We start from the raw sequence: 57671 nt of genomic DNA, 5'->3' as shown, positions 1-57671 counted from the left end.
ACAAGCTGATGAGCTGGCTCACGTCCGGCGGGAGGGCCCTGTACAGCACCATAGGCATCATGGTGAGCATCCTGATCACCCCCATCTTTGCCTTCTACTTCCTGCTGGAGGCAGACAAGATCAGGGAAAAGTGGCCCAGCATCCTGCCCCTGAAGGCCTCCAAATTCAGAAAGGACGTGGTGGACACCATGGAGGAAATCAACGGATACCTGATTTCCTTCTTCCGCGGCCAGATGCTGGTGAGCATCATTGAAGGCATCCTGATCGCCATCTGCCTGAAGCTGCTCGGGCTGCCGTACGCCGTCACCATCGGCGCGGCGGTCTGCGTGCTGGGCATCGTGCCGTACCTGGGCATCATCACCGCCTTCATCCCCGCGGTGCTGCTGGCCTGGTTTACGTGGGGGGATTTCCAGCACGTGCTGATCGTCTCCGGCATTTTCCTGGCCGTCAACCAGTTTGACGGATGGGTCATCCAGCCGAAAATCGTGGGGGATTCCGTGGAGCTGCACCCGCTTACGGTCATGTTTTCCGTGCTGATCTGGACGCTCATTCTGGGCGGCCTGATCGGCGCCCTGCTGGCCGTCCCCCTCACGGCCGCCATCAAGGTGCTCTACAAGCGGTACATCTGGCAGAACGCCAGCATGCGCCCCATGACGGAGCCGCTACCTCCCCCGGACGAACCTCATGAACAGCCCCCGCCAGGTTCGGACGAACCGGCCGCCGTCTAAACTACGGCGCCCATTCACCACTTTCTCAAGCAAATACCATACACACACCTGATAACAATGAATAAAACCGCATTACACCTGATGCTGGCCCTGGCGGCGGCAGCGGCCTGCCCGGCCGCCACTACGCCCAAGGTCAAGCCGCCCAAAGCCATCGTCATGATTTACGCTGACGACCTCGGCTACGGGGACGTAGGCTGTTATGGAGCCAAGGGGATTCCCACCCCTTCCATTGACAAGCTCGCCAAGCAGGGCGTCCGCTTTACGGACGCGTATTCCACCACCTCCGTCTGCACCCCCTCCCGCTATGCCCTGTTCACCGGGGAATATCCGTGGCGCAAGGAAGGCACAGGCATTTTGCCGGGGGACGCCGCCCTGATTATCGACACCAAGAAGCCCACCCTGCCCAAGATGCTCCAATCCCACGGCTACAAGACCTACATGGTGGGCAAGTGGCACCTGGGCCTGGGGGAAAAGGGAAAGAAGATTGACTGGAACAAGCACATCGCGCCCAGCCCGAACGAAATCGGCTTTGATGAAAGCTTCATCTTTGCCGCTACGGGAGACCGCGTTCCCTGCGTGATTCTGGAAAACGGCAATGTCCGCAATCTGGACCCGAACGACCCCATTGAAGTGTCCTACCAGCACAACTTCCCCGGACTGCCCAACGGCAAGGACAACAAGGACCTGCTCAAGCTCATGTGGAGCCACGGCCACAACCAGGCCGTCATCAACGGCATCGGTCGCATCGGCTTCATGAAGGGCGGCAAGAGCGCCCTGTGGAAGGATGAGGAAAACGCGGATGTCATCACGGAAAAGGCCATTGAATACATCCAGAAGAGCGCCAAGGCCAAGGAACCGTTCTTCCTGATGTTCGCCACGCATGACATCCATGTGCCGCGCTGCCCGGAAAAACGCTTTGTGGGCAAGAGCCAGCACGGCGTGCGCGGCGACGTGACCGTGGAGCTGGACGAATGCGTGCGCCGCATCACGGAAGCCCTGCAAAAAGCCGGCCTGGAAAAAGACACCCTGGTGATCTTCTCCAGCGACAACGGCCCCGTGCTTGACGACGGCTACAAGGATTTTGCCGTCCGGGACAACGCCACCCACTCCCCGGCAGGCCCCTTCCGAGCCGGCAAGTACAGCATTCTGGAAGGCGGCTCCCGCATTCCGTTCATCGTCAAATGGCCCGGAGTGGTCAAACCCGGAGCCACCAGCAAGGCCCTGTTCAACCAGATGGACCTGGGAGCCTCCCTGGAACAGCTGCTGGAACCCGGCAAGGCCAACTCCTTCCGCGACTCTGAAAACGTGATGGCCGCCCTCCTGGGCAAATCCGCCAAGGGACGTGACTACCACGTCATCAACAGCACCGGCAAGGCTCTGGCCATCCGCCACGGCAAGTGGAAGTTCATTCCCGCCGGCGTAGCTATCCGCGACGGGATCAACGGCGCCTCCGCCAAGATGAGCAAGTCACCGGAAGGCGGCAGCCTGTTTGATCTGGAAAAGGACCCCAAGGAACTCAACAACGTGGCCGCCCAGCATCCGGACGTCTGCGAACAAATGAAGGCCAAGCTCCAGGAAATCCGCCAAAGGCCGGAAACCAAGGCGGACCTGGTGGACCTGCTTCCCCTGGACGACTAACAACAGCCAGTCAACCTGAATCATGAGAGAATCCGCCACATGCTCCCAGTGCGGGCACGGGTACACCTACCCGGCTGAACTGGATGCAAAAGCCGGCATGCGCTGCACGTCGTGCGGCGTTCTGATTCACGTTAAAACGGGGCTTCCCTTCGGGGAAGCCCCCTCTTCCCCCTCCGGGCAGAATGAGGAAAACGGCATGAAGAAAACGCCGTCCCTCCCTCCCGTTAAAAGAAAGCAGCCTGCTTCTTCCGGGCGGGACGCCGATGCCCGCGGTCCCATGGAAGAAATCCTCAGGCATCCCATAACCACGGAAACCGGCGGCACCGTTCCCGCCGTATCCTGGCTGGCGTGGGGACTGGCCCTGGTTGCAATAATCCTGGCCTTCATCTTCCCCTCCTACGGGAACGACTCCACGGACCCGCTGTACATGCTCCAGTGGCTGCCGTCCATGATCTTCGGCTGCACGGCGGCCATCCTTTTCATTCAGGGGCTTGCGGCCATGCGCCGCTAGCGGAAGCCGGACTTCCGGAGGCTATTGGAGCAACTCCGGAAAGGAACCGGGGGCATCCAGAAAACCCTTCCCGCACAGCCGTGATTTTTAAGCTTGCCTGTCAAATTAGCAGGGTCTAATTTATGCTCCGTAACTTATGGAACGGGAGGCAGAGGCGCAGGAAAACAGGTGGAGAGCCAGGCTGGACGCCGTCCTGATGCACAGGATATGGGGGTCCCTTATCTTCCTGTGCATTGTTTACGTCATCTTTTTCCTGAGCTTTGCCATCGGGGATCCCCTGGTCAAACTGATCCAGACGGGCACGCAGATGTTCAGCGTCTGGGCCAGCCACATGCTGGAACCGTGGCCCCGCCTGCAATCCCTGCTGGGTGAAGGCGTGGTGGGCGGCGTAGGGGGCGTCCTGGCCTTCCTGCCGAACGTGGTGCTGCTCTTCGGGGCCATCACCGTGCTGGAAAACAGCGGGTACATGATGCGCGTCTCCCGCCTCATGAGCCGCATCATGAAAATCATGGGGCTGAACGGCAGCAGCTTTGCCCCCCTCCTGCTCGGCTTCGGCTGCTCGGTTCCCGCCATCCTGTCCACCCGGAGGATTGGCGCGCGCAATGACCGGCTGGTCACCATCGCCGTACTGCCCATGATGAGTTGCGCAGGGCGCCTGCCCATCTACATGATGTTCGTCTCCGCCCTGTTTCCCTCCCGCTTGCAGGCTACCGTGCTGTTCGGCATTTACGCCAGCGGCGTCATGCTGGCCCTCTGCTGCGCCCGGCTCCTGAAAAACACGTTCTTCAAGACCGTGCAGAGGGACTCCCTCCACCACATGAAACGCCTGCGCCTCCCCTCCCTGCGCAAGGTGGGCCTTCTGATGTGGTCCCGGGCCTTCATGTACGTCCGGAAGGCGGGAACCTTCATCCTGGGCGCCTCCATCATCCTGTGGTTCCTGAATACCTACCCCAAGCCGGAGGAAGGCGCCGCGCCGACTGCCGCCGCGGCCATGGAGCATTCCTACGCCGGGCAGATAGGCCACTGGATGGAACCTGTCACGCAAGTGGCCGGCTTTGACTGGAAAATCAATTCCGCGCTGCTGGGCGCTTTTGCCGCCAAGGAAATCTTCGTCACCCAGATGGGCATCCTCTTTGCCGTGCAGGACGGGGACTCCGGCCCCGCGGCCCAGCAGACGCTGAATGCCCGTCTCAAGGCCAGCTATACCCCTCTGCAAGGCATCAGCATCATGATATTCTGCCTTATCGCCCTGCCCTGCATCGGCACCGTCACCGTCGCCAAACGGGAGGCTGGCACCTGGTGGTTCGCGCTGGCTCAATTTGCGGGGCTGACGCTGCTGGGCTTTCTGACGGCTACGCTGGTGTACCAGGCGGGATCGCTGCTGTAGAAGAGACCGGAAAATACCGCATACCCCGGCAAGTCATCCCGCCGCCAACCGGAAGCGGAGGCTTGATTCCCTCCTCTTCCAGATTCGCCCGCCCTGCGGGCTTCAAGCTCCGCTTCCCGCCAACCAAGCCCGGATCATGCCCGGTTTCTTTTCAGCTGCCGCAAGGGCCTGGCGATTCTTCATGGCTTCTTCCACAAAAAAACCGGAGGGATGCCTCCCTCCGGTTTCCGGATACGGTTGGTAAAACCAATTAAATGGTCTTGATGACGGAAGACTCGTCATCCTCCCTGTCGTCAGAGGCGGCCTTCTTGGTGGGAACAGGCGTCTTTTTAACCTTTTCCAGGGCTTTTTCTACTGCCGTAATCACCTTGTCTTCACCAGTCTTCTCACTGGCAAGTTCATTGTAAACCTTTTCCTTGGCTTCATAATCAGCCTTGGCGGCGGCATCGTTCGGGTTGGCCTTGAACTTGTCTTCCGCCTTGAACAGGGCTTCTTCCGCGGCCTGGAACTTGGGTTCCACCTCATTCCTGTGGTCTTCCGCCGTCTGCTTGATGCGGCCCAGCAGGCGGATCACATAAGGACGGTTGCTCAGCCGCTTGAAGGCGGAAACCAGGAACTGGCGGCGTTCGCTCGTCTTGGCATCCGCAATGAGGGGTTCAAACAGCTTGAGGGTGGCGTTGTCATCCCGGTCACGGTCCACGGAAAGCACGCGGAGAATGGAATCATGGGCCTGGGTGCGCACGCGTTCATGCAGGGATTCATCCTTCCAGGCCTTGAACAGGTACGGAACGGCGTCATCCGTATTCCAGTCCCCCCAGGCGGTGACGATGGCCAGGGCCTTCTTGGGGTCTTCCTTGTAGCTCTTTTCCATCATGTCCAGCACCTTGGGATCACCCGTGCGGGCCAGCAGCTTGTAGAGGATCTTGACGTTTTCCTCCGGCATGTCCTTCTGGTACTGCAGCAGCTTGGAAGACAGGGCCGTACGCTTGGCGGGGGGAGCTTCGTCAATCAGGTAGCGGGCCGTGCGGAAGGCGGAGGAAACCAGGTCCTGGGAAGCATCCTTCTGCTGGAGAATCTTCATGATGTCGTCCAGGTCGTCCAGCTTCATCGCAAAGCGCATGTACTTGAGCACCACGGCCTGCTTGTCCTGAATCTTCTTGTTCTTGCTCTCGCTGATGGAGGCGTACAGGTCTTTCAGCATGTCACGCATGGCGGGGCTGGAGGATTTGGCCAGCAGCGTCACCATCATGGAGTATTTTTCCTTGCTGTACTTGCCGACGTTTTTCTTCATGTCTTCCACCACCTGGCGGGCGATGTTGTCATCCATCTGGGCCATGATGGAAACCAGGTGGGCGGCTCCGGGCCAGTTTTCCCGGTTCCCCTTGACTCCCCTAACATTGGAGAGCAGCAGGGCGGCGTCCTCCGCATTCGGCACGACTTTCACGTCCGGAACACGGCCAAGATTTTTGGAATCAAAAAGGCGGCTGCGGCCCAATTTGCCGCCTTCCACCACGAGCTCGTTCAAGCGCGCGTTTTCCCCTTCCACCTGGTCTTTCTTGCTATTGGTATGCCATGCGTAAATCCCCACGCCGCCGGCGGCAAGCACCAGAATGCATACCCCGTAAATCACACCCCTCAGCAGGGATTTGGATTTATCTACGGAGGCAACCATTTCCCGGGCGGTTTCCGCCCCGGCAGGCGGCTGGATTCCGCCGGTTCCCGGCACGGGAATGCTGCCGGTGGGGGAAGCCGCCGCGGCAGGCACAGGCTGGGAAGAGGCGGCAGACGCCGCAGAAGGAACAGGTGCTGGGCCCAGGGGGGATTTCAGCACCTTCAGCCGGGGCACGGAACTTCCATCCTGGGCAGCGGCTGGCGCTTCCTCCTCCTTGGCAGGAGCCGGAGCGGTCTTCAAAACTTTCAATTTGGGAACGGTGGATGCAGCGGGGGCCGGGGCTGGTTCCGCAACAGCGGATTCCGGCTCCTGGGCAGCTGCAGGCGCCACACCGGCAGCCTGCGCCAGAGCAGCGGCCTGGGCGTCCGCCAGGGCTTTCTGGGCTTCCGCTATTTTAGCGAGGGCATCCTGAATCTGGGCGTCCACCGCGGGGTCCGCCATGGGCTTGGAAGCGGCTTCCTTCTGTTCCTGTTCCGCAGCAAGCCGGGCTCTCTCCTCCTCCGCGGCCATGCGCGCCGCTTCCTTTTCCGCGGCAATGCGGGCGGCTTCCTGTTCGGCGGCAGCCTTTTCCGCGGCAATCCTGTCCGCTTCCGCCTGCTCCGCGGCACGGCGCGCGGCTTCTTCTTGCTCCTGGGCCAGCTTGGCCTGCAATTCAGGAGTGAGGAAACGCGGCTTGGCAACTTCCACGCCTTCCGCGGCAGGAGAAGCAAACTTCACCTTGGACGCTGCGGGAGGGGCTGCCGTTACGAGACGCCGGCGTAATTTGGGAGCCTCTGGAGAAGACGGGGATTCTGGCTGATCTGTCATGATGATAAAATGGCTGGAAGATTGGGGTGATTTTACATGATATCCGCGGCCCTGCAATCTCAAAATCCCGGCTGACGAACGGACGCGGAGCGCGCCGGAATCCCTGATTTAAAAAGGTATTCCGGAAAAATGCTTCATGCGGAGCGGAAAATGAAAAGACGTTTAAACATCCTTCAAAAGCCCTTGCACAAATTGTTAAACAACGCAATTTTTTAATGATAAAAAACGTGAATAAAGGATAGGAACCATAATGAATCTCAAGAACATGTGACCGTTATTTAAACGTTCTTTTAAATCATGTCAAAATACATGCTCTTTTTTCTTGCTACCCTCCGGAGCTTTTATTAAACAAAGAACCACTCGTCAATATCATGAATTCCAACGACAGCACCAAAAACAAGAGGCGCTATACGCCTGAAGAAAAACAATCCGTTCTTGATTTCATTGCTGAACGAAAAACCCAGAACAAAAGGGGCGCCCAGAAAGAAGCCGCTGAACGCTATGGCATTAGCACAGTGACTATTTCCAGCTGGATGAAGGCCACTAAAGCCAAGCGCGGCCGCAAGCCCGGCACCAAAAACACAGCGGCCCCCAAGGCGCAGCCCCTTGCAGCGGCCCAGCCCGCAGACCTGCGCCGTCTGGCCGCCGTGCTGGAAGAAATTGCCGACCTTGAAGCCCAGACAGCCAAGCTTGACACCCTCCGCGCTGAAGCCGAGGAACTCAAAAACAGGCTGACCGCCAGACAGGCCTGATTATAGTTCTCCATTCCTTCTCCCGATAACCGGCTTTCCTTAACGGAGGGCCGGTTATTTTCTTTCCGGAGATCGCACTTGCCCCTCCGGAACAATTCCTTTAATATTTGCGGCCGTGACTCAACCCGCCCACATTGCTCCCGCGAGCCAGTCCGTGGAAGGCATGTATGCCGACTACTTTCTGGATTACGCCTCGTACGTCATCCTGGAACGGGCCGTCCCCAAGATCAATGACGGGTTTAAACCCGTGCAGCGCCGCATCCTGCACGCCATGGACAGGCTGGATGACGGACGCTATAATAAAGTGGCGAACATCGTGGGCGACACGATGAAATTCCACCCGCACGGCGACCGCTCCATTGCAGATGCGCTGGTGGGCCTGGGACAAAAAGGGCTGCTGATTGATACGCAGGGAAACTGGGGCAACATCCTGACGGGAGACCCCGCGGCGGCCTCCCGGTACATTGAAGCGCGCTTCACCCCCTTTGCCCACGATGTGGTATTCAGCCCCAAGGTCACGGAATGGCAGCTTTCCTATGACGGCAGGAACAAGGAACCGGTCAGCCTGCCCGTCAAATTTCCCCTCCTTCTCGCCCAGGGGGCGGAAGGCATTGCCGTGGGCCTGTCCAGTAAAATTCTCCCCCATAATTTCAATGAGCTGATTGACGCCTCCATCGCCCATTTGCGCGGACAGCCTTTCCAGCTTCTGCCGGACTTTCCCACCGGAGGCGTGATGGACGCCACCAACTACCGGGACGGGGAACGCGGCACGGGCCGCGTGCGTATCCGGGCGCGCATCATTACGGAATCAAAAAAACTCCTCCGCATCACGGAAATACCGTTCGGGGTCACTACGGAACTCCTGATTGATTCCATCGTCTCCGCCGCGGAGAAGGGAAAAATCAAAATTGCCCGCATTGAGGACAATACGGCCCAGCACGCGGACATCCTGGTGCACCTCCCCGCCGGAGCGGACCCGGAGCAGACCAGGAAAGCGCTGTTCGCCTTCTCTGCCTGCGAGGTCAGCATCTCCCCGAACGCCTGCGTCATTGTGGAAGAAAAGCCCCGGTTCATGTGCGTCAGCGACATCCTGCGCTACAACACGGACTCCACCAGGGAAATCCTGCGCCGGGAGCAGGAAATACGCCTCAAGGAACTCAACGAGGCATGGCACCAGGCAAGCCTGGAAAAGATCTTCATTGAAAACCGCATCTACCTCTCCATTGAAGATTCAGAGACATGGGAGGAAGTGCTGGACACCATTGACCGGGAATTGCAGCCCTTTGCCGCCGCACTGCGCGGCCCCATCACCAGGGACGACCTGGTGCGCCTGACGGAAATCAAAATCAAGCGCATCTCCAAATTTGACGCTTTCAAGGCGGACCAGCACATCCGGCAGCTTGAGGCGGACATTGAACAGACGCAGAAGAACCTCAGCCAGCTCACCAGGTTCACCATCCGCTGGTTTGAGTCCCTGCGCAAAAAATATGGCGCGGCCTATCCCCGGAAAACGGAAATCTCCTCTTTCGGCTCCGTGGACCGGGCCCAGGTGGCCGTGGCCAATGAAACGCTGTATATTGATGAAGAGGGCTTCGCCGGCTATGGCGTCAAGAAGGGGAACCCCGTCTGCAAGTGCTCCACGCTGGACGACGTGCTGGTCATCGACAGTACGGGGGTGCTCAAAATCGTGCGCATCCAGGACAAATTCTTTGCCGGTAAAAATCCCCTTTATATTTCCGTGATCAAGAAAGATGACGATCCCGTCTTCAATCTGATTTACCGGGACGGCAGGGACGGCCCGGTGTACGCCAAACGCTTCCATATAGGCGGCTTTACCCGGGACAAGGAATATCCCCTGACGCTCGGAACCAAGGGAACGCGCATCTTCCACTTCTCCGTGCATGAGACGGAGGAAAACAGCGCCCAGATCAGCGTGAACGTGTACCTGAAGGCCGTGCTGAAACTCCGCAACCTGGTCAGGCCATTCCACTTCTCAGAGCTGAGGATTAAAAACCGGGGCGCCCAAGGCAACATCATCACCAAGCACCCAGTGGAACGCGTCTCCCGCATCATGCCTCCGGCCAAATCCGGGGATGAAGAAGCGGAGGAAGAAGCCTCCGCCCCTGAAGCGGAACAGGCGCAAAGCACGCCCGCTCCGGATGCGGCAACGCCGCAGGCTTCCCCGGCCCCGGGCCAAGAAGGCCCCCCCTCCGGACCTGCGCTGGAACAGGGCTCCCTGTTTGAATCCTGAAGCATTTAAAATGAGGAGCGTCCTCCCTGCCACCCCATTTTCGGCTTGCCACAGCGGGCCATCTCCGGTAGATATGTGCCACCTTATTCACCACGCCGCTTTAGCTCAGTGGTAGAGCACCCGCCTTGTAAGCGGACGGTCGTCAGTTCAAATCTGACAAGCGGCTCCATTATAAACCCCTCAAGTTCACCGCTTGAGGGGTTTTCTTTTTATGGGCGGCATCATCCACGTCTGCACGTTCCATTAAACAAGGGTTCAGCGGGCATATAGCATTGCCATGAAATGGACGCGTACCTTTCCGCAGGAGCATGCATTGTTGACTTGCGCGGAACGGAAGGGGGAGGGAGATATCTTTTTCCTTCCTCCCCGGATTCCCGGCGGAACACCTCCCCTATCCGGGAAAGCAACCGATAAAAAAGCCCCCCGGCCCGAGGGCCGAGAGGCGAAGTATCCTAACGTAAAGTCCATTAACAGTTACATCATTTCCGGCAGGACGCAAGACTTAATCCTCCTCCCCGGGACAAATAATTTTTCCTGCACAGGAAAAATCACTCAATGCCATGGGCTCTCACACTCTTGAAATTCGTAAGAATTCCCCCGCATCCTCTTCATGGAAAAACGGCCAGACGGGATACTCGGGAACGGACCCGGTGCGTTATTCCAGGTAACCAGCCGGAATGTTTCCCGGATTTCAAACCTGTCCCAGAGCCGGAAAGCGGAATCAATCCGCGCCTTTCAGGGGTTCCTGCAAATTTCCGGCGTGGTGATTTTTGCCGCCCATGATTCCAATCTCCTGCCAGGGAATCCGGCTTGTTCATGCCCTGGCTCCGGGGACAACAATGGACACGTTAAAAAGCCGTTTCCCCTCTTGAACATGCACTGATTGCAGTTCCCGGAAATACTATCCATCGTTGAATCAATGAATACTACAGAAAAAAACATGGCTGCGGCCATTCTCCGCTTTGAAGATGACCGCGTTACAGGCCCGAATTCCCTCAGGGTCACCCGTCTTCCTGCCGCCGACAAGGGCGGCAAGTGGGAGATTTGCGGCATTTGCGACGGCATTGAACCCGCCGTATTCAACCGCCTCAAAGCCCTGCTTGATGCCGGAAAACGGGAAGAGGCCTGGGAAGGATGCCTGCAATACGTTCTGGATAATACCTCCGCCGTACGCTCCTGGATCGGCTCTGACGCCCATCCGGCCACGGAATTCATCCTGCGCGACCATTACTTCAATTCCGGAAGCAGGAACACCGGAAAAATCCTGCAGCGGGCCCTTAATGACCACGGGGCCTCCCTCACGGAAGACGGCATTCCCGGAAAACAGACTCGGGAAACATTGCAAACCGTTCTTGCCCGGTCCGGAGAGGCCAAATTCCTCGCCAGCCTCAATGAGCGGCGCAAGGCGTTTTACCGCTCCTGCAAGCAGTTCCCCATCTTCGGGAAGGGCTGGCTGAGCCGCAGTGAAGACGCCTACCGGTTCGCCTGTTCCCTGGTTTAGAAAAACTGCCGTGAAAAAGCGTCCATGCGGTCTCCCCGCATGGGCGCTTCCGTTTTATCCACATGGGGGAAAGGCGTCTTCCCCTCCGCAGACGCCGCCAGCAGGCGGCAAAACCGGGCTGAAGAAAGCTTCGCCAGCCGGCCGTCCCCCCGCTTGCCGTGCTGGGTCAGAATCCACCGCAGGGAAAGAATCTCCTGTTCATAAGAAAGCAGGTTCCGCACGTCCCCTGCCAGAAAATGAAGGTGCCAGGCGTCGCACCGTTCCGGCTTGAACCGGCAGCGGACATCAACAATCCGGCAAAAGGGGGCGGCGGAGTCCACCCGGCGCGCCATCAGGACCAGCTGCGGGGTAAGAACGCATACGTCCTGGTGGCATCCGTCTTCCTCCATCTCCTCCGCCTTCCTCCCCGCGGCCAGGTAGTACGCGGCGGCGGCTGATAAAGCGTTCATTCCATCCTCCTTTCCCCATGGACTGGACAGGCCGGAATCACTTGCTCTTCCTGATTCTCTGGATAACAGGCTGCATGTCCGCTTCCGGCTGAGCCTGGGAGTAGGAAAGACGGCCCGGCTCCAGCACCAGGCAGGAGCCATCCTTGCAGATTTCCGTCCGCTGCGCCGTCACGTCAACGGTATGCCCGCAGCCGCCCAGCAGAGCGGCCGCCGCATAAACCGCTCCTGCCAGGGCCACCCACAGGAGGCGTTCCCACCATTTCAAGCCTGTCCTGGCTTTGCTCTTCTCATAGGCAGCCTTCATGCCCTGTTTTCCCGCCTCCAGGGCGGCCTTCTTCTGTTCTTCCGTCAGGTTGAGGTTCATCGGACGGCAGGGGTGAAGGTTTCAGGGAGAAAGACTTCCCCATCATTAAACTGGTTATTACTGTTCATCTTGTTCATTTGTTGGTTCATCGCCCGGAAAGGGCCTGCACGCGGACCGTTTCAGGGCAAGCCCATCTTTGAACCGTCCGTAGGGGGCGCGGCAACACGCCTGACGCGTCCATGGAAAGAGAAAACGAAGCCGCCCGTACCCGGACCACCGGGAAGGAAGCTCCCGCAGCGCTTCTTGAGAACCATCTTCCGGACACGGAACACCGTCATACGCGCCGCACCGCCAACCGGGCGCGAGGGCGGGAATTTCCGCCCCAGATAACAAATACCCTGTTGAAAACGGAACAGGTTCATGCTAGTTTCTTCTCTGCTATGGCAAAACCGGCTCTGGGGAAAGGCTTTGACGCCCTTATCAATCAAAATCTGTCTCGTGAATCCTTGGCGGCTCCCCAGGCGGGAGACGTTGTGCATCAATTATCCCACGCTTCCATCATCCCCAGCTCCCTTCAGCCCCGCGCCATTTTTACCCCGGAACAACTGGCGGAACTGGTGGATTCCATCAAGGAACATGGCATCATCCAGCCGCTGATTGTCCGGAAAACGGAGAGCGGCAAGTATGAATTGATCGCCGGGGAGAGGCGCTGGCGCGCTTCCGGCATCCTGGGCCTTTCCACGGTGCCCGCCATTATCCGGGAAGCTTCCGACAAGGATGTGCTGGAACTGGCGCTGATTGAAAACCTCCAGCGTGAAAACCTGAGCCCGCTGGAAGAGGCTTCCGGCTACATGCGCCTGAAAACGGAATTCCGCATGAAGCAGGGAGACATTGCCAAGCGGGTGGGCAAATCCCGCGCCTCCGTAGCCAACAGCATGCGCCTGCTTGACCTGCCCCAGGCGGTTCAGGACATGCTGGGGAACGCCTTCATCAGCGTGGGACACGCCAAAGTCCTGCTTTCCCTCCGGAATGAGGACCAGCAGATCCAGCTCGGGCGCGACATCGTCAACAAGGGGTACACCGTCCGCCAGACGGAAAAGGCCATCCAGAAGATTCTCAATCCTCCGGAACCCGCCCCGGCCAGAAAGCCCTCCTCCCCGCAGTACAAGAAGATTTCCAGCGTGCTTGCCAAACAGTTCGGCACGCCCGTAAACATCTCCGGACAAGGGTCCAAGGGCTCCATTGAGATTACCTTTTCCAGCAAGGCTGACTTCATCCGCATCCTTGAACTTCTGGGACAGGATGAATGGTCTGATTCCAAGTAAAAACCTCCCACCCCCGTCTTTTTCCCATGACGCCCCGCATTGGACTCATTCTGCTCACGGCCCTGCTGATGCAGTGCGGAAAGCCCGTGGAAACGCTCCCTGACAGTGCGGAAACCATTCCCGCCCAGTTGCAGGAAACGGACCACTTCAACGGCGGGAACGCCATGTTCCACGCCGCCCGGATAACGGAGATGGGAGACAGGAGCGCCGGCACCCCCGGCTACCGTAACCAACTGGAGTACCTGAAAGGGGAACTGGCCAAACACGGCTGGACGTGCCGGGAACAATCCTTTGAGGAGGAAACGCCCAAGGGCCGCGTCCGGTTCACCAACCTGCGGGCGCGCTTTGGCCCGGAACCGGATTTCCGGGCTCCCGTGCAGGGCCTGCTGACCTGCCATATTGATACCAAGCCGGACATCCCCGGATTCACGGGAGCCAATGACGGCGCTTCCGGCGCCGCAGCCATTCTGGAGACGGCCCGCATCCTGTCCGGAGAGCCCGTCCGCGCCAGGGAAATGGAGCTGGTGTTTTTTGACGGGGAAGAAAGTTTTGCCGAGCACATGGACAATGACGACGGCCTGTACGGCTCCAAGCACTATGCCGCCGCCCTGCAACCGCCGCTGCCACGGTGGCAGCTCAACCTGGACATGGTGGGGCGCCAGGGGAAAAAGATACGCATTCCGGCCATGACGCCCCAGTCCATGTACCAGGTTTATTCCCGCGCCATCCGTGAACTGGGCTATTCACCGCAGGAATGGGGAATATCCGGCTACGCCATTCTGGACGACCACGTCCCCTTCATGGAGCGCGGCATGGACACCCTGAACCTCATTGACGATTTTGAGGACGGCAACTGGTGGCATACGTCCAAGGATAACATGGGCATCCTGGGAGAAAAATCTTTCAGAAACACAGGAGAAATGACCCTGCACATCCTCCGCCAGCTGCTGCCCGGTCCGCCTTCCACCTGACCAGCAGGCCTGAATACCCAACTACCCCTACCTTCCCATGTCCTTCACCTCTCCCTGGCTGCTCTGGGCTCTCTTCGCAGCCTCCATCCCCATCATCATCCATCTGGTCAACCGGTGGCGGCACCGGTCCGTCCATTGGGCGGCCATGGAATTCCTGCTCCGCGCGGCCAGGGAAACCCGGGGAACAAAAAAACTGCTGCATTACCTGATCCTGGCTCTGCGCGTCCTGGCCGTGGCGGCGCTGGTAACGGCCTTTGCACGGCCCCTGCTCAGCAGCTTCTTCGGCTGGGGAAGCTCCGGCCTGAATGAAGTCCTCCTGGTTCTGGACCGCTCCGCCTCCATGGACGCCCGGCCGGACAAGACCAATTCCCTTCGGGACGCCATCCCTCCCCTGGTGGAATCCACCTTTGCGCAGCTGGGCAGCTGCCGCCTCTCCCTGCTTGACTCCACCACCGGAACCGTTACCCAGATTCCGGCTCCGGAAGCCCTGGCGGACCTGACCGTGAGCAAGACCACGGACGGCGGCGCGGATATCCCGGCCCTGCTTCAAAAGGCCATCCCCTATCTGGAGGAATCCGGTTCCGGAAAAACGGAAATCTGGATCGCCTCAGACATGCAGGCCTCATCCTGGAAGCCGGACTCCCCCCTCTGGTCCAGCGTGCGCCAGCGTCTGGACGCCCTGGCTATTCCTCCGTCCATCCGCATCATGGCCCTCCGGGACAGGCCGGAAAGCAACCGGGGCATCCGGGTGCGGCAGGCCCAGGTGAACAATGGCAGGCTGGTGCTGGACCTAGAAGTCCTGCGCCAGGGGTTCAACCCCAACCAGCCGGAGAACGTGCCGGTGCACCTTTCCGTGGATAATGCCGCCGCCTCCGCCACGCTCCAGCTGGCCGGGGAAACCACCACCATCAAAAAGGAAATTCCGCTGCCGCAGAGCAAGGAATCCGGTTTCGGCTTCGTCTCCCTGCCTCATGATGATTTCACCAGGGATGACCTTTCCTTCTTCACCTTCGCTCCCAGGCCCCTCGCCAACATCCTCATCTGCGGCCCCCCCGGGGAAGTGGGCAAAACCCTCTCCCTGATGTCCGCCCCTCCCGGCCTGCCCAACAGGAAAGCCTCCATGCCCGGCAGCACGCGGGCGGCGCAGACCAAGCTGGCCTCCCAATCCATGGTCGTCTGGTACGGACCGCCGCCGCGCGCGGAAATGGAAGAAAAACTCCGGACCTTTATTGAGGAAGGGGGGCTTGTCCTCTTCCTTCCGGATGACACGGCCCACGGCACGCGCCACCCGTTCCTGGGCGTTTCCTGGGGCGCGATGGAAACGGCCCCTCCGGACGAGTATTACCGCCTGGAAACGTGGGACCGTGAGCGCGGCTTCCTCCGGGACGGCTCCGGCCAGGCGGCCATCCCCGCCAACCGGCTCCGCGCCGTGCGGCGCAAGCCCCTGCTGGGCAAATACCGCACCCTGGCTTCCTGGCATGACGGCGCCTGCGCCGTCGCCCAGGTCCGGTACGGAACGGGCTCAGCCCTGTTCCTGGGAACCCTCCCCAGATACTCCTGGTCCAACCTGGCGGACGGCCACCTGCTGCTCCCCCTGCTCCAGCGCATGGCGGACCGGGGGGCGGAACGCTTTTCCACCGCCATCTCCCTCCGGGTGAATGATCCGGCTCTGCCGCAATCCGCTACGGATACACCCGTGCGCATGGACAACGCCCAGGGCACCCATCCCTCAGGCTCCCCGGCGGATACGGCGGGCGTGTACCGCCTGGGGGCGCAGACCTACGCCGTCAACCGCCCCTGGTCTGAAGACAATCCGGACCAGATCACGGATGAAAAGCTCCGCCTTCTTTTGCCGGGGGCTTCCATCAGCTCCATGCAGAGCACGGCGGAAACGCCCTCCCTGGTGCAGGAGGCCTGGAAGCTCTTCCTCATCATCTCCCTTGCCTGCCTGCTTCTGGAAGCCTTCCTGTGCCTGCCCAGGCACACGGCCAAACGTCCCAACCCCGCTACCCGCCCATGAGCCTGAGCCTTCAACCTACCGCGTTAAGCATCATCCTGGCCGTCCTGGTCATGGGCTTCGGCGTATGGATGAGCCGCATCGCCTGCAAGCGCAACCGCCGTCCACTCACCTTCAAGCTGGAACTGCTGCGCCTGCTGATTCTGGCGGCCATCTGCTTCCTGCTCTTCCAGCCGGAATGGGTCATCACCTCCGCCCCGCAGGAAAAACCCAAGGTCTCCATCCTGGAGGACCGCTCCGGCTCCATGGAAACGCAGGACGTGGAGCTCACCCCCCTGCACGTCGTCACCCGCACGGCCTACGTGCAGGAACTCATCAAGGGGAACAGCACGGAATCACTGAAAAACACGCACGTGGTGGAGAACGCGTCCTTCAGCGCTCCCCCCGCCCCGGATTCCCCCGGCTACGCCATGGCCTGCACGGACCTGGCCCAGCCGCTGGAAGACGCCATGCACTCCTCCGACAACCTCCGGGCCGTCATCATGTTCACGGACGGCGGACATAACGCCCCCGCTTCCGTGCTCACGCAGGCCCAGCGCATGCGCACGCGCGGCATCCCCCTCTTCATCATTCCCGCAGGCAGTCCGTACCCCCTGCCGGACCTGGCCCTTCAGGACGTGAAAGCCCCCACTTACGGCATCATCGGGGAGACGGTGCAGATACCCTTCACCATTAAAAGCACGCTGGGCAAGGAAACCCGGACCACGCTCACCCTGGCCTCCAGGGATACGGGAAAAACCGTCACGCGCACAGTTACCATCCCGGCCCAGGGGGAAGTGTCCAGCGCCGTCCTGTGGAAAATAGAAAAGGAAGGGGCGGAAACGCTGGAGCTCAAACTCCCCGTGCAGCCCCAGGAACGGATGCAGAATAACAACGCCTCCTCCTTCAGCATCGCCGGCAGGCGGGAATCCATCAAGGTGCTGGTGGTGGATACGCTGCCGCGCTGGGAATACCGCTTTATCCGGAACGCCCTGTACCGTGACCCGGGCGTGGACGTGCACACCCTGCTCATTCATCCGGGAATAGAGGAAGTGGGGGAAGGCCCCGGCTACCTGCTCAAATTCCCGGACAGGATGGAAGACCTGGCCCAGTATGACGTCATCTTCATTGGAGACGTGGGGCTGGGCCCCAAGGGGCTGACCAGTGAACAGGCAGCCCTGCTCAAGGGCATGGTTAAGAACCAGGCCAGCGGCATCGTCTTCCTCCCCGGCTACCAGGGCAAGCAGATGGAGCTCCTGAAATCCGAGCTGGGGGACCTGATGCCCGTCACCTTCCTTACCGCCAAGCCGGAAGGCACCACCCAGCCCGCCCCCTCCCCCCTCATCCTGACGCCGGAGGGCCGCGGCTCCCTGCTCACCATGCTGGCGGACACGGAAAGTGAAAACGAGGAGGTGTGGCGCAACCTGCCGGGCTTCAACTGGTACGCCCCCGTGGAACGGCCCAAGGCAGGCACCACCGTACTGGCCGTGCACGCGGCGGACAAGAATGCCTACGGACGCATCCCCCTCATTGTCACCCAGTCCTACGGCAACGGGAAAGTCCTCTTCATGGGCACGGACTCCGCCTGGCGCTGGCGGCGCGGCGTGGAGGATAAGTACCATTACCGCTTCTGGAGCCAGGTAGCCCGCTGGATGAGCTACCAGCGCAACATGGCCGCCGGGGAAAGAATCCGCCTGATTCCCAATCCGGAACGCCCCCGCCTGGGGGATACGCTGACGGTGACCGCCATGGTCTCCGACAAGCTGGGCGCCCCCCTTCAGGACGGGGAGGTCTTCCTGGACATCACCGCACCGGAAGGCACCGTCAGCCGCGTGCAGATGGATAACATGGACCATACCTGGGGTTCCTTCACCGCTTCCGTTAAAATCAACCGTCCCGGCACGTGGAAGCTGACGGCCTCCTCCTCCGCGGAGCCGGACAAATCCGTCACGCTTCCGGTCATCACCATGAATGAAACGCTGGAAAAAACCGGCCAGCCCGTCAATACCGCCCTGATGGAAGAAATGACCTCCATCACGCGCGGACGCGTGGTGAAGGCGGAGGAAATACAGCAGCTCATTAAAGAAATCAAGGACCTTCCGGTGCCGCCGCCCATGGAAACGCGCATCCTGCTCTGGTGCAGCCCCTACACGCTCGGCATCCTCCTCTTCCTCCTTGCCCTCTTCTGGGTAGGCAGAAAGCTCAACGGCACCATCTGACCCCGGCGCTCCCCCTTTCCGCAGGGAAAGAGCGTCCTCTTCCGTTACTTCTCCTCCGCCGCTGCCTTGTCCGCAGCGGGAGGGGACGGCGGCGCAAACTTCAGCTTCACGCCCAGCTTTTTCCAGGCTGCCGCCATTTCCTGCTGCACTTCTTCCGGGCTCTTTCCGTCCAGCAGGATGCCGCGCGCCTTCCTGGCGTCCTCCGCGTCCCAGGCCTTCAGGTAGCTCCGGAGGCGGACCGCCTTTCCCTCTCCTTCCAGGTGGCACCAGTACACCGTCCATAACAGGCCGGCCCAGTACCCTGCCGCGTCCCCCTTCAAGGCGCTGTCATGGCCTGAGGCGGAATGGGAGGAATCCCGCGCCAGCATATCCGCCAGCGCAGGCAGCGGCTCCTTTCCGGTGCGCAAGGCGCGGGGAAGCTTGGAGGCCAGCCTTTCGGGAAGCTTCCGGAACACCGCGGCCTCCTTCACCATGGGAAGGAAAGCCACGTACGCGGAAAAGCCGTCCACCAGCCAGTGCTCCAGATCCATGGATTGCGCCACCCAGTGCGCAACGGCAAAGCGCGGGTCCACTGCATCCAGCTTCAACGGTTTCCCTGTCTTGCTCCGCAGCAGCAGAACCGTGAAACTGGTGGGGGAAAACTTGAGCCTGCCATGCATCAGGCCCGGCGCCCGGTTGAACTCCTCCTCCTGAAAGCACACCCGCACCAGATACTTGCGGGAGGGGCGGCGCGCCACCGTCAGGTTCATGGGAACCGCCGCCAGGACGGATAAAACGGTCTCAAACCGCCGCGCCAGAGCCATGCGTTCCGTTTCCGACAATTTTCCGGGAGACTCAATAATGAAATGGTCCGTTTCATATACGCTCAGCTCGTCCGTCTCCTGCACGGCCTTCACCAGCAGCAAGGAGGGAGCCGCAGCAACAGCAGGCCATGGAATATCCCAATTCGGTTCCAGAGGAACGTAACGAGCGCCGGGAGGACCCGGCGCAGGGGGATTCTCCGCCCCCGCATCCGTATCCGGAAGCGTGCCGCCGGACTTCACCCATTCCAGAATATACGCCTGGTCTGCACCGGAAAAAACGTTCTTGGGAACGGCCACCACGCGCCCGTCCTGAAGCTTCAGGTCCACCTCCGCATCCCGTACGGCCACCAGCACGGCTACCACGGTTGCGCCCCGGTCATTGGTCCAGATGCGCGCATGAACGCTTCCGGCCAGGCTCAGTCCGGCCAACGCGGACAGTATCTTTACGGGCACGGTCATAGGGCTCCCTTTGTCCGCACAAGCTACCACATTGTCTCCCGGACGCAATCCTTTTTCCTTCCACGCATTCCGCTCCGGAAGCCGTTCCATCAAAAGAAGATGGATAAAATCCGCGTCATGGCTTTCTCCCGGAGGGGTTGACACGTCCCAGTAAAACCCATAATCTTATGAAAGAGAGGAAAAGCAGACATGCACATCAGACCACTAAGAAAAAACATTCCGCTGACCATCGTCACCCTGGTGGCCCTGGGCATCATGCTCTTCCTGTTCTTCATGCACCCCTCCTCTCCGGAGGAATCCCTGGAATTTTATACGCCGGACGGCAACGGCGTGGGCTCCTTCCGGGTGGAAATCACGGACGTGCAGTCCAATCCCGCCTATACGGAAGTGAAAATCGTTCCGGAAGACATGGAACCCTTCCAGCGGTTTATGTCCAAATTCCGCAACAAGCCCGTAACGGCCAAAATCCCCTCTTACGGAAACCACGTTGTTGTGCCGGGCAGGGACATGCAGTGTGACGGCGTCCTGAGGCTGACGGAAAACTGATGCCCGGGATTCATATGATTCCATGCGGAGCGGGATCAAGGGAAATCCCTGCAAGGACCGGAAAAACGCTTGGAATGAAGCGGCTTCCGTACACCATCATATCCGGCGCAACGCGCAGGAAAAATCAATTTACAAAAGGTCCCCATCCTTCCTGCCTACATCCTTCCCCCATTTCCGGGCCAGAAAGGAGCACACCATCAACTGGAGCTGATGGAAGACCATGATGGGAATGACCAGCAGGCCGATGGGGGCTCCGGCAAAGATCACGTTCATCATCGGGATGCCGGTTGCCAGGCTCTTCTTGGAGCCGCAGAAAATGATCGCGATGCGGTCCTCACGGGAAAAACGGAGCCTGCGGGAAAGGAACGCCGTCAGCCACAGGGCCGCAGCCAGAAGAATGCCGCAGAACACCAGCACCTCCACCAGGGACAGCCAGGGGAGGTTTTTCCACACGCCGTTGATCATGGCGTGGCTGAACGCCGTGTAAATCACCAGCCAGATGGTACTGTGGTCCGTCCAGGAAGTGATGTTCCTGTGCGTGACCACCCATTTGCCTATCCAGCGCTGGGCGAGCTGTCCCGCAACAAAGGGCACCAGAATAATATAGCAGATGTTCAGAAAGGTGGAGAAATCCACGCCCCCTTCTCCGCCGCGGGACCACACCAGCCCCACCAGCAGGGGCGTGAGGAACACCCCCAGCAGGCTGGAGACGGAAGCGGAGCAAATGGCCGCCGCCACATTCCCCCCGGCCATGGAGGTAAAGGCAATGCTGGACTGCACCGTGGAGGGCAGCATGCACACGTACAGCATGCCCATGCACAGATCAGGCCCCAGCACGCTGTTCCAAACGGGGATGCTTAAAATCCCCAGCAGGGGGAAAATCACGAAGGTGCTGACGGCCACCAGCCCCTGGAGCCGCCAGTGCATCAGCCCCTCCCACACGGAACGGCGGGAAAGCTTGGCCCCGTACAGGAAAAAGAGCAGGATGATGGCCGCATCGCTCAGGCGGCTGAACACCGTATCCCACACGCCGGAACAGGGAATCAGAATCCCCGCGCTCACGCTGACGATGAGGCCAACGGTAAAACGGTCCAATTTGGAAAGGAATCCCGGCATGGAGGCATGAAGAAAGGTGAACGCCGTTTCCGGCTCCCTACTTGAAGCGCACGGCGTGCTTCTTGCTCAGGCGCAGAACGCTGCCGGGAGCCAGTTCCGGCACGGCGGCAGGGTCCGTCACCTTCACGTCATTCAACTGGATGGCGCCGGGCGTGAAATGTTCCTTGCGCAGAACTCCGTTGGACTTCTTCACCTGGAAAACGTTCTCAAACAGGAAGGCCGCCAGGGCCAGCGCGTTCATGCCGGCAGGCAGGGAGGCGATCTCCACTTCCGGCAGGTCTGCGGCGGCCAGGTCCCTCTTAGAAAAACGGGTCTCCCAGTCTGCGCGGGCGGTGTCCGCGGAGGCGGAATCATGATAACGGGCCGTAATCTTCCAGGCCAGCAGCTTCTTGGCTTCCATGGGATGCAGGCCCATATCCCGCTTTTCGCCCAGCAGGACCAGGTAATAGCGGTCCATCAGCTCATCGCTGGCGCTCATCATCTTGCCGAACATCATTTCCGGCGCTTCATCCACGCCCACGTAATTCCCGTAGGATTTGGACATCTTGCGCACGCCGTCCAGGCCTTCCAGCAGGGGCATGGTCATGGCGATCTGGGGCAGCATGCCTTCCTCCTTCTGGAGGTCGCGCCCCACCAGGATATTGAACAACTGGTCCGTACCGCCCAGTTCAACGTCCGCACGGATTTCCACGGAATCCCAGCCCTGCATGATCGGATACTGCATCTCATGTAGGCGCACTTCCTTGCCGCCCTCCACGCGGGCCTTGAAATCCTCGCGGGCCAGCATCTGCTGCATGGTGACGCGGGAATTGAGCTTCAGCACTTCCTCATACGTCATCTTGCGGAACCAGTCCCCGTTGTAGACGATCTCCGTCTTGTCACGGTCCAGAATCTTGAACGCCTGCTTGGTGTACGTCTCCGCATTTGAGAGCACCTGTTCGCGGGAAAGGGGGGGGCGGGTGACGGAACGGCCGGAAGGGTCCCCGATGGTGGCGGTGAAATCCCCGATGAGCAAAATGGCCTGGTGGCCCAATTCCTGGAACTGGCGCAGTTTTTCAATAGCCACCGTGTGGCCCAGGTGAATGTCCGGCGCGGTGGGGTCCACGCCCAGCTTCACGCGCAGGGGACGCCCCAGCTTGAGACGCTCCTTCAATTCTTCACGGCTGATCACGACGGCGGTACCGCCCATCAATATATCCAGTTGCTCATCTATAGTCATCGATCTGGCGCATAGAGTGCCGGGGGCGACGCGCCTTTTCAAGCTTATATCCTGTGCGCGAAGCGCCAGGCCCGCCCAAGAGCCCCGCAGAACCCGCCCCTGTTCCTGAAACCGGGCGGCGCGCCGCCGGGCATGGACTAGGAAGGCGCGGGAAACTGCATTTCAGCACAGCCCTTCTTCACGGCCCTTTCCGGACAACGCCATCCGTAAGAAATCCTCCTCCCGGCGGAGGACCGGTTCACCTACATGAGCTGGTACAGCCGGGGATAGGAAGCCTCATTGGCGGTAACGTAATGCGGGCGCTGGTGGGGCCTGGGCCGGTTCTGGTTGCCATGCCAGCCATTATTATGATTATGGTTGTAATGGTGCGACGGACCGGGGCGGTAATAGTCGTTATCGTGGTGGTGGCACCCTGCGGCCAGAACGGCTACAGTTGCTGCGGCAAGAATGGGTATTATTTTCATATTCATCTTTCTGAATGGTGAGACCACTCCGCAGGAGGAATATGAATGAAAAAAGTCTGTCACGTCTGTCACCCGAGCATGCGCTCCCTGTTGACGAAGAACACGGCCCCCAGCACACACAGGAAGGCCCACAGGTAATCCCACTTCCATTTCTCCCCAATGTAGAACAGGGCAAACGGAATAAACACGCACAGGGTGATGACCTCCTGCATGATCTTGAGCTGGGCCACGTTCAGGCCGCCCGCATTGCCCAGGCGGTTGGCGGGAATCAGGAAGCAGTACTCGAAAAACGCCACGCCCCAGCTCATCAGGATAATCAGCATCAGCGGCTTGTCATCCGCCGGGGAACCCTTCTTCAAATGCCCGTACCACGCCCACGTCATAAAGACATTGGAGATGACCAGCATGGAGATCGTTAACGCAACTTTCATTCTTTTTAATTCAACAACGTCAATCCCTGGAAGACTTGGGGTCCAGGGCGTCCCGCAGGCCGTCCCCCAGGAAATTCAGCGCCAGCAGCGTGGCGGAAAACAGCAGCGCCGGGAACAGGAGCAGTTCCGGACTCACCTCCATGCGGTCCGCCCCTTCCTTGATCAGCGTGCCCCAGGAGGAATTGGGCGCCTTCACCCCAAGCCCCAGGAAGGACAGGACGGCCTCCAGCAGCATGATGCCGGGAACGGCCAGCGTCGTGTACACGATGACGGACCCGAACAAATTCGGCGCAATATGGCGGAACAGAATCTTCATGTGGCCGATGCCCAGGGAGCGGGCCGCCTCCACAAACTCCTGCCCCTTCAGCTCCAGCGTCTGCGTGCGCACGATGCGCGCCAGCGTCAGCCAGCCCAGCGCGCCGATGGCGATGAACAGGGGAATCAGCCCGGTCATGGGGCTCACCATCTCCACGGACCAGCCCGTGACGCCGGAAACCCACTGCGTCAGCCGCTGGGCGGGTTCCTCCACGGACAGGGAGAAAATAATGACCAGAACAATAAAAGGCAGGGCAAAGAGCACATCCACCAGGCGCATCATCAGGGAGTCCAGCCGCCCCCCGGCATAGCCGGAAACCAGCCCGTACGTCACGCCTATCACCAGGGAAACGCCCGTGGCCACCACGCCCACCAGCAGGGAAATGCGGCCTCCGTACAGCACGCGGGCCAGCAGGTCACGCCCCAGCTGGTCCGTACCGAACCAGTGCTCCCAGGAAGGGCTTTCCGCTATGCGCGCCAGGTCCTGCACATTCGGATGCGGCAGCCACGGCAGGAGAGGCCCCAGGAAACAGGCCGCCACAATCAGCGCCAGCGCCAGCAGGGAGAACATGGACGCGCGGTTCCGTGAAAGCCGCAGAAAGGCGTCCTTCCACAGGGAGGAGCCCTGCTCCTCCGTATTGTTCCACTTCCCGCTCTTCATGACTCCGTTCTCAATCTGGGGTTGACGGCCATCTGCACCAGGTCCACGGCCAGATTGGCCGCGACAATCAGAATGCCGTAAAACAGGACAAGCCCCTGGATCAGGAAATAATCCCGGTCCGTGGTGGCGTTCACGAAGTGCTGGCCCATGCCCGGAACCTGGAAACAGGTTTCCACCACAAAAGAGCCGGTAATCATGGCGGCAAAAGCCGGCCCCAGGTAGGAAAGGGCCGGAATCAGGCCGCCGCGCAGGGCGTGCTTCCAAACCATGCGGAAGGGTCCGGCCCCCTTGGCGCGGGCCGTGCGTATAAAATCCTGCCCCAGCACCTCAAGCATGCCGCCGCGCGTCAGGCGCGCCAGATAAGCGGCGTTCACCAGCCCCAGCGTCAGCGCGGGCAGAACCACGCAGCCCGGTGAATCCCACCCCGCCACGCTCAGGCCGGGCACGTTCATCCCCAGGCCCACGCCCAGCAGCGGAGCCACCACGAAGGCGGGAATGCAGATGCCCGCCATGGAAACCAGCATCACCCACCAGTCCATCCACCGGTTCTTGTACAGGGCGGCCACGATCCCGGCGGGAATGCCCACCAGAATGGAAATCACCATGCCGATCACCCCCAGCTGGAGGGAAACCGGGAAAGACTGCCCGATCATGTCCGCCACGCTGATTCCCTCCTTCACCAGGGACGGCCCCACATCGCCGTGAACCAGCATATTCCACCAGTAGCGCCCGTACTGCACCAGGGAACTCTGGTCCAGCCCGTAACTGGCCTGAAGCTGCTGAAGGACGTGGTCCGGCAGCTTCTTCTCCCCCATGAAGGGGTGCCCCGGCAGCAGGCGTATCAGGAAAAACGTCACTGTCTCCAGCACCAGCAGCACCAGAAGCCCCTGCCCCAGGCGTTTCAGAATCATCCTGGTCACGGCGCGGCCTCCTTCCCATGCGCCGGGGGAGCCCCCAGGCTCATGTCTTCAAACAAATGGTTGTCCAGCAGCAGGGGGTGCCACCCCTGCACCTCCGGCCTCTTCAGGTAGGACCGTTTGGCCCAGTACAGGGGAATCACCGGGGATTCCGACAGCATCAGCGCTTCCGCGCGGGCCAGCAGGGCCATGCGCTTCTCCTGGTCCCCCGTGGCGCGGCTCTCCGCCAGCAGCCGTTCGTACTCCGGACGGGACCACCCCGTATTATTGTTTCCGGAGGCAGCGCTCCACAAATCCAGAAAGCTGGACGGGTCCAGGTAATCCCCGGACCAGGAGGAGGAACTGAAATCATACTGCATGGAGTTCTGCGCGAACTTGTAGGCCGTCCACTCGCAGGAACGGATGTCCACGTGAATGCCCAGATGCCTCTTCCACATGCCCTGGATGGCCTCCGCCATGGTCTTCTGCACCTCGCGGGACGTGGTCATCAGCTCCAGCCGGGGAAACCCCTTCCCGCCGGGAAAACCCGCCTGCGCCAGCAGGGCGCGCGCCTTCTCCGGATTAAACTCCACCCCGTGCGGCGTCTTGTAGCCCGCGCCGTCCGGCGTAAAGCCGAAGCACGGCTGGCCGCCCCCGCACACCACGTCGCGCACCAGGGCCTCCCGGTCCACGGCCAGGGAAAGAGCCCGGCGCACGCGGGCGTCATTCAGCGGAACGCGGCCGGTATTCAGCCGGTAGAAAATAGTCACGTAATAATCATCCTGGCAAAAGTCACCCTTCCCCCGCTCCCGCGCGTACGCCGTCATCTCCGGAGGCACGTTATTGGTCACATGGAGCTTGCCGTTGAAAAACATGCGTGTTTCCGTGAAGCCGTTCACGGTGGGAAGAAAACGCACTCCGTTCAGGCGCACGGCTCCGGCATTCCGGTAGCGGGGATTGCGCCTTACCTCCACATAATCATTGAAACGGTGCTCCGCCATCAGAAAAGGGCCGTTCCCCACCGCAGAGCCGGGCCGCGTCCACCCGCCCGTCCGGTCCATCATCCCGCCGTGGGCCTCCACCGCATGCCGGGGGACCGGGAACCAGGTGCAGTGAAGCAGCAGCAGGGGGAGCTGGGGCATGGGGGAGCGCATCGCCAGCTCCAGGGTATGATCATCCAGGGCGCGGACTCCCACACCGGCGGCATCCCATAAATCCGGGCGCCCGGACCGGGCATCCTCCAGCATGAGGGCCGCCATCCTCCGCACAGCCTCTTCCGGCATGCCCTCCGGCCATGCCATGCGGGACGGGTTGCGCTGCAGCTCCTCCCACTCCGGGGCTCCCAAGGCATCCAGCCCGCGCCAGTCCACCCGGTCCAGCAGCGCGTCACTCAACCCGTTTTCCGCGGCAAACCGGGAACCCGGGCCGCATAAAACCAGGCTGCGGCGGTTCCTGTTGTAAGCCTCCGCATTCTTCAGGGGATAAAGCATATCCGCATACCGTCCGCCAAACTCTGGATGAAGCAGGCGGTGGTAGGCATACACGAAATCATGAGCCGTCAGCGGCGCGCCGTCGCTCCACACGGCATCCTTCCTCAGGGAAAAACGCCACCTGTCCGCTTCCGGATTGTGCGTCCAGGACTCCGCCACGGCGGGATGGAACACGGCGTCATCCCTGGAATCCCCCCGCAACAGTCCCTCCATCACGGAATTGATGATCTTGAAATCGGAAACGGAGGTGGCGATGTGGGGGTCAAAACTCTGCGGCTCCGTATTATTGCCCACAATCAGAACGCCTTCCTCCTGCGCCCGTTCCACGCTGGTGCGCGTGTCGCATCCGGCGAGCAGAAGCATCACACAGAACATCATGAACAGGCGCATGGGCGGATTCTGTCAGGTTTCCGTTCTCCGTGCAAGGCTTCACCTTAAAGAAATGGAAGTGCGCAAAACCCGCGCTTCTGGTCTTTTGCCCTGCCGCGGCACTTGAATCTTGTTCTCGGGATACAAAAAAATAACATTTTTGCCATGTTCAGATTCAAGCAGCACTTATTTTGTCTTCTGGCGCTGGCGGCGGCCATGTTTGCGGCGCCGTCCCAGGCGGCGAACACGGCGCCCTATGCCAGAGCCTACATTGAAGGGGAGGAAATCACAGGCTCCACGCTGGAAAGCCGTTACACCGCCCCGGAAAATGAATCCCCCACCCCCGTCATCCGCTGGGAAAAGAGCGATTCCAGAAACGGGAAACCCGTGCTCGTCCGGCAGGGCGCGGACGCGGAATCCTACACCCTGACAGACAAGGACGCCGGAAAATACTTCCGCATCATCGTGGGAGCCGGGACGAAGGATGCCATTGCGAGCGCCTGGATAGGCCCCGTCATGACGGAAGAACAGGCGGAAGGCATCACCAACCGCTTTGACTCCGGCAAACCCTATCATGAAAACGTGGCGGACCTTCAACAAGAACTGAAGGAAAAACTCAAGGACTCCGTCTATTTCACCGTGGAAACAGGCAATCTGCACGCCTCCCCCTACGCCATGGTGCGCAACGAACGGACAGCCATTCCGGAAAACCTGCGCCCCTTCCGTGAAAACGGAAAAATCTACCTGAACCAGCCCTTCATCCAGGCCGTCTTCAAGAAAGAACTGCCGGATGAAATCATGGAGGAAGCCGGAGGCCAGAAGGCCTACGAACTGGGCAATGTAGCCAGGGCGCTCAAGCTCAACCTCTGGCTGGGCGACGAAAACCGCGCCCCGGTGGACAACTTCCGCATGCAGCCCATGGCGGAAGGCCTGGTGATCCTCACGCCGGAAAAAGACGTATTCTCCCCCGTGAAAGACCGCGACCTGATCAATGAAGCGGTAAACCAGCTCTTTGACTTCAAGGCCAGCGAGGAACAGCTCCAGTGGTTCCGCAACGCCAAATTCGGCATGTTCCTGCACTGGAACCCCTCCTCCCTGCTGGAACGGGAAATCAGCTGGGAACGCAATGCGGCCCGGCCCAAAGACAGCGCCAGCGGGCACAAGAACATCGTGGACTTTGAATATGACTCCGCCTACCGGAACTTCAACCCCGTACAGTACAATCCCCGCAAGTGGATGTCCATAGCCAAAAAAAGCGGCATGAAATACGCCGTGCTGACCACCAAGCACCACGACGGATTCAGCAACTTTCCGTCCGTCTATGATACTTACACGATTGCCGCCACCCCTTATAAAAAGGACATCGTGGGGCAGTTTGCGGCGGCGGCCCGTGCCGCCGGGCTAAAAGTGGGCTTCTACTATTCCGGGCGCGACTGGTTCAACCCCTGCTACCTGACCAGCCAGCACTACCGCTATCTGGAATACTACTTCGGGCAGCTCAGCGAACTGCTCACCCGCTACGGCCAGGTGGATGTCCTCTGGTTTGACAGCCTGGGCAACAGCTCCCTCAACCAGTGGGACCCGCGCACCATGGTGCGGCGCATCAAGCAATACCAGCCGGACATCCTGATCAACAACCGCATGAACGGAACGCGCGGCGGCGGCAACAGGGAGGACCTGCTGGAGGAACTCAAGGGCGACTTCCTGACGCCTGAATGCAAGCTGGGGCCGTTCAACAGCAAAACCCCGTGGGAAAGCTGCATGACGGTGGCCAACATTCCCGGCACCCGCTGGACGGGAAACTGGTCCTACACCTCCAAGGCAAAAACCGTTCCCCTGGAAAAATCCATCAAATTCCTGATCAACAACACGGTCAAGGACGGCAACCTGCTCTACAACATCGGGCCCACGCCGCTGGGCGCCTTTGACCCGGAACAGGCCAATATCTTCCTGTCCATGGGCAAATGGATAGCCCCCTACCGGGAAGCCATCTACAACACCCGCGGCGGTCCCTACATTGAGCAGCCCTGGGGCGGAAGCTGCTACAAGACAGACGCCAGCGGAAAGAAGACTGTCTATCTCCACGTCAGCCCGCTGATCGCCCAGGACGGGAAAGCCCTGAAAGGCTCCGAACCGCTGTTCATCAAGGACCTTGGGGATAAATTCACGAAAGCAACCGTCATCGTGAACGGCAACGGAAACGGAAAAGCCGCCAAGCTGGAAAAGCAAGACGGCCAATACAAAATCACGCTGCCCGCGGGCGTAACCTGGGACAGCCTGGACACCGTCATCAAACTCCAATAACCCCCTTTTCTCCTGTTGGGAGAGAGTATTCAGCCAAGCCGGCCCCGGCCTCACGCCGGGACCGGCTTTTCTACTCTGGAAAACAATTCATCCCTCCTGTCCCCGGATGGCCAGTACTGCTGGAAACGCGGGTTTCCAGCCCTGGTGAACACCCCTGTCCTCCTCACATTCCTGCAAACGGTACGCCTCCGGAAAATAAAAACCCCGCCGCGGATGAAACCGCAGCGGGGCCGTTTTCCTTAATCAGTGAATAAGGGAAAGGGGGCGTAGATTACTTGCTCTGCGCCTTCTTGGCGGCGTCAATCTGGGCCTTGATCTGGTCCTTGTTGGCAAGGATGCCTGCCTTGATGCGGGGAGCGCGCTGACCGGCCTCAGAACCCGGCCCCAATTCGGCAACCTTGTCCAGAATCAGCACGGCGCCGTCCACGTCACCGGTGGAATTCAGGTAAGTGCCGAACTCCATCATCAACAAATCCTGCTGGGTTTCCGGCAGGAGCTTGTCACGGTCCGGATAGGCCTTCACCACCTGGAGGGCTTCCGCAGGCGTGGTCTTGTCCGTCAGCTTGCCGGCAAGGTAATCCTGCACGCTCTTCTGTTCCTTCTTGAGCTGGTCAGCGTGGGCGTCCGCGGCTTTCAGGCCGGACTTGTCATCCTTGTCCAGCTTCTTGATTTCCGCCTTCACATCGCCGTAAAAAGTATCCACATAATCCTGGGGAGCCAGCTTGAGCACTTCCATCAGGGCAGCAACCTTGGCTTCATCCGTAGTAGCCTTGGCCACATTGGCCTCGGCAGCCTGCAGGGCTTCCTTATTCTTCAAGGCATCCTGCATGGACTTCATCACGTCTTCCTTGGAACGGCCGCCCACAAAACCGCCGAACGGCTTGCCGGAAGCATCCGCGTACACGATCGTCGGGAATCCCTGCACGCCGTACTGCTGGGCCAGCTTGTCATTGGCGGCTTTCATTTCCTTGGACTGTTCCTTGTTACGGGGATAATCCAGCTCCACCAGAACGAAGTCCTTGGAGGCTTCCTTCTGGAAATCAGGCTTGCTGAACACGTTGGCGCGGAGCTGCATGCAGGGCGGGCACCAGTCGGAACCGGTGAACTCAATCATGAGATCCTTCTTCTGTTCGGCTGCCTGCTTCTTGGCGGCATCCATATCGGTAATCCAGCCTTCCGCGGCAAAACAGGGAGCAACGCAGGCGGCAACAACTATTGGCAGAATTTGTCTAATCATATCTATTATTCAATATTGAAGAATCGGACAGCCTGCGTCAATCTCCTGTTCAATCATTTTTGGAAAATTTCCAAAATGACGTGCCTCCGCAGGAAAAACGGGCCCCTCCTGCGGAGGGAACAATCCTCCGCCCCATGGAAAGGCGTGTCATTACCGTACCAAATCCGTGATTGCCTTTCAGCGTGTTTTCACTTATGTACTGGGCATATCATGAACACGGTTTTAATCATTGGAGCAGGCGGCGTAGGGCATGTAGTGGCCAACAAATGCGCCCAGCTGCCGGAAATCTTTCAAAACATTCATCTGGCCTCCCGCACGAAAAGCAAATGTGACGCCATTGCGGACGACGTGCGCGCCAGAACGGGCGTCAGCATCACCACCCATGCCGTGGATGCGGACGACGTGCCCTCCACCGTGGCCCTCATCCGGGAGGTGAAGCCGCAATTGCTGGTCAACGTGGCCCTTCCCTACCAGGACCTCACCCTGATGGACGCTTGCCTGGAAACCGGCGTCAACTATCTGGACACCGCCAACTATGAACCCCGGGACGTAGCCAAATTCGAATACTCCTGGCAGTGGGCGTACCAGGACAAATTCCGCAAGGCTGGGCTCTTCGCCCTGCTGGGCTCCGGCTTTGACCCCGGCGTCACCAACGTCTTCACGGCGTGGGCGCTCAAGCACCACTTTGATGAAATCCATACGCTGGACATCATTGACGTGAATGGCGGCAACCACGGCAAGGCCTTCGCCACCAACTTCAACCCGGAAATCAACATCCGGGAAGTGACGGCCCCCTGCCGCCACTGGGAAAACGGCGCCTTCCGGGAAACCGCCCCCATGAGCATGCACCAGAGCTTCACCTGCCCGCAGGAAGTGGGCACGTATGAAATCTACCGCATGTACCATGAGGAAATGGAAAGCCTGGTCAAGCACATCCCCACCATCCGCAGGGCGCAATTCTGGATGTCCTTCTCCCCGAACTACCTCAAGCACCTGGAAGTGCTGCAGAACGTGGGCATGACCCGCATTGACCCGGTCATGTACAACGGCGTGGAAATCATTCCCCTGCAATTCCTGAAAGCCGTGCTGCCGGACCCCGGGGACCTGGGCAAGACGACCAAGGGGAAAACCTGCATCGGCAACGTCATCACCGGCGTGAAGGACGGCAAATTCAAGGCCGTGTACATCTACAACATCTGCGACCATGAAAAATGCTTTGAAGAAGTGGGGTCCCAGGCCATCTCCTACACCACGGGGGTTCCGGCCATGATCGGCGCGGAAATGATCCTCACGGGCAAATGGTCCGGTGCGGGCGTCTTCAACATGGAGCAGAACGATCCGGACCCCTTCATGGATGAACTCAACAAGCGCGGCCTTCCCTGGCAGTGCGTGGAGCTTACGGAAGAACAGGCCAAAGCCCTGCAAGTCCACTGATAACGGACTCCGGCAGGAGCCGCAAACTTCATCGAAAGCCGCGCATGGAGCGTTCCATGCCCGGCTTTTCCGTCCTTCCGCGCGTCCGCCAGGCTTCCTTTTGACGGGAAATAAACGCAGGCGCGTCTTTGCGGGCGGATGATGGCCCTTCCGGTAAACGGAGGCTATTTCCATACCTGTAAAAATACGGGCTTCTTCCCGTCCGCACCGGAAACCGCCCTCCCCGGGAAGAAAAAGAGAAACTCCGCACGGTGTTTTTCCGCCGCAGGCATAATTTGCTGGCAGGAAAAGCAAACGGGCTGTAAAAACGGGGTGCCATGAAATATCTTGCGCTATTTCTTATCTTTCTGTTTCAAACGGTGCAGGGGGAGGAACCGGCTCCGTGGCGAATCGCCATCATCGGCGACACGCATGACTCCCCCAGGCGCATGGAAGGAAGCGAAGGAGTAGCCGTCAACTTCATCAAAACCCTGTACGGAGAAATCCTGAAACACCAGGTGGACATGGTCATCCAGGTGGGAGACATGGCGGACATTGAGGGAAGCGCCCCCGTCAACGGGCTAGCCAAACGCAAGGAACTCAACAAGATGCTGGAGGAAAAAGGCATCCCCTTCTACGCCGTGCGCGGCAACCATGAATCCATCCCCCTCCGTGCGGAACAATTCAGGGAACTCTTCCTGCCCACCCGGAAACAGGGAGCCAGGGGCCTGGCAACCAGAAAACTGAACTACGGCATCCGCCATAAAAACGCCTCCCTGTACTTCATGGACGTTGACCTAGCCCCGGACCAGATGGTGGACTTCAGCGCGTGGATCAAAAAGAACAGGAGCAAGGCCAACACCGTACCGCGCCATTGCCTGGTCTTCACCCACCGCACCCTGCAAACGCCCATGCAATTCCGGGAATGCCTGTGGGGCCGCTATAATGACAGTGCGGCGGAACAGCAGAACATCTTTTACCGCAACCTGCGGGAGGCGGGCGTCCGCTTCGTCGTCACCGGGCACCTGCACGCGCATGACCTGTACATGATCACCTCCCCGGACGGAAAAAACACCCTCACCTCCCTCATCTGCGCCCCCGCCGGCAACAAGGTGCTCCCCGCCCCGTTCCTGCTTCCCGCAAGATCACGGGTAAAAACCCTGCAATACCGCTCCGGCATCACGGCCTACTACATCCTGAACATCTACCCGGACTCCATGACGCTGGACACCTACGCCGCCCCCAACAACGGCGTTACCGACGAAGGCCCCAAAAGCGGCGAATTCAAAAAACTGCACTCCTACGGGATTCCGATGAATTAAAAACCGGAATCTACGCGGCCCCAACTCCATACGGGAAAGGAAACTGGACTCCTTCACCCGTTCCGGATAAACTTGAACCCAACGCGGCCAGCAGGCAGATGAGGGCAGATGAAGCCTCCTTCCCCCTGCTTGCGCCAACCCCAGGCTCACAGGAAATTCCCGGCAGACCGGCGGTTTTCATAAAGCCTTGATTTAAGTACATTGACATCATTGGAATAAAAACTACGGACTTGAAAATAACAGCACGATAACAGGTTGGCGCAAAACGGCAACTGCACCACTGACCATCAACTGTTAACTTCCAAACCGTCGCATCCCATACGGGATGCGTGGATTGAAACTTCATCCTCCCGCGCCAGCAACCGCGCTCCCGCTGTCGCATCCCATACGGGATGCGTGGATTGAAACAACAACACCTTGGCAACGCGTACATCGTACTGGGGTCGCATCCCATACGGGATGCGTGGATTGAAACTCGTCCCAGCACGAGTAATGTGGGGAGGGGATACGTCGCATCCCATACGGGATGCGTGGATTGAAACACAGCTCCTCGCCCTCCTCTCCATTATTCTCCTCGTCGCATCCCATACGGGATGCGTGGATTGAAACTTTGCTGAACTCAAAATACTTAGCATTTTTCCCGGTTGCATCCCACACGGGGTGCGTGGATTGGAATGAGCCGTCCGCCAGAATTATGGAAGAGACTTTCCGTCAGATACTGCATCAAATGTGCGGATATTCTTGATCCCGTAATACATGGCCGCTCCGCGGTTGACGTAGTCATCCGGGTTTTGGGACAGGTCCACCCAGAAGATGAAGGAGCACCAGGGGGAAGGAGGCAACAGGGAAGGAACAACGACCTCCTGAACGCCTGCCTTTTTCTGTTCCAGAATCAGCCGGACGCGCTTTTCATGCTGGCGGAACAGGAGCAGGTGGTCATGAAGGGTGGAGAGAACGCACAGTCCGGACAGAACCAGAAAAACGGCTGTAAAGATACGGGGCCGCGGCATGGCGCAGGGAATGCCGTACCAGGCACGGAGGAGTGCCAGCACGCCAATGCCGAACAGCAGGGTGGCGGAGAACATGGCATGGTCCGCCGGAACAACGGCGGCGGCAAAGGAGAGAGCCATGGCGTATGCCGTCAAAATATATGCCGCAGCCGCTCCAATCTGGGTTTTCCATGGCCGCAGGGAGTTCCGGTCCCGGCGGAAGCATTTCCAGAGTATCCAGGCAGCAGCCGCGCCCAGCAGCAGGGGAAGGGCCAGGTATTCATGCATCCGGAGGAGAAGCACGGGAACGGCTTCCAGCCTGTCCCACACGCCGGAGAGCGGTTCCGCGCAGCCGGGCGCGGCGGAGTTCATCCGGGCGGAAACGCCGGGAGCCAGCAGCATGCACAGGGAACCCGCCACCTGCGCCGCCAAACCCGCATAAAACCACAGCGGAAGTTTTCTTTTCCGAACCAGGCGCACGAAGATGAACAAGGCTCCCAGCAGAAGCCAGGTGCCCGGAATGTTGTTTTCATTGGTCATGCCCGCCAGGAAGCCCAGCGCCAGCACAGCGGTCCACTTTTTCCAGCCGTCTTCCCGCTTTTCCAGCAGTCCGCGGTACAGGCACAGGAAGCCCAGCCAAAGGGCGGCAGCCCAGGAATAATTGGTTGCGCCGGAGAGCCAGTAAATGGTGACGCCGGGACGGGCCGTACAGGTGAAAAGCAGGAGCAGCCCCAATCCGAAGAGCCGGACGTCCGGCCAGGAACGGGGGTCCACCCTGCGCCCGGCGGCCAGATAAAACATCATCAGCGCCATGCCCGCCTGGATAAAGGGATTAACCAGAATGAAGAGCCATTTGCCCGCCGTAGCCACGGCAAACGCCAGGTATTCCCCGATTCTGGGGTTCCAGGTCATGTAGGATGCCGCACAGCGTTCCCCGACCAGGCTGAAGGAGAAGCGGTGTTCCATGCCCGTCAGGGCATGGTGGTACGTGTCAGAGGTAAGCGGACTCCACCAACTGACCAGAGCCACATACAGAAGGGCGGCGGCAACCAGCGCCCAAAACCAAACCCGGGACGTACGGGGGGAGGGCATCAGCTCGGGTCCGGTTTCTTTTTCCGCAGCGCCGGGGGCAGATCCAGGTCTTCCCCGTCCAGGATGAGGGGGCGCACCCGCGCAAACAGCCCGTGTCCTGCGCGTTCTTCCTCTCCTTCTTCCGGAGGAGTTCCTTCTTCCAGCGCCTTGATGTCCGGAACCGGGAGAAGCTCTTCTTCCGGTTCCCCAGCCGCTCCGGACGCTTCCGCAACGGAAGCAGATTCCGGGGGCGTTTCCTCCACGTCCGGCACAGGCCTGACGGGCACCAGTTCTTCTTCCAGTTCACGGTCATCCCTTCTGGCGACGGGGGGAACGGAGGGGACGGCAACGGGAGGTTCCGGCTCCGGACGCCGTTCCGGTTCAGAGGCAACAGAAGGAGCAACAGGTTGAATGAGGGTTTTCCCCTCTCCGATAAAAGGTTCTTCTTCCGGTACAAGTACCGCCGGAGCCGCTGTTTCCTGACGGAGAACGGGGGCAGGAGCGGGAGAACCCGACGGTTCCTCCACGGGCACCACGCCCAGCACGGTCAGGGACAGGCGGTCTTCCGGCTGCTCCGCCACGGAGGCGCCGATATGGAGGCGCACGCCATTCCCCAGGATTTCCGCCACTCCGCCCGCCAGGGCTTCCAGGCGGCGCAAAGTCAGTGAACTGCCGCCGCGCACCAGCACCAGAACGTCATCCACTTCCCCCAGCCGTTTTTCCAGGAAAAGGGGAGAGTGCCGGACCTGGTCCAGCATGTCCGCCGTGGAAGTGTCCGCGGACGCTTCCCCTACGCCGAAGGAGCAGATTCCCTTCCCCGTTCCGGCCACGCGGAGCAGGTCATCCAGCCCCACGCGGAGCAGGCTTCCGGAAGAGTTCAGCAGGGACGGCACGATGAGCACGGCGCGGGCAATGAGGGCATTGACCACGGAAAAGGCTTCCAGCACTCCCCTGTCAGGGTCAATGAGGCTTTCCATGGCGTCATTGTCAAACCGCAGCACCATGTCGGAATACAGGGCCAGCCGGGATAAAGCTTCATCCGCCTGGGCAGCGCGCCGTTTCCCCTCAAACCGGAAGGGGCGGATAACGACGCTGACGACGTAGGAGCCCTGCTCCTTGGCCAGCCGCGCCACTTCCGGCGCCACGCCGGAGCCCGTCCCGCCTCCCAGCCCCGCGGCAAGGACGGTCAGCGCACTGCCTTCCAGCGCACGGAGGATGGAGGATTCACTTTCACAGGCAGCCTGCGCCCCTGCGGAGGCATCCCCGCCGGAACCCAGCCCCCGGGTAAGCCTGGCCCCCAGATGGACCTTGCACGGAACGGCTGAGGCGTTCAGCAGGCGGGCGTCCAGGTTCATGGCGCACACGGAAACCTCCTGCGGAGCCAGCAGCAGCACTTCCTCCATCACCTTGGTTCCTGCGGAGCCGATGCCGCACAGGCAGATTTTTCCGGATAATCCGGACGGGGCCTGGGGAGAAAAGTCCAGCATGGTTTTTGATTGGGATAGAGATTGATCAGGAGTTCTTCCTGCCGAAGAGGCCCAGCACGCGCCCCAGCCAGCTCCGCTGCTGCGGCAGCTCGGCATCCAGAATCTGGGCGTACCGTATCAGGCCGATGGCCGTGCAGTAACGCGGGTCATCCAGGTAGGAAGGCGCTCCGTTTTTGACCAGCGTGGGGCGGCTGATCGCCACGCCAAACACGTGGGAGGCCAGTTCCCCCACGCCGCGCATCAGGCTGGCGCCCCCGCACAGGTAAACGCCGTGGCAGCGGTTGCCCTTGAAGGTGTCCTTAGGCAGGGAGGATTTGACCAGGTTGAAGATTTCCAGCAGGCGGGAACGGATGATTTCATTCAGCACGTTGCGCTCAATGGCGGCGTCCTTCATATTCCCTTCCCCGCGCACGCGCACCATTTCATTGGTCTTTCCGGAAAAGCTGTTGGCGTCCCCCTCCGTCTTTTTGAGCAGTTCCGCCTGCGCCAGCGGTATGCCGGTCATCAGCGTGATGTCATTGGAAATATGGTCGCCGCCCAGGGGCACGCAGCCGGAGGCCACCAGCTGGCCGTCCAGGTAAAGGACGTAGTCCGTGGTGCCCGCCCCCATGTCAATGAGGAGGGCGCCCGCCTGCTTGACCTGCCTGTTGAGCACGAACTGGGCCGTGGCGATGGGGGCGAAGACCACATCCGCAATGTCCAGGGGCACTTCCCGCACGCAGCGGAAGGAGTTGGTGATGCGGGATTTGATGCCGTGGATGATGTGGCAGTCTATATCCAGCGTCCTGCCGGTCAGCCCGGCGGGGTTGGTCAGGTTTTCCTGACCGTCCACGGAGAAGAGACCCGGCACGCGGTGCAGGACGAATTGTTCCGGTCCCAGCGCAATGTCACGGGCGATTTCCGTCACCTCATCCATGTGCTCCTGGGAGATGATGCTTTCATCCGGAGGCAGGCGGAAGGTGCCGCGGTTGTTCTGCCCCACGATGTGGGCTCCGGTCACGGACAGGTAGACGGTCATGATGTCCACGTCCGCATGGTCCTGGGCCATATTCCAGGCATCGTAAATGCACTGGATGACCTTGGAAGTGTCTTCAATCTCGCCGCGGACCACGCCCTCGCTAGGAACTTCACCCACGCCGATGATCGTCACGGTCGCGTCAGGCTTTACTTCGCCCACGACCATGCAAGTCTTGCTTGTCCCTATCTCAAGCCCTACGTGAATTTTTGTCTTAGCCATGAAAGTCAAGGAACTATCAACGTCCTGGCACCTGATAGCACATTACTTTCCATTGTTCAAGAAAGCCTGCGCGAACATACGCAAAAAACGCGGTTTTCCGTTGCGCAGGCCCGGATCAGAGACCCGTGGGGTGGCGCACCAGGAAGTTCCGGGCATTGCGGCCGTCCACCCTCCAGCGGGGGCCTTCGCCACGGCGGCCGCTTCCGGTGGTGTCAAACCGGAGGCCGCAGATGACCATGAAGACATGCCCGTTCTTGGCATAGACGGAGATCCAGTCCCCGGCGCCTTTCTGCCCGTAGTTCAGGAACAGCTTGGAATGGCGGGTGGAGGTGAGCAGTCCGGCTTCCTTCAGCACAAAGGAGGTGCTGCCGGAGCAGTCATAATGGGAATCATAGTGCTTCCTGTGGCCGCCGCCCAGGCGGTAGGGCTTGTTGACCAGGGAATTGGCGGCCGCAATGGCGCGCTTTACCTGTGCGGGGGCATTCCTGGGGGGAATGGCCTTCCCGTTGTGCAGCACGGCCGTTTTTCCCGGCACAAAGTGGTAGGCGGGAAGCCGTGCCGGAGCTTCGACTTGTTGGGAGGTGGAGGAGCAGGAGGAGAGAAGAAGGCCGGCCAAAAGGGCACCGGCCACGGAGAGAGTTTTGTGGACCGCAAATGTCATAAGAACTATAAACTGCGGAATTCCTGCTTCCTTGGCAAGAAAATAAATTTCCCCCGTCCACATTACATGGTAGACGGGGGAAAAAATCAACAACATTTAGCCGTTGGAACGGGCGCGGGCATCCTTCTCAACAGCAGCCCACAGGGAGTCCAGGGAGGCCTGGACGGCCGGCAGTGCTTCCTTCACGGGAACGCCCGGCTTCCCGTGGCCAAAGAGGTAGTATTTGATCTTGGGTTCCGTTCCGGAGGGGCGCACCGCAAAGCTGCGTCCGTCCGCCAGATCCACAAAGATCATCTTTTCCGCGGGGATCGGGTCCCCTTCCGCATCCACCATGTCACCCTTGGAGAAGTCCCGGATGCCGCTGACGGCCACCCCGTCCAGTTCCGTGGGGGGATTGGAGGAGTAGGAGGCGGACAGGGCGGCGATTTTTGCCGCGCCGTCCGCGCCTTCCATGACCAGGGACTTGCCCATTTCCAGGTACACGCCGAATTTTTCAAAGAGTTCATGCAGCAATTCCAGCAGGCTCTTGCCGACGCTTTCCGCATAGGCGGCCAGCTCCGCAAAGATGATGGCGGCGGAGTTGGCATCCTTGTCGCGCACGAAGTCCTGGGCCAAATAGCCGTAGCTTTCCTCCCCGCCGAAGACGAAGTAACGGCTGTATTCCAGGCGCAGGGCGCGCGTCTGCTCCTCACTCATCTTCCGGTAGTCTCTCCGTTTTTCCGCCGGAATGGCTTCCTCATATTTGCCGAGCTTCTGGGCAATGTACTTGAAGCCCGTGAGCACGTTGACCACTTCATAGCCGAAGTGGTGGCCGATGGCGTCCTGAAGGCCCGTCGTCACAAAGGTTTTCACCATCACGGCGCGGGAACGGTTGGAGTCATTGATGATGCCCAGGTCAGACATGCTCATGCAGCGGTACCACGCCAGCAGGGAGCCGATCTGGTTGCCGGTCAGCAGGTGCATTTTTCCGTCTTCCCCGCGCACGGCCACGCCCATGCGGTCCGCGTCCGGGTCCGTGGCAATGACGATGTCCGCGCCGGAGGCGTCCGCCTGCTCAATGGCCAGAGCCAGGGCCGGCGGATTTTCCGGATTGGGGGAGGCCACCGTCGGGAAGCGGCCATCCTGGACGTCCTGCGCCGCCACGGTCTGCACATTGCAGCCCAGTTCCTTCAGCAGGGGCACGATGATGTGGCCGCCCGTGCCGTGCAGGTTGGAGTAAACGATTTTGGCGCCGCCCTTGCTGAAGAGTTCCGGACGGAGCAGCACGCTTTTCAGGCGGTCCATGTACACGCGGTCAAAGGAGGCGTCCAGCACGTGGAGGGCGCCGCGCCGGTCTTCCGGCAGGGGTTCATATTCTTCAGAGGTCAGGGAGTTCACTTCCTCAATCACGGCCTTGTCATGCGGAGGCACAAGCTGGGCGCCGTCACTGAAGTAGGCCTTGAAACCGTTGTCATGGGAGGGGTTGTGGCTGGCGGTAAGCACCACGCCGGAGTCTGCGTTCAGCTCACGGATGGCAAAGGAAACTTCCGGAGTGGCCCGGGGACTGTCGAACAGGTAAATGTCACAGCCCAGGTCCGTGCCGATTTTCGCGCAGAATTCGGCGAAGTCACGGGAGAAGTGGCGCGTGTCATGGCCAATGACCAGCCGGGGCTTCCTGCCCGGGTCCGTGGCTTCCACATGCTTCTTCACATAAATGATCAGGCCGCGCATGGCGCGCCCCACATTGAAGTAGTTCATGCAGGCGGTGCCCACGCAGGGGTATTCCGGGCGCCCGTTCACGCCGCCGTTTCCTTCCTCCGCCTTCGTCACGATATTGCCGATGGTGCGGCCCCGCAACCCTCCCGTGCCGAAAGCCAGGGTCTTGTAAAAACGGTCATTCAATTCCTCCCAGTCCCCGGCGGAAGCCAGTTCTTCTACAGCCTCCCGCGCAATGGGGGATTTGGTTCCGGCCAGCAGAAGGCGGATATTGGTCAGGGAAGACTCCAAAAGCTTCCCCTCTTTAACGGCATTCGTCAGGGATTCATCCAGTGTATTCATGCTGGCGGAATAGTACATCATGGCTCTTGTTTGACAATAGCTCTTTCCATCATGGCCAGAGAAAAAATCGCCATGCGGGCCCAAATCCGGGCACAGGAAAAAGTCTTCCGCTCCCGGCCCCTCCCCGGTTTAGAGGGACTGGCGGTCATACAATTCCCGGTACAGCGGGCAGGAGGCGTAAAGCTCCGCATGGGTGCCGTCCCCGACGATGCGGCCTCCCTCAAACACCAGGATGCGCGTCGCCACGCGGATGGAACTGAAGCGGTGTGCTACAATGAGGGCCGTCCTCCCTTCCACCAGCCGGTCCAGCTCATGCTGGATCTGGGCCTCGCTCTCCGCGTCCAGGGAGGCGGTAGCCTCATCCAGAATCAGGATGGGGGCGTCTTTCAGGAAGGCGCGGGCAATCGCCACGCGCTGGCGCTGGCCTCCGGACAAGCCGCTGCCTCCGTCGCCAAGCATGGTCTGGTAGCCGTCCGGCATGCCCATGATAAAGCCGTCCGCGGCGGCGGCGCGGGCCGCCTCCATCACTTCCTCATCCGTGGCGTCCTGCCGCCCCATCCGGATATTTTCCATGATGGTGCCGTGGAACAGCACGGGATGCTGGGAGACGAAGGCGATGTTCTTGCGCACATCGTGCAGGGAAGCGTCCCTCACATCCACGCCGTCCAGGCGCAGGGCGCCGGAGCTTACATCGTAAAACCTGGGCAGAAGACTGGCGAACGTGGTCTTTCCGGCGCCGCTGGGTCCAACCAGGCCCACCACTTCCCCGGGGCGGATATGAACGTCAATGCCGTCCAGCACCTTGCGCGCGCCGTCATAGGAGAAGGAAACGCCGTCATAGTCCAGCTGTCCGGTGGCGCGCCCCAGCGGAACGGGGTCTGCGGCCTCCGGCATGGTGTCCGGCTCCTTCAGCAGGTAGTTGATGCGCTCCAGGGAGGCATGCGCGCTTTTCAGGTTGGTCAGCGTCACGCCCAGGCGCTTGAGGGGGTCGTAACACATGAACAGGGCCGCAGCCAGAGCCGTGAAATCAGCCTTGGTAATGCCCATTTCATGTCCCCTCACCAGCAGGATGCCCAGACCGAGCGCCGTCACCATTTCCAGCACCGGCACCAGGAAGTGCCTGTACTTCACCGTTCTCAGGTTGATCCGGAAGAACCGCTGGATGAGTCCCAGGAAGAGGCCCACCTGCTGCTCCTGCATGCCGTAGGAACGGATTTCACGCTGGGACGCCAGGTTTTCCTGCGCGGCGGCCGTGATATTGCCCAGCTCGTCCTGCGCCTGCTTGGCCTTCTTCATCACGCGGCGGCCAAAGAAGCGGATGGGCCACACCGCCAGGACAATCAGCCCCAGATTCATCAGGACCACCGCCGTATTCGGGTCCACAAAAACCTTGTATACAAGGAATGCCAGAGCGGTCAGCAGGGTAAGCGGCTGCTTGATGATGTCATTGGCCGCTACCACGAGGCCCCCCTGCACGTTGGCGGCGTCATTGATGAGGCGGCTGATCAGGTCCCCCCTCTTCTGGCGGTCAATGAAGGAGAGGGGGAGCGTTTGCAGCTTGGAAAAGGCGTCCAGCCTGATTTCCTCCAGCACCTTCATGCTGACGATGCTGATCCAGTAAACGTTGAAGAACGTGCCAATGCCCCGGATGGCGAAAACCAGGGGCAGCAGGGAGCAGACGGACACGAGGATGGCGATGTGCATGTGCTCCGGGTCCACCATGCGGGCCAGGAAGTCCTGAAACTCCGGAGGAATCTGGGTATTGTCAAAGACCACCGGAAATACCTTGGCGATCATCAGCGGAAAGCCGAACCCGCTGGCGGCGGCTGCCAGGGCCCCGGCGGCCAGCGCGGCGATGAACAGCTTCATCACGGGCTTCAAATACCGCGCGTATTCCAAGAATTGTCTTAACATGAAGCGCCTCCTTCCTCTTCCGCAACCATCTGCTGCTTGTTGTAAAGTTCCCTGTACAGGGGGGAGGAGACCATGAGCTCCTCATGCGTTCCATCCGCAATGATGCTTCCCTTTTCCAGCACCAGAATGCGGTCCGCCATGCGGATGGTGCTGAACCGGTGGGCAATGATGAAGGCCGTGCGGCCGGAAGCCAGTTTTTCAATTTCCTTCTGGATAAGTTCCTCGCTCTTCATGTCCAGGGAAGCCGTGGCTTCATCCAGCACCAGGATGGGGGCGTTTTTCAGAAAGGCCCTCGCCAGGGAAACGCGCTGCCTCTGTCCGCCGGAAAGCCCTTCCCCCATTTCACCGATCATGCGGGCATACCCTTCCCCTGTTTCATTGATGAAGCTGTCCACGGCGGACATGCGCCCGGCTTCCTCCACCTCCGCGTCGGAAGCCTCCGGACGGCCTATGCGGATGTTGTCCGCCACGGACCCGCGGAACAGCACGGGGAACTGGGAAACCAGCGCGATGTGGGAAAGCAGGTCCTTTTTGCCCATCTCCCGCACGTCAATGCCGTCCACCTTCACGCTCCCGGAGAGCACGTCGTAAAAGCGGCACAAAAGATTGATGAACGTCGTTTTTCCGGCGCCGCTGGGACCTACCAAAGCCACCACCTGCCCCGCCGGAATGCGGATGTCTATGTTCTTCATGACAGGGGCGTCCGCCTGGTAGCCGAAGCACACGTTGCTGAACTCCACTTCCCCCTTCCATTCCTCCGGGCTCTTCGGGTTTTCCGGTTCCGGAACGTCGTCCGGAGCGTCCAGCACATGGTTGATGCGTTCCAGTCCGGCGTTCAGCGTTTCCGCCTTGTTGTGGACGGCCCCCAGTTTTTTGACCGGTTCATAGCAAAGGTACATGGCCGTAGCCAGCGCGGCGAAGTCCCCCATGTTCATGCCGTTCATATTGCCGACAAACAGGGTGGCGCCCATGGCGATGGCACTGACGAATTCAATGAGGGGAGTCAGCAGGCTCTGCCACCTGACCGCGCTGATGGAAGCCTGGATATAGCGGTGAATCCTGCTCCTGAACAACCCGATCTGCTGCTGTTCCAGTTCAAAGGCGCGGATGTCCCGCTGGGAGGAGAAATTTTCCTGAAGCGTGGAGGAGAGATCACCCTGGCTGGACTGGACCACCCGCGCGCGGGCCAGCATTTTCTTGCCGATGTAGCGGATGGGGATCACGCAGACGCCCACCAGCAGCATGTTCGCCAGCAGAATCAGGAATTGCTGGCTCACGGAGGCCCGGTAAATCAGGAAGCCCAGCGCCGCCAGAAGAGTCAGGGGCTGGATAATCAGGTCATTGGCAATCTGCACCAGCCCTCCCTGGAGGAACTGGGTATCCTGCATCAGGCGGCTCAGCAGGTCGCCCTTCTGCTGGCGGTCATGAAAGGCCAGGGATAAATCCTGGTATTTACGGTACACCTTGAGCCGCAGCGTCTCCAGAACACCCAGCCCTATCTTGGAGAGCAAATAGACATTGATGAAGGAAGACACGCCCTTGACCACCACCACCAGCGGCAGCATGGCCGCCGTGGCCCATACCGTGACCCAGGGCAGGTTTTCCGGCTCCACATACCACAGGAGGACGCGTTCCGCCCACGGGGGAAGCGGCTTCCCGTCAAAGATCACGGGGAACATTTCCTGTAAAATCACCGGAACCCCAAAGCCGCTGGCGACAGCGGCCACCATGCCGCCTATCACAGCCCACACCAGCGTGCCTTTATAAGGGAGAAGATATTCGCGCCACAGAGCCACGGCGCGCTGCATGGAGGATTCCTGCCCCTGTGTTGACTGTTTCCTCATAAGTAGTTCCGGATTGATGCGCCCGAGAGCGGACGGCGCGCAATCGGGGCAGATCATACCATGGAGACCATGAATGACAAGCTCCTTGCGATAAAAAACTCTGCAGGAACAGTCCGGGGAAGGCCCCGCGCATCCCGGCTTGCCCGGCTCCCCGGAATGGTCTAACCTGCCGGCACATGCTGAAGACAGGACTGATCCAGCCGGAAACCATTCCCGGCAACTTCCCCCGGAACCTCAGAACCATCGTGGAACTGTACCGTTCCTGCCTGGACGGAGGGGCGGAGCTGGTACTCTGCCCGCCTCTGGCCCTCAGCGGCATGCACACCGGGGAACTGGCCCTGCGCGGCGGCTTCCGGTCCCAGCACCGGGCGGCCCTGGCCTATCTGGCAAGGGAGATCACGGAAGTTCCGCTGCTGCTGGGCGCCGCGGACGCGGAAGGCCTCCGCTTCCACCTGCTCTGGAACGGCCGTTCCTTTCCGCAGGAAGCCGTTATTCCCCATTCAGCATTTTGCGCGGGCTCCGTCCCCGTCTCCGGCGTCTTCCAGAACACGGGGGAGGCCGGATTTTCCGTTCTTCCCTGGGCATCCTCCTCTCCCGCCCCCTGCCTGCTGCTACGTACGCCTTCCGGCGCGTGGCGTGAAGGGCTGCTGGAACGGGAGGAACAGGAAGAACGCCGTCTGGCACAGGCAACGGGACTGCCCGTGTTCACCTCACGCCTGGCCGGGGCGGAGGGCCCCTTCCTGCTTCCCGGCGCGTCTTCCGCCTGGTCCGGCGGCGGAAGCTTCCTCGGCAGGCTGCGCCTCTTTGAGCGGGATTCCGCCGTTATCTCTCCCTCACCCCCCGCGCACCAGGCCTTTTCCCTGCCCGCGCCGGAAAAACAGCTGCGGCAAGCCCTCCGGAAAGGCATGGCGGATTTCATCCTGAAAACCGGGCACGGCTCCGCCTGCATGAACCTGCTGGAAAGCCCCTCTTCACCCCTGCTGGCCCATTTGTTAAAAGAAGCGCTGCCCTCCCTGAAGATAACGGGGCTCATTCCCCGCCTGCCCGGCATTCCGGAACGGAACCTGGTCCGGGCGAAAGCACTGGCGGACAAGCTGGGCATCCATGCCAGAGAATGGACCATCCCGGCAAATACGGCAGACGAGGGCCCCAATGAGCATTTCACCGTCATGTGGCGCATGCGCCAGTGGGCGCAGGAGGAAGGAGCGCTACCGCTCTCCGCCCTGAACGGAACGGACCTCATGACGGATTCCCCGCTTCTGCCGGGAGCCCTGGCCGCAGACTTCATGCCCCTGGGGGATTTATATGAAACGGAACTGGCGGAATTGTTCCCCGGCCACCTCTCCCCCGCGCCGGAGGCGGCCATACGGGACAGCCTCCTGGCAAGCCTGCACCGGAATCATGAATCCGCCACGCCGCTGGCGGAAAGGCTCCCGGAACGGGAGCAGGAAATCCGCCGCCTGCAGCGGAAGGGCCGCGCCTCCGAATGGATGCGGCGGAAACTGCCTCCGCGCCTCCTGCTGCGCTCCGTTCCCGGCGAACCGGAAACGCCTTACGTCCATCGCCTGATGGATTGACGCGGCGCCTTCCTTTTCTTCCCGTGGCGCACATTGCGCTTGCTCTTGCAGCGGAAGAAGTGATTAGTAGAAGCCATGCAATTCTATTTAGCCACCATGGTCGGCCGCGCCGCCCTAAGGCTGGTTGACCGCCTGGGGTCAATCGGATTGCTGCTTTACCAAGTAACGGCGTGCATGTGGTCCGGCAAATTCCGGATGCGCGTTCTTGTGGAGCAAATTGCAAAAATCGGGGTGCAGTCCCAGCCGGTGGTCATCATCACCGGAGCATTCACCGGAGCCGTGCTGGAAGCCCAGACGCTTTTCCAGCTCCAGACGGTGAGGATGGAAACCATGGGCGGGGCCGTCGTGGCCGTGGGCATGTTCCGGGAACTGGGACCCGTCATCACCGGGCTGATGCTCGCGGGCCGCGTAGGGTCCGCCATGGCGGCGGAAATCGGCACCATGAAAGTCACGGAACAGGTGGACGCGCTCAACTCCATGAACGTGGACCCGGTGGACTACCTGGTAAAACCGCGCATTCAGGCCATGCTCATTTCCATGCCCATCCTGATGATGGAGGCCGTACTGGTGGGCATCGCCTCCGCCTACATCGTCAGCATTACGTCCTTTAACGTGGACCAGGCCTACTGGATGCACTTCATGAGCAAATTCGTCACCATGGGAGACATCATCGTGGCCCTGGTCAAGGCCCTGGTCTTCGGCCTCATCATCTCCACCATTTCCTGCCGGGAGGGCCTGAGCACCACAAACGGTGCCGTGGGCGTGGGCAAATCCACCATGCAGGCCATGGTATACGCCTCCGTAGCCCTTCTCATTGCCAACTTCATTCTGACCATGATTCTCAACTCCATCTTCCCCATGGGATTCATGAGATAACCCGTCCGCGCCGCCATGCAGCCGTTCATCCGCGTCCATCAGCTCAGACAAAGCTTCGGCACCCAGGAGGTGCTGAAAGGCGTCAGCTTTGACGTGGAAAAAGGGGAGCTGATGGCGTTGATCGGCGGGTCCGGCGCGGGAAAAAGCGTCATCCTGAAACATCTGGACGGCCTGATGGACCCGCTGGGCGGCTATGTGGAAATAGACGGCAGGCGCATCAGCGGCGCACCGGAAAAAATCAAGAAGCAGATCCGCGGCAAAATAGGCTTCATGTTCCAGCAGGGAGCCCTCTTTGACTCCCTCACCGTGGGGGAAAACGTGGCCTTCCCCCTGCGGGAGGAAGGAATCAAGAATGAAACGGAGCTGGACGCCCGCATCTCCGCCGCCCTGGACTCCGTGGACCTGCTGGGCCAGCAGGAAAAAATGCCGGCCAGCCTTTCCGGCGGCATGATCAAGCGCGTGGCCGTAGCCAGGGCCATCGTCACCACGCCGGAATGCCTGCTGTATGACGAGCCCACCGCAGGCCTGGACCCCATCGTCACGGACAGCATCAGCTTCCTCATCCGGCAGATATGCAAGGACCAGGGAATCACCACCGTCATCGTCTCCCATGACATGCCCAGCGTGATCCGCATTGCGGACAAAATCGTCTATCTCAGGGACGGGGAAGTCTACTGGACGGGAACACCGGAAGAACTCCTGCATTCCACGGATGAAATCCTGCAACGGTTCCTGTACGGGGATTCCGGGGAAGACTGGTCTGCCCTGGCGGGCAGGCATGAAAACTTTCAACGGGTTCTGCTGGAACGGGCGGAACGTGAACGGAAACAATAACCATTTTACCACAGCGCCATGAAGCAGAAACTTAAGCCGGAAACCTGGGTGGGCATTTTCCTGATTGCCGGAATCCTGATGATCATCGGCGTCATCCTGGGGTTCGGCAACATCAAAACCTCCAAGGAAGAGACCTATCCCATCAACATCATCTTCAAGGATGCGGCAGGCCTCATCAAGGACTCCCAGCTGCGCCTGGGCGGCGTGACGGTGGGAAAGGTCACCAAGGCGCCCGAACTGCTGCCCTCCGGCAATGAAGTCATGCTGGAAGCCAATATCCAGAGCGACGTGAAAATCCAGGAAGGCTCCGTCTTCCGCGTGGACATGCAGAACATCCTGGGGGACAAATACATTGACATTGTCCCTCCCGCCCATCCCACACATGACTACATTGAACCCCACGCCACGGTCATCGGCCAGCCGGAAAGCGATTTCAGCAAGATCAAGAACAACGCCGTGGGCGCTACGGAGGAAATCCTGAAAATCCTCAAGCAGATTGAGAAGAATTCGGACAACATTGACGAGGCCATCCTCAACATCGGGGAAGCGGCCAAAGGACTTGCCCAGACCACCAAACTGATCAATGAAGGCATCCTGAGCCAGGAAAACCTCCGGCACCTCGGCAACGTGCTGTCCCAGATGAACAAAGCGGGCGAACAGCTTCCCGCGACGATGGCGGCCATGAAGGACACCGTGCAGGACGCGCGCAGGATCATTGCCGGGGCGGAAGAAAAAATCAACCGCCTGGACCCCGCCATCAAGGAAATCCCCCCCACGCTGGCCGCCCTGCGCAAGGCGTCTGAACAAATAGCCTCCGTTACGGCGGACGCGCGCAGGAACCAGGGCTTCCTGGGGCTGCTACTTTACGATGCCCGCTTCCGTTCCAATGCCCAGGAATTCATCCGCAACCTGAGGGATTACGGCATCCTGCGCTACCGCAATCCGAACGATCCCCAGATCAAGCCGGACCCCCGCGGCGGTTTTTCAGGAAGCCGCCGCTGACGAACGCGAACAATTCCGGCTGAAGCCGCTTTACACACTTGCCAATAGTGGGGAGCGTGCTAAATAATTCCTAATGTGAGAGGCGAAAACATGTAAGCCGACATGTTTTTCAACAGGAACCAACCCTTAATACTCTAATCAACCATGCAAGACAAACAAACCGAACTTGAACCTACCGCAGCAGCAAATGACACCAGCTGCTCCTGCCCTTCCGCACGCGAGCTTGCCGTTACCAGATTTCAACAGGCCAGAGCCTTCGCCGCGGCTAAAGTGAACCAAATCCGCAAAGCGGCTACGGAACAGGCCACCACCATCCGTGACTACGCCCAGGAAAAGGGTGAAGTCATCCGTGACAAAGCCAAGCAATTCCATGAAGCAGGTGAAGAATACGTGAAGGAAAAACCCACCCAGTCCGTGCTGATCGCCATGGGCGTGGGCCTTCTCATCGGCCTGCTCATCCGCCGCCGTTAACCCCTCATTGCGCGCCATGCGCCCCGGCGCATGGCGCGCTCACCCTTTCAAGCCGAGCCATGGGACTGATTGACAAACTCAAGCGCACCTTCGTCACCCCCATTGTGGAGGAAAAGGAAGAAGGAGCGGCCATGGTGCGGTCCCTCCGTGAAACCGGAGCGGCGGCGCTGGCCCATGTGGAAGCACTGGCCGCCCTGTTCAAGCTGGAGCTGGAGGAAGCGTCCAAAAGACTGGGTAAAAAAATGGCCCTGTTCCTGCTGGGCGCCTTCATGGCCGTCTTCGGCTATCTTTTCCTGTGGTGCCTGCTGACCATGGTCATGGCTTACTTCTGGGGAATCATCGCCGGACTGGCGGTAACCACCGGATTCCATCTTCTGGCGGCTGCCGTGGCGCTCATCCTCTTCAGCCGCACCCATGTCACGCCCATCGCCCCCGCGACGGCGGAAGAACTCAAAACGGATTTATCATGTCTGCAAATGGCTCTCAAGAAAAGCTCGCACTCCTGATGCGGGTGGCCTCATCCCGGCTGGATATCGTCAATGAAGCGGATATTCTGGCGGAAAAGACGCAGCAGCAGGCGGACCACTTCCGGCGTCTGAAAAAGAGGGCCATGTCCCTGCCCGTGATCGGCTCCATTGTAGGCACCGTGGGAGGCATTCTCCTGATCCGGATGTTCACGGGTAAAAAAAGTCATCCAGCCCCACAGCCGCGTCCGCATTCTTCCGTAAGCTGGATAAACTCCCCCATCTTCCGCTTCATCATTGAAATCCTGATTACCCTGGCTTTCCCTTCCCTGAAAAAAATGGGCTTTGACATGGCCGGTAAAAAATTTCTCAGCCTGTTCAAATAACAGGCTCCTTCCGTGAATGCCGGAATTCCCGCCGGACCGTTTCAGGAAACATCCTGCCGGCGGACACGGCTTGCCGGGATGTTTTTCCCGCCCGGTTACCTTTGCCGTGAAGGGCGACGATCCCTGGAAACAAGGAGCTCAACAAGCTGAAAAGGCGCGGCTGGGAGCGCGTTTTCTTCAGCTCCCCGCAGTCTCCCGGCCCTCCCTTTTCCTTAAAACCGCGCTTCCTGCCGCGATCCCGGAAGGACGGGCGCACAGAAATCATTTCCCTATCATTTTTTGCTGGTCAAAAAAGCCCCGTTTTCGTTAGTATGTAGCTTTATCAGTTTGCTGCATTCACAACATGAGCGAATACATTTTGCCCCACGTCGACGGATATCTTAAGCTTGGACAGGACTTTGACTGTTCCGATATCCACCTTGCCGTCAACAGCCGCCCCACCTGGCGCCGGTTCGGCCAGCTCCTCCCCATCTGGGAGGAAGCGCCAAATCTCACGCCCCAGGACACGGAAGTTCTGGCGAGGGGCTTTCTGGAAGACCCGGAATGGAACCGCCTTCAGCAGAGGGGGGACGTGGACTTCGCCTATGCCAACGACTTCGGCCGCTACCGCGCTTCCGTGGTCAAGCAGCGCCTGGGCTATGACATCTGCTTCCGTATCATCAACACGCGGGTGCGTACCATGGAGGAAATCGGCCTGCCGACGGAATATGTGGTACCCCTCACCCGCTACACCAACGGCCTCATTCTGGTGACGGGGTCCGTGGGTTCCGGTAAATCCACCACTCTGGCCTCCATCGTGGACTTCATCAACCAGGACCGCCACGACCACATCATCACGCTTGAAGACCCCATTGAATATCTGATCCCGTCCAAAAACTGCCACGTCAACCAGCGTGAAGTGCACAAGCATACGGAATCCTTCGCCCGCGCGCTCCGCGGCGCGCTCCGTGAAGACCCGGACGTCATCATGGTGGGTGAAATGCGTGACCTGGAAACCATCTCCCTGGCGCTTACGGCGGCAGAAACGGGCCACCTGGTGCTCGGCACCCTGCATACGGGTTCCGCTGCCCGCACGGTGGACCGCGTGCTGGACGTCTTCCCCGTGGAGCAGCGCGACCAGATCCGCATCATGGTCAGCGAATCCCTGCGCGGCATCATCTCCCAGCAGCTGGTCCCCAGGGCGGACGGCAACGGCCGCGCCCTGGCCATTGAAATGCTGGTCAATACGCCCGCCATCGCCAACTGCATCCGCGAAGGCAAGACCTTCATGATTCCCGGCTGCATCCAGACCGGGAAGGCCCAGGGCATGATCCTGATGGACGACTCCCTGAGAGCCCTGCACCAGGCAGGACTCATCACCACGGACGACTGCCTCTTCCGCGCGGAAGACAAGACCATCATGAAATCCTTCCTGGGAATCAAGTAACCTTTAATTTTGACACACTCCTGTTATGGCTGTTATCGACCAATACTTTAAATATCTCGTAGAAGCCGGCGGCTCCGACCTTCACCTCAGCGAAGGCCAGCCTCCAAAAATCCGCGTCAACGGGACTATTTCCGCCATTTCCGACGAGAACCTGGAAGGCCAGTCGTTCAAAAACCTTCTCGCGGAAATCTGTGATCCCCAGGCCTTCCAGAAATACCTGGAAGAAGGGGACCTGGACTTTGCCTATGAAATGGATGAAACCTCCCGCTTCCGCTGCAACTACTTCAGGCAGCAGCACGGCCTGGGAGCCGTTTTCCGTCTCATTCCCACCAAGATCGCCACGCTGGAAGAGCTGGGCGTGCCCACCGTGGTCAAGGAATTCGCCCACATGAGGTCCGGGCTGGTGCTGGTCACGGGCCCCACGGGTTCCGGTAAATCCACCACCCTGGCCGCCATCATTGACTACATCAACAGCAACCAGTCACGGCACATCATCACGGTGGAGGAACCTATCGAATTCGTCCATCCCAATAAAAAATCCATCGTCACCCAGAGGGAAGTGCCCCTCCAGACGCCCTCCTTCGCGGACGGCCTGCGGGCTTCCCTCCGTGAAGACTCGGACATTGTGCTGGTGGGTGAAATGCGCGACCTGGAAACCATTTCCCTGGCCCTCACGGCGGCGGAAACCGGCCTTCTGGTATTCGGCACCCTGCACACCAACAACGCCAGTAAGACCATTGACCGTATTATTGACGTCTTCCCGTCCGACCAGCAATCCCAGGTGCGCACCATGCTGGCGGGCTCCATCCGCGGCGTGGTGGCCCAGCTCCTGATGAAGCGCAGCGACAAGCCGGGACGCGTAGCCGTCAATGAAATCCTCTTTGCCACGCCTGCCGTGGCGAGCATCATCCGCGAAGGCGCCACGCAGAAAATCCCGGACGTCATCGTGGGCGGGAAATCCATGGGCATGCAATTCATGGATGACGCCATCTGGCAAAAACTCCAGCAGGGCATTGTCTCTCCGGAGGAAGCCTACATGAAGTGCATTGAAAAGAAAAGGTTCCGCAACTTCCTTCCTCCGGAATCCGCCCGCCTGGCAGACTCCGGCGGCGGAAACTAGGCCCGCAGCCCCTTCCCTGTCCTTCCCATGTCCCCCACTGGAAAATTCACGTTCAAGCTCGTGATCTACGGAGCGTTCCTGCTCTACCTGGTGGGGGACCTGTTTCTCTGGCACGGCTTCCTGGCCGGACGGATGGACGCCTATCTGAAACCCATGCCGGGACCGCCCGGAGACAGCTCCGCCCGGATTGCGGAAGTATACGGTGAACCCCTCACGGCCAACCAGCTCTCCAGAAGAGTGACGGAACTCCGGCTCCTGCGCCAGCCGCCCGTGCTGGACATGGACGGCGGCATCAGGCTCACCCATGAGCCGGACGTAGCCGGTGACCTTGCCCCGCGGGCCAGGTACGATCTGATTTCCTCCTCCCTACTGCGGCTGAAAACCAGGGTGAATGACCTTCAGCTCCCCAACCGCAATGCGGAAGCCGCGCGCGCCGTGGAACAGATACGTTCCCGCTTTGACGGAAACACGGAACAATACTTGAAAACCCTGCACGACCAGAAAATGACGCAGGAACAGCTTCAGGAAAAAATAGCGGCGCGGCTCAAGCAGACGGAACAGCTCTACCGGGCAACGGCCCAGGCGGCGGACCCGCCGGACGAAGACCTGAAGGCGTATTACGACCTGATCCGCGACCAGCTTAAAACCCCTGATCTCCGTAAAACCCGGCACATCTTTCTGGCAACCCTGCACAAGGACGACGCCCGGGTTAAGCAGGCGGCGGAAACGCTGCTGGCGCGCCTGCAAGCCGGGGAAACCTTCTCCCGGCTTGCCAGGGAATTCAGTGAAGACGAACGTTCCGCACCCGCGGGGGGGGAGCTGGGCTGGATCAATCCGGCCCGCGCGGCGGAAACCCTGGGCCTGGAGCTGGCGGCCGTTCCGGATCACAAGCCCGTGCTTCTTAAAAGCAGGTGGGGATGGCACATTGTGGAAGCGTCTCCCGTCAAAAAAGGAGCCATCCCTTCCTATGAAGAAGTTCTCCCGGCCCTGGAAAATGCGGCCCGGAGCCTCAGAAAAGCACAGGCCGTAGGCCTGTACATGGATGGCCTGCTTGAAGAAGGCCACCTCAGGAACCGTATTCGGAACAAGTAGGGACATTAATACCTTATTTTCATGAAACCCCCTGCCTTTATCCCGGGCATCTCACTTATCCGAATCCTCCTGTGCCTGATGATCTGCCTTTTCCACTGGACATGGTGGTCTCCCGCGGGAGGAGGCGTGGGTGTGGACTGGTTCATTATCCTGTCCGGTTTTTTAATGATGTTTACGCTGAAGAAGGAAAAATTCAGCGCCTCCTCCTTCTATATCTCCAAATTTGGCCGCCTGTGGCCGTTATTGTTCACAGCCTTCCTCTTATCGGCGCTCCTGTCCTACAAAAGCCATTTTAACTTCAATAACCTGGTCAGCGTCCTCATCGCCTCATTCGGCGGCAATCAATTCGTGTACCAATACACGGGTGACAATTACCCTCTATGGTACATGAAGATTGAAATCCTCATGGTACTTTTTTTCCCTCTGGTGGCATACGGGCGCAAATATCTTCTCCTGATGCTGGCGCTGAGTTTTGCAGCCGCGCTGGCCTGCATTTTCTTTCTGGAACCGGATAAGCAGCTTTACGCCTATTTTCCCTATCGCCTATGGCAGTTCCTTGCAGGTTGTTATGCAGCACGGCTTTATAAAAAGCACGCACGTTTCTTTTCGTGGAGTCCTGCCATATTTGCTTGCGGAATAGGTTACCTTCTCTATCAAACATTCATCGGGACATTCTTGATTGGAGAAGAAAATATATCCATGGGTTTTCTGCTGCCGGACACGCTGATAGCCATCCTGACCATTTCCAGTGCGTGTTCCCTGGAAAAATTCAACGCGCCGCGGTTCGTGAAAATCCCGCCCGGCGTCATTCATCTGGTTAATCGGGCAAGCCTTCTGACCTACGCCATTTTTCTGATGCACATCCCCGTTCTGAACTTCATGCAGTATATTTGGACGCAATACCACGACGGAACATATTCCACCCTCTTCTGGTTCTTCTCATGCCTGCTGTTGATCGTGGTCGGAATCATCCTGCATTACGGCATTGAACAGCCATGCAGCAAATGGCTCTCTTCAAGACTGAAACGGTCATTCTACCTCTTCCGGAACTATAAAGATATTCCCCGGTATTGATGTTTTTCAGAGAATCCGCTGAAATCCCATCCCGCATCTCTTCAGGAACTCATTCGGAGTAAAAAATCTTCTTCATGCCTGCTCGCGTTTATAACCATCCGTGTTAAAAAATGTAAAAACAGGCCAGCCTCCAAATTTGATTTCCGGCTTATTCGCCATACGTTAAGAATTACGCTTGCTTTCGGGAAGGAGATCAACTAGATTCCCTCCGGTATTTCCCATGGGGTATTAGCTCAGTTGGTAGAGCGTCTCGTTCGCAATGAGAAGGTCAGGGGTTCGAATCCCCTATACTCCACCATCCATCTCTTTTTCCTGCCTTTACTTCATATGCGGGAATCACGGGCAGCCCTATGAATGGTAATTTATTTAAAGTTGTACTGATTTCAGTCGTTGCCATTCTCCTTGCCATTATAGGCGGCGTCATGTCGGCGGACGGAGACCCCTTTTCCATTGCCCTGGCGGTCTCCCCTTTCGTCCTGGCCGGGCTATACCTGATGAAGGAAAAAGTGTGGTACCTGTGGATATGGCTGCCCATTATTTTCCTGCCTGTAGGGCAGATGGCGGACTATGCCCCCCTCTTGGCATACACCATCACCGTTCCTTTCTATCTATGGAACGTCATGATCAAGCGTTCATCCCTGACATGGAATTCCACTCCCTTGCAGGATATTGCCGTTCTTGTCATCTTCATGCACGTCGCCTATATCTTCCTGAGCCATCCTTTCGGCCTGGGGCTGAACGTGCTGGAAGACTATTACGGAGGCAAGGGATACATCTTGTTCCTCCAAGCCCTGATTGCCTACCTCTGCCTTTCCTCCCTGAAAACCACCAGCCAGCAATTCGGCAGAGTGCTGCAATGGGCTATCCTCCTAGTCATTCTCTCTACGCTGATCACGACGGCCCGGAATATTCTCTCCCCGGATGCCGCCGGAGCAGATCCGGCGGCAGCTGCTGCCGGCCCTGGCCAGGAAAACACCCGGCAAGGCACCCTCCTTCTCATTTCCCAGCTGGTGGTCCAGCTGGTCATCATCAACTACTCCGTATGGCAGATGATCAAGCGTCCCTGGCGTGCAGCCCTCCTCCTGATGGGGCTCGCCGGGGCCATGCTCAGCGGCTTCCGCAACATGATGGCCCAGTTGCTGCTCCTGTTCTTCCTCGTCTCCCTGATTTACAGGAGATGGGTATCCTGCATTCTGATCCCCGTTTTCGGAATGGCCATGCTTCTGATCATGTCCTCGGCAGGAGCCCTTCATTCCCTTCCTTTCGGTGTTCAGCGCACCCTCTCCGCACTCCCTTTCCTGGACGTCAATGTACAAGCCCGCATGGATGCGGAGGGCTCTACGAACTGGCGTCTTGAAATGTGGCAATGGGCGCTCGACGATCGCGAACACTTCATCCAGGACAAAGTATTCGGAGACGGATTCTCACGGGATATCAGCATCGTAAAAGCCAACATTTATGAAGAAGCCTACAACCTCTCGCAGGACCAGGCGTCCTTTGCCTGGAACGGTATATGGCACAGTGGCCCCATCTCCACCATTCAAACGCTCGGTTACGTGGGGCTGACTCTGTACACCATCCTGTCCGTCATCGGTATAACTTATGCATGGATTGTCAGCAGAATCTACCGCGACCACCAATACAAGCTGGGAATCCTGTACGTTTCAACCCTCTACATTATCAAGCCGATTACCTTCTTCTTTCTCTTCGGGGACAGTGTCACCATTGCGCAGGACATCATTTCCCTGGGCATCATCAAAATATTATTCTCTTGCGCCAAAAAGGAGGGACTGTACGTACCCCTCCATGTACGCAGGGAATACATGCCGCTCATCATCCGGAAGACGGAGGAAAAACCTCAACTAGCGGGAACTCCCGCCATTTCCGGCTGACTACGGCGCCGTTCCTGCGGAAAAACGGGCCCTCCGATGCTTGAGGCTGGACTAATTCAGGGGGAGTTGTTACGCTTCCGAAGCGTTTCCTCTTTCCATGGCATCAGATTCTCTCCATCATATCATCGGCCTCATTCCGTCACGCTGGGGATCCTCCAGATTTCCGGGCAAACCGCTTCACCTCATTGCAGGCAAGCCCCTTGTCCAGCACGTATGGGAACGCGTTTCCCGGTGTTCACGCCTTGATGACATTGCCATCGCCACGGACGACCAGCGCATTTTCGATACAGCCACGGCCTTTGGCGCCAAGGTAATCATGACCTCCCCGGACCATCCCAGCGGCAGCGACCGCCTGGCGGAAGCCGTCCAGTCCTTCCCCGGCGCTACCCATGTGGTCAACATCCAGGGAGATGAACCCCTCATTGACCCGGCCCTGATCGACAGCCTGGCGGAAGCCCTTGTCTCCGATAAAGCCCTGTCCATGGCTACCGTGGCCTGCCCCATCAGCGAACAGGAAGACTTGGACAACCCGAATATTGTCAAAGTGGCCCTGGCCCGCAACGGAGACGCCCTGTACTTTTCCCGCTCCGTCATCCCCTACGCCCGCCATCCCCGCGTCACCCCCCCCCTGCGCCATCTGGGCATTTACGCCTACCGCCGG

47 protein-coding genes, 2 tRNA genes and 1 CRISPR repeat array (1 of these 50 running past the window's edge) are annotated in these 57671 nt (G+C 59.6%); of the genes, 30 read left to right on the top strand and 19 right to left on the bottom strand.

From position 1 onward, the window contains the following. From CXU21_RS00260 to CXU21_RS00245, 4 genes are all read left to right on the top strand, one after another. Positions 1-728, top strand: the 3' portion of a protein-coding gene (locus CXU21_RS00260; RefSeq protein ID WP_102713738.1) for an AI-2E family transporter. 586 nt of this gene lie to the left of the window's left edge; only the last 728 of its 1314 coding nucleotides appear in the window; its start codon lies beyond the left edge, outside the window; its stop codon occupies positions 726-728. 57 nt (positions 729-785) lie between these two features. Continuing rightward, positions 786-2366 carry a sulfatase family protein gene (locus CXU21_RS00255; protein ID WP_102724603.1) on the top strand — a complete coding sequence of 527 codons (1581 nt, stop codon included), beginning with the start codon at positions 786-788 and terminating at the stop codon, positions 2364-2366. A gap of 22 nt (positions 2367-2388) precedes the next feature. After that, positions 2389-2877, top strand: coding sequence for a hypothetical protein (locus CXU21_RS00250; RefSeq protein WP_102724602.1), 489 nt, complete (start codon positions 2389-2391; stop codon positions 2875-2877). Between the two features lie 136 nt (positions 2878-3013). After that, positions 3014-4264, top strand: coding sequence for a ferrous iron transporter B (locus CXU21_RS00245; RefSeq protein WP_102724601.1), 1251 nt, complete (start codon positions 3014-3016; stop codon positions 4262-4264). Between the two features lie 250 nt (positions 4265-4514). Here the strand turns inward: CXU21_RS00245 and CXU21_RS00240 are convergent, their stop codons facing one another. After that, positions 4515-6743 carry a hypothetical protein gene (locus CXU21_RS00240; protein WP_146016867.1) on the bottom strand — a complete coding sequence of 743 codons (2229 nt, stop codon included), beginning with the start codon at positions 6741-6743 and terminating at the stop codon, positions 4515-4517. 371 nt (positions 6744-7114) lie between these two features. On the opposite strand from CXU21_RS00240, the gene CXU21_RS00235 reads away from it, so the two are divergent. From CXU21_RS00235 to CXU21_RS00215, 4 genes are all read left to right on the top strand, one after another. After that, positions 7115-7495: a hypothetical protein gene (locus CXU21_RS00235; protein ID WP_102724599.1), complete on the top strand. Its 381-nt coding sequence runs from the start codon at positions 7115-7117 to the stop codon at positions 7493-7495. A 115-nt stretch (positions 7496-7610) separates the two neighbouring features. Continuing rightward, the gene (locus CXU21_RS00230; RefSeq protein ID WP_257997336.1) at positions 7611-9746 is read left to right on the top strand and encodes a DNA gyrase/topoisomerase IV subunit A; all 2136 of its coding nucleotides are present in this window, start codon (positions 7611-7613) and stop codon (positions 9744-9746) included. Between the two features lie 94 nt (positions 9747-9840). Next, positions 9841-9915, top strand: a tRNA-Thr gene (locus CXU21_RS00225). 750 nt (positions 9916-10665) lie between these two features. Next, on the top strand, positions 10666-11247 hold the full coding sequence (locus CXU21_RS00215; RefSeq protein ID WP_257996545.1) for a putative peptidoglycan-binding domain-containing protein: 582 nt from the start codon (positions 10666-10668) through the stop codon (positions 11245-11247). On the opposite strand, the gene CXU21_RS00210 is transcribed toward CXU21_RS00215, so the two are convergent. Both CXU21_RS00210 and CXU21_RS00205 read right to left on the bottom strand, forming a co-directional pair. Next, positions 11244-11696, bottom strand: a complete 453-nt coding sequence (locus CXU21_RS00210) for a hypothetical protein (protein ID WP_102724597.1) — start codon at positions 11694-11696, stop codon at positions 11244-11246. The genes CXU21_RS00215 and CXU21_RS00210 overlap by 4 nt on opposite strands. 37 nt (positions 11697-11733) lie before the next feature. After that, entirely contained in the window at positions 11734-12060 is a 327-nt protein-coding gene (locus CXU21_RS00205) for a hypothetical protein (RefSeq protein ID WP_102724596.1), read from the bottom strand. Between the two features lie 380 nt (positions 12061-12440). On the opposite strand from CXU21_RS00205, the gene CXU21_RS00200 reads away from it, so the two are divergent. From CXU21_RS00200 to CXU21_RS00185, 4 genes are read left to right on the top strand one after another with little or no spacing between them, the layout of a single operon-like run. Then, a complete protein-coding gene (locus tag CXU21_RS00200) occupies positions 12441-13325 on the top strand; it encodes a ParB/RepB/Spo0J family partition protein (protein WP_180972388.1) in 885 nt (294 codons plus the stop codon). Positions 13326-13351: 26 nt separating this feature from the next. Next, the gene (locus tag CXU21_RS00195) at positions 13352-14296 is read left to right on the top strand and encodes a M28 family peptidase (RefSeq protein ID WP_102724594.1); all 945 of its coding nucleotides are present in this window, start codon (positions 13352-13354) and stop codon (positions 14294-14296) included. A gap of 37 nt (positions 14297-14333) precedes the next feature. Beyond that, complete coding sequence (locus CXU21_RS00190; protein WP_102724593.1) at positions 14334-16316, top strand: BatA domain-containing protein; 1983 nt, start codon at positions 14334-14336, stop codon at positions 16314-16316. Further along, a complete protein-coding gene (locus tag CXU21_RS00185; protein WP_102724592.1) occupies positions 16313-18511 on the top strand; it encodes a hypothetical protein in 2199 nt (732 codons plus the stop codon). The genes CXU21_RS00190 and CXU21_RS00185 overlap by 4 nt, the downstream gene beginning before the upstream one ends. Before the next feature lie 44 nt (positions 18512-18555). Here the strand turns inward: CXU21_RS00185 and CXU21_RS00180 are convergent, their stop codons facing one another. Continuing rightward, positions 18556-19773 carry a hypothetical protein gene (locus CXU21_RS00180; RefSeq protein WP_146016866.1) on the bottom strand — a complete coding sequence of 406 codons (1218 nt, stop codon included), beginning with the start codon at positions 19771-19773 and terminating at the stop codon, positions 18556-18558. 189 nt (positions 19774-19962) lie between these two features. On the opposite strand from CXU21_RS00180, the gene CXU21_RS00175 reads away from it, so the two are divergent. Continuing rightward, on the top strand, positions 19963-20319 hold the full coding sequence (locus CXU21_RS00175) for a hypothetical protein (protein ID WP_102724590.1): 357 nt from the start codon (positions 19963-19965) through the stop codon (positions 20317-20319). A 129-nt stretch (positions 20320-20448) separates the two neighbouring features. Here CXU21_RS00175 and CXU21_RS00170 read toward each other — a convergent pair whose 3' ends face one another. From CXU21_RS00170 to CXU21_RS00140, 7 genes are all read right to left on the bottom strand, one after another. Then, complete coding sequence (locus CXU21_RS00170) at positions 20449-21435, bottom strand: bile acid:sodium symporter family protein (protein ID WP_102713766.1); 987 nt, start codon at positions 21433-21435, stop codon at positions 20449-20451. 37 nt (positions 21436-21472) lie between these two features. Then, the gene (gene tyrS, locus CXU21_RS00165; RefSeq protein WP_102724589.1) at positions 21473-22654 is read right to left on the bottom strand and encodes a tyrosine--tRNA ligase; all 1182 of its coding nucleotides are present in this window, start codon (positions 22652-22654) and stop codon (positions 21473-21475) included. Between the two features lie 242 nt (positions 22655-22896). Further along, a complete protein-coding gene (locus CXU21_RS12035; RefSeq protein ID WP_146016686.1) occupies positions 22897-23118 on the bottom strand; it encodes a hypothetical protein in 222 nt (73 codons plus the stop codon). Between the two features lie 68 nt (positions 23119-23186). Continuing rightward, positions 23187-23549 carry a DMT family protein gene (locus tag CXU21_RS00155; RefSeq protein WP_102713772.1) on the bottom strand — a complete coding sequence of 121 codons (363 nt, stop codon included), beginning with the start codon at positions 23547-23549 and terminating at the stop codon, positions 23187-23189. 19 nt (positions 23550-23568) lie between these two features. Continuing rightward, positions 23569-24525 carry an ABC transporter permease gene (locus CXU21_RS00150; RefSeq protein WP_102713774.1) on the bottom strand — a complete coding sequence of 319 codons (957 nt, stop codon included), beginning with the start codon at positions 24523-24525 and terminating at the stop codon, positions 23569-23571. Then, positions 24522-25436 (bottom strand): ABC transporter permease, encoded by a 915-nt coding sequence (locus tag CXU21_RS00145; protein WP_102724588.1) that lies wholly within the window; start codon positions 25434-25436, stop codon positions 24522-24524. Before CXU21_RS00145 ends, CXU21_RS00150 begins: the two co-directional genes overlap by 4 nt. 5 nt (positions 25437-25441) lie before the next feature. Further along, positions 25442-27301, bottom strand: a complete 1860-nt coding sequence (locus CXU21_RS00140) for a peptide ABC transporter substrate-binding protein (RefSeq protein ID WP_102724587.1) — start codon at positions 27299-27301, stop codon at positions 25442-25444. Between the two features lie 144 nt (positions 27302-27445). Here CXU21_RS00140 and CXU21_RS00135 point away from each other — a divergent pair, with 144 nt between their 5' ends. After that, positions 27446-29584: an alpha-L-fucosidase gene (locus tag CXU21_RS00135; protein ID WP_146016865.1), complete on the top strand. Its 2139-nt coding sequence runs from the start codon at positions 27446-27448 to the stop codon at positions 29582-29584. A 271-nt stretch (positions 29585-29855) separates the two neighbouring features. On the opposite strand, the gene CXU21_RS00130 is transcribed toward CXU21_RS00135, so the two are convergent. Then, a complete protein-coding gene (locus tag CXU21_RS00130) occupies positions 29856-30821 on the bottom strand; it encodes a thioredoxin family protein (RefSeq protein WP_102713782.1) in 966 nt (321 codons plus the stop codon). Positions 30822-31031: 210 nt separating this feature from the next. Here CXU21_RS00130 and CXU21_RS00125 point away from each other — a divergent pair, with 210 nt between their 5' ends. Beyond that, positions 31032-32255, top strand: coding sequence for a saccharopine dehydrogenase family protein (locus CXU21_RS00125; protein ID WP_102724585.1), 1224 nt, complete (start codon positions 31032-31034; stop codon positions 32253-32255). 317 nt (positions 32256-32572) lie between these two features. After that, entirely contained in the window at positions 32573-33556 is a 984-nt protein-coding gene (locus tag CXU21_RS00115) for a metallophosphoesterase family protein (protein ID WP_102724584.1), read from the top strand. A gap of 308 nt (positions 33557-33864) precedes the next feature. Next, positions 33865-34232: direct repeats of the CRISPR family, unit length 33 nt; unit sequence GTCGCATCCCATACGGGATGCGTGGATTGAAAC. A 16-nt stretch (positions 34233-34248) separates the two neighbouring features. On the opposite strand, the gene CXU21_RS00110 is transcribed toward CXU21_RS00115, so the two are convergent. The 7 genes from CXU21_RS00110 to CXU21_RS00080 all read right to left on the bottom strand — a co-directional run bounded on the left by CXU21_RS00110 (position 34249) and on the right by CXU21_RS00080 (position 44796). Next, positions 34249-35637 (bottom strand): DUF6056 family protein, encoded by a 1389-nt coding sequence (locus CXU21_RS00110; RefSeq protein WP_102724583.1) that lies wholly within the window; start codon positions 35635-35637, stop codon positions 34249-34251. Then, entirely contained in the window at positions 35637-37103 is a 1467-nt protein-coding gene (locus tag CXU21_RS00105) for a cell division protein FtsZ (protein WP_180972556.1), read from the bottom strand. The genes CXU21_RS00110 and CXU21_RS00105 overlap by 1 nt, the downstream gene beginning before the upstream one ends. A 25-nt stretch (positions 37104-37128) precedes the next feature. After that, a complete protein-coding gene (gene ftsA, locus CXU21_RS00100; protein ID WP_102713795.1) occupies positions 37129-38340 on the bottom strand; it encodes a cell division protein FtsA in 1212 nt (403 codons plus the stop codon). Positions 38341-38455: 115 nt separating this feature from the next. After that, positions 38456-38971, bottom strand: a complete 516-nt coding sequence (locus CXU21_RS00095; RefSeq protein WP_257997335.1) for a peptidoglycan endopeptidase — start codon at positions 38969-38971, stop codon at positions 38456-38458. Between the two features lie 126 nt (positions 38972-39097). Further along, positions 39098-41059 (bottom strand): phospho-sugar mutase, encoded by a 1962-nt coding sequence (locus CXU21_RS00090; RefSeq protein WP_102724581.1) that lies wholly within the window; start codon positions 41057-41059, stop codon positions 39098-39100. Positions 41060-41167: 108 nt separating this feature from the next. Then, the gene (locus CXU21_RS00085) at positions 41168-42952 is read right to left on the bottom strand and encodes an ABC transporter ATP-binding protein (protein WP_102724580.1); all 1785 of its coding nucleotides are present in this window, start codon (positions 42950-42952) and stop codon (positions 41168-41170) included. After that, positions 42946-44796: an ABC transporter ATP-binding protein gene (locus tag CXU21_RS00080; RefSeq protein ID WP_180972391.1), complete on the bottom strand. Its 1851-nt coding sequence runs from the start codon at positions 44794-44796 to the stop codon at positions 42946-42948. The genes CXU21_RS00085 and CXU21_RS00080 overlap by 7 nt, the downstream gene beginning before the upstream one ends. 176 nt (positions 44797-44972) lie before the next feature. On the opposite strand from CXU21_RS00080, the gene CXU21_RS00075 reads away from it, so the two are divergent. The 14 genes from CXU21_RS00075 to kdsB all read left to right on the top strand — a co-directional run. Continuing rightward, entirely contained in the window at positions 44973-46373 is a 1401-nt protein-coding gene (locus CXU21_RS00075) for a hypothetical protein (RefSeq protein WP_102724579.1), read from the top strand. Between the two features lie 75 nt (positions 46374-46448). Then, positions 46449-47249, top strand: a complete 801-nt coding sequence (locus CXU21_RS00070; protein WP_102713805.1) for an MlaE family ABC transporter permease — start codon at positions 46449-46451, stop codon at positions 47247-47249. A gap of 15 nt (positions 47250-47264) precedes the next feature. Next, positions 47265-48083 carry an ABC transporter ATP-binding protein gene (locus tag CXU21_RS00065; protein ID WP_102713807.1) on the top strand — a complete coding sequence of 273 codons (819 nt, stop codon included), beginning with the start codon at positions 47265-47267 and terminating at the stop codon, positions 48081-48083. An 18-nt stretch (positions 48084-48101) separates the two neighbouring features. After that, positions 48102-49085, top strand: coding sequence for an MlaD family protein (locus tag CXU21_RS00060; protein WP_102713809.1), 984 nt, complete (start codon positions 48102-48104; stop codon positions 49083-49085). Positions 49086-49229: 144 nt separating this feature from the next. After that, the gene (locus CXU21_RS00055) at positions 49230-49556 is read left to right on the top strand and encodes a DUF883 family protein (RefSeq protein ID WP_102713811.1); all 327 of its coding nucleotides are present in this window, start codon (positions 49230-49232) and stop codon (positions 49554-49556) included. A gap of 59 nt (positions 49557-49615) precedes the next feature. Further along, a complete protein-coding gene (locus CXU21_RS00050) occupies positions 49616-50062 on the top strand; it encodes a phage holin family protein (protein WP_102713813.1) in 447 nt (148 codons plus the stop codon). Continuing rightward, entirely contained in the window at positions 50062-50406 is a 345-nt protein-coding gene (locus tag CXU21_RS00045) for a hypothetical protein (RefSeq protein ID WP_102713815.1), read from the top strand. Before CXU21_RS00050 ends, CXU21_RS00045 begins: the two co-directional genes overlap by 1 nt. A gap of 343 nt (positions 50407-50749) precedes the next feature. After that, positions 50750-51832, top strand: coding sequence for a type IV pilus twitching motility protein PilT (locus tag CXU21_RS00035; RefSeq protein ID WP_102713819.1), 1083 nt, complete (start codon positions 50750-50752; stop codon positions 51830-51832). A gap of 25 nt (positions 51833-51857) precedes the next feature. Beyond that, entirely contained in the window at positions 51858-52952 is a 1095-nt protein-coding gene (locus CXU21_RS00030; RefSeq protein WP_102713821.1) for a type IV pilus twitching motility protein PilT, read from the top strand. A 27-nt stretch (positions 52953-52979) separates the two neighbouring features. Then, positions 52980-54044 (top strand): peptidylprolyl isomerase, encoded by a 1065-nt coding sequence (locus CXU21_RS00025; protein ID WP_102724578.1) that lies wholly within the window; start codon positions 52980-52982, stop codon positions 54042-54044. 21 nt (positions 54045-54065) lie between these two features. After that, positions 54066-55118, top strand: a complete 1053-nt coding sequence (locus CXU21_RS00020; RefSeq protein WP_102724577.1) for an acyltransferase family protein — start codon at positions 54066-54068, stop codon at positions 55116-55118. A 222-nt stretch (positions 55119-55340) separates the two neighbouring features. Beyond that, a tRNA-Ala gene (locus CXU21_RS00015) sits at positions 55341-55416 on the top strand. A 124-nt stretch (positions 55417-55540) separates the two neighbouring features. After that, positions 55541-57010 (top strand): O-antigen ligase family protein, encoded by a 1470-nt coding sequence (locus tag CXU21_RS00010; RefSeq protein ID WP_180972555.1) that lies wholly within the window; start codon positions 55541-55543, stop codon positions 57008-57010. 97 nt (positions 57011-57107) lie between these two features. Further along, positions 57108-57671: 3-deoxy-manno-octulosonate cytidylyltransferase (gene kdsB, locus CXU21_RS00005; protein WP_102724575.1), on the top strand; the 564-nt coding region annotated here is incomplete at its 3' end.

Source organism: Akkermansia muciniphila, assembly GCF_002884975.1.
GTDB classification, from domain to species: Bacteria; Verrucomicrobiota; Verrucomicrobiia; order Verrucomicrobiales; family Akkermansiaceae; genus Akkermansia; species Akkermansia muciniphila_C.
Note: the sequence above shows the minus strand (reverse complement) of the source record. Positions and strands in the feature narration are given on the sequence as shown.

Coding starts and splice junctions, on each gene's coding strand:
- CXU21_RS00255 (WP_102724603.1), top strand. CDS start 786: ATGAATAAAACCGCATTACACCTGATGCTGGCCCTGGCGGCGGCAGCG.
- CXU21_RS00250 (WP_102724602.1), top strand. CDS start 2,389: ATGAGAGAATCCGCCACATGCTCCCAGTGCGGGCACGGGTACACCTAC.
- CXU21_RS00245 (WP_102724601.1), top strand. CDS start 3,014: ATGGAACGGGAGGCAGAGGCGCAGGAAAACAGGTGGAGAGCCAGGCTG.
- CXU21_RS00240 (WP_146016867.1), bottom strand. CDS start 6,743: ATGACAGATCAGCCAGAATCCCCGTCTTCTCCAGAGGCTCCCAAATTA.
- CXU21_RS00235 (WP_102724599.1), top strand. CDS start 7,115: ATGAATTCCAACGACAGCACCAAAAACAAGAGGCGCTATACGCCTGAA.
- CXU21_RS00215 (WP_257996545.1), top strand. CDS start 10,666: ATGAATACTACAGAAAAAAACATGGCTGCGGCCATTCTCCGCTTTGAA.
- CXU21_RS00210 (WP_102724597.1), bottom strand. CDS start 11,696: ATGAACGCTTTATCAGCCGCCGCCGCGTACTACCTGGCCGCGGGGAGG.
- CXU21_RS00205 (WP_102724596.1), bottom strand. CDS start 12,060: ATGAACCTCAACCTGACGGAAGAACAGAAGAAGGCCGCCCTGGAGGCG.
- CXU21_RS00200 (WP_180972388.1), top strand. CDS start 12,441: ATGGCAAAACCGGCTCTGGGGAAAGGCTTTGACGCCCTTATCAATCAA.
- CXU21_RS00195 (WP_102724594.1), top strand. CDS start 13,352: ATGACGCCCCGCATTGGACTCATTCTGCTCACGGCCCTGCTGATGCAG.
- CXU21_RS00190 (WP_102724593.1), top strand. CDS start 14,334: ATGTCCTTCACCTCTCCCTGGCTGCTCTGGGCTCTCTTCGCAGCCTCC.
- CXU21_RS00185 (WP_102724592.1), top strand. CDS start 16,313: ATGAGCCTGAGCCTTCAACCTACCGCGTTAAGCATCATCCTGGCCGTC.
- CXU21_RS00180 (WP_146016866.1), bottom strand. CDS start 19,773: ATGACCGTGCCCGTAAAGATACTGTCCGCGTTGGCCGGACTGAGCCTG.
- CXU21_RS00175 (WP_102724590.1), top strand. CDS start 19,963: ATGCACATCAGACCACTAAGAAAAAACATTCCGCTGACCATCGTCACC.
- CXU21_RS00170 (WP_102713766.1), bottom strand. CDS start 21,435: ATGCCGGGATTCCTTTCCAAATTGGACCGTTTTACCGTTGGCCTCATC.
- tyrS (WP_102724589.1), bottom strand. CDS start 22,654: ATGACTATAGATGAGCAACTGGATATATTGATGGGCGGTACCGCCGTC.
- CXU21_RS12035 (WP_146016686.1), bottom strand. CDS start 23,118: ATGAAAATAATACCCATTCTTGCCGCAGCAACTGTAGCCGTTCTGGCC.
- CXU21_RS00155 (WP_102713772.1), bottom strand. CDS start 23,549: ATGAAAGTTGCGTTAACGATCTCCATGCTGGTCATCTCCAATGTCTTT.
- CXU21_RS00150 (WP_102713774.1), bottom strand. CDS start 24,525: ATGAAGAGCGGGAAGTGGAACAATACGGAGGAGCAGGGCTCCTCCCTG.
- CXU21_RS00145 (WP_102724588.1), bottom strand. CDS start 25,436: ATGATTCTGAAACGCCTGGGGCAGGGGCTTCTGGTGCTGCTGGTGCTG.
- CXU21_RS00140 (WP_102724587.1), bottom strand. CDS start 27,301: ATGCGCCTGTTCATGATGTTCTGTGTGATGCTTCTGCTCGCCGGATGC.
- CXU21_RS00135 (WP_146016865.1), top strand. CDS start 27,446: ATGTTCAGATTCAAGCAGCACTTATTTTGTCTTCTGGCGCTGGCGGCG.
- CXU21_RS00130 (WP_102713782.1), bottom strand. CDS start 30,821: ATGATTAGACAAATTCTGCCAATAGTTGTTGCCGCCTGCGTTGCTCCC.
- CXU21_RS00125 (WP_102724585.1), top strand. CDS start 31,032: ATGAACACGGTTTTAATCATTGGAGCAGGCGGCGTAGGGCATGTAGTG.
- CXU21_RS00115 (WP_102724584.1), top strand. CDS start 32,573: ATGAAATATCTTGCGCTATTTCTTATCTTTCTGTTTCAAACGGTGCAG.
- CXU21_RS00110 (WP_102724583.1), bottom strand. CDS start 35,637: ATGCCCTCCCCCCGTACGTCCCGGGTTTGGTTTTGGGCGCTGGTTGCC.
- CXU21_RS00105 (WP_180972556.1), bottom strand. CDS start 37,103: ATGCTGGACTTTTCTCCCCAGGCCCCGTCCGGATTATCCGGAAAAATC.
- ftsA (WP_102713795.1), bottom strand. CDS start 38,340: ATGGCTAAGACAAAAATTCACGTAGGGCTTGAGATAGGGACAAGCAAG.
- CXU21_RS00090 (WP_102724581.1), bottom strand. CDS start 41,059: ATGATGTACTATTCCGCCAGCATGAATACACTGGATGAATCCCTGACG.
- CXU21_RS00085 (WP_102724580.1), bottom strand. CDS start 42,952: ATGTTAAGACAATTCTTGGAATACGCGCGGTATTTGAAGCCCGTGATG.
- CXU21_RS00080 (WP_180972391.1), bottom strand. CDS start 44,796: ATGAGGAAACAGTCAACACAGGGGCAGGAATCCTCCATGCAGCGCGCC.
- CXU21_RS00075 (WP_102724579.1), top strand. CDS start 44,973: ATGCTGAAGACAGGACTGATCCAGCCGGAAACCATTCCCGGCAACTTC.
- CXU21_RS00070 (WP_102713805.1), top strand. CDS start 46,449: ATGCAATTCTATTTAGCCACCATGGTCGGCCGCGCCGCCCTAAGGCTG.
- CXU21_RS00065 (WP_102713807.1), top strand. CDS start 47,265: ATGCAGCCGTTCATCCGCGTCCATCAGCTCAGACAAAGCTTCGGCACC.
- CXU21_RS00060 (WP_102713809.1), top strand. CDS start 48,102: ATGAAGCAGAAACTTAAGCCGGAAACCTGGGTGGGCATTTTCCTGATT.
- CXU21_RS00055 (WP_102713811.1), top strand. CDS start 49,230: ATGCAAGACAAACAAACCGAACTTGAACCTACCGCAGCAGCAAATGAC.
- CXU21_RS00050 (WP_102713813.1), top strand. CDS start 49,616: ATGGGACTGATTGACAAACTCAAGCGCACCTTCGTCACCCCCATTGTG.
- CXU21_RS00045 (WP_102713815.1), top strand. CDS start 50,062: ATGCGGGTGGCCTCATCCCGGCTGGATATCGTCAATGAAGCGGATATT.
- CXU21_RS00035 (WP_102713819.1), top strand. CDS start 50,750: ATGAGCGAATACATTTTGCCCCACGTCGACGGATATCTTAAGCTTGGA.
- CXU21_RS00030 (WP_102713821.1), top strand. CDS start 51,858: ATGGCTGTTATCGACCAATACTTTAAATATCTCGTAGAAGCCGGCGGC.
- CXU21_RS00025 (WP_102724578.1), top strand. CDS start 52,980: ATGTCCCCCACTGGAAAATTCACGTTCAAGCTCGTGATCTACGGAGCG.
- CXU21_RS00020 (WP_102724577.1), top strand. CDS start 54,066: ATGAAACCCCCTGCCTTTATCCCGGGCATCTCACTTATCCGAATCCTC.
- CXU21_RS00010 (WP_180972555.1), top strand. CDS start 55,541: ATGTCGGCGGACGGAGACCCCTTTTCCATTGCCCTGGCGGTCTCCCCT.